At 63.9% G+C, this 56,570-nt stretch carries 53 protein-coding genes and 2 pseudogenes (2 of these 55 only partly in view); 26 read left to right on the top strand and 29 right to left on the bottom strand.

Going from position 1 to position 56,570, the window contains the following annotated elements:
* Together AWB79_RS03795 and AWB79_RS03790 are read left to right on the top strand one after the other, a co-directional pair.
* Positions 1-479 carry the 3' portion of an HAD family hydrolase gene (locus tag AWB79_RS03795; RefSeq protein ID WP_061166056.1) on the top strand. It extends 196 nt beyond the left edge of the window, so the window shows 479 of its 675 coding nt (coding positions 197-675); its start codon lies beyond the left edge, outside the window; its stop codon occupies positions 477-479.
* Positions 480-509: 30 nt separating this feature from the next.
* The gene (locus AWB79_RS03790; RefSeq protein ID WP_061166055.1) at positions 510-1,541 is read left to right on the top strand and encodes an aldose epimerase family protein; all 1,032 of its coding nucleotides are present in this window, start codon (positions 510-512) and stop codon (positions 1,539-1,541) included.
* An 8-nt stretch (positions 1,542-1,549) separates the two neighbouring features.
* On the opposite strand, the gene AWB79_RS03785 is transcribed toward AWB79_RS03790, so the two are convergent.
* From AWB79_RS03785 to AWB79_RS03760, 6 genes are all read right to left on the bottom strand, one after another.
* A complete protein-coding gene (locus tag AWB79_RS03785; protein ID WP_061166054.1) occupies positions 1,550-2,686 on the bottom strand; it encodes a porin in 1,137 nt (378 codons plus the stop codon).
* 213 nt (positions 2,687-2,899) lie between these two features.
* Positions 2,900-4,429, bottom strand: a complete 1,530-nt coding sequence (locus AWB79_RS03780; protein ID WP_061166053.1) for an ATP-binding cassette domain-containing protein — start codon at positions 4,427-4,429, stop codon at positions 2,900-2,902.
* Entirely contained in the window at positions 4,426-5,352 is a 927-nt protein-coding gene (locus AWB79_RS03775) for a branched-chain amino acid ABC transporter permease (RefSeq protein WP_061166052.1), read from the bottom strand. The genes AWB79_RS03780 and AWB79_RS03775 overlap by 4 nt, the downstream gene beginning before the upstream one ends.
* Positions 5,353-5,354: 2 nt before the next feature.
* Positions 5,355-6,230 (bottom strand): branched-chain amino acid ABC transporter permease, encoded by an 876-nt coding sequence (locus AWB79_RS03770; RefSeq protein ID WP_061166051.1) that lies wholly within the window; start codon positions 6,228-6,230, stop codon positions 5,355-5,357.
* Positions 6,231-6,321: 91 nt separating this feature from the next.
* Entirely contained in the window at positions 6,322-7,587 is a 1,266-nt protein-coding gene (locus AWB79_RS03765) for an ABC transporter substrate-binding protein (RefSeq protein ID WP_061166050.1), read from the bottom strand.
* A gap of 164 nt (positions 7,588-7,751) precedes the next feature.
* The gene (locus AWB79_RS03760) at positions 7,752-8,648 is read right to left on the bottom strand and encodes a LysR family transcriptional regulator (RefSeq protein WP_061166049.1); all 897 of its coding nucleotides are present in this window, start codon (positions 8,646-8,648) and stop codon (positions 7,752-7,754) included.
* Positions 8,649-8,741: 93 nt separating this feature from the next.
* Here AWB79_RS03760 and AWB79_RS03755 point away from each other — a divergent pair, with 93 nt between their 5' ends.
* The 5 genes from AWB79_RS03755 (at position 8,742) to AWB79_RS03735 (ending at position 13,402) form a co-directional block, all read left to right on the top strand.
* The gene (locus tag AWB79_RS03755; RefSeq protein WP_061166048.1) at positions 8,742-9,518 is read left to right on the top strand and encodes an NAD(P)H-dependent oxidoreductase; all 777 of its coding nucleotides are present in this window, start codon (positions 8,742-8,744) and stop codon (positions 9,516-9,518) included.
* A gap of 71 nt (positions 9,519-9,589) precedes the next feature.
* Positions 9,590-10,216 carry a glutathione S-transferase family protein gene (locus AWB79_RS03750; protein WP_061166047.1) on the top strand — a complete coding sequence of 209 codons (627 nt, stop codon included), beginning with the start codon at positions 9,590-9,592 and terminating at the stop codon, positions 10,214-10,216.
* A 16-nt stretch (positions 10,217-10,232) separates the two neighbouring features.
* Positions 10,233-10,868 (top strand): glutathione S-transferase family protein, encoded by a 636-nt coding sequence (locus tag AWB79_RS03745; RefSeq protein ID WP_061166046.1) that lies wholly within the window; start codon positions 10,233-10,235, stop codon positions 10,866-10,868.
* A gap of 108 nt (positions 10,869-10,976) precedes the next feature.
* Entirely contained in the window at positions 10,977-12,608 is a 1,632-nt protein-coding gene (locus AWB79_RS03740; protein ID WP_061166458.1) for an acyl-CoA synthetase, read from the top strand.
* A 14-nt stretch (positions 12,609-12,622) separates the two neighbouring features.
* The gene (locus AWB79_RS03735; RefSeq protein WP_061166457.1) at positions 12,623-13,402 is read left to right on the top strand and encodes an enoyl-CoA hydratase; all 780 of its coding nucleotides are present in this window, start codon (positions 12,623-12,625) and stop codon (positions 13,400-13,402) included.
* Positions 13,403-13,405: 3 nt separating this feature from the next.
* Here the strand turns inward: AWB79_RS03735 and AWB79_RS03730 are convergent, their stop codons facing one another.
* Complete coding sequence (locus AWB79_RS03730) at positions 13,406-13,795, bottom strand: DUF779 domain-containing protein (RefSeq protein ID WP_061166045.1); 390 nt, start codon at positions 13,793-13,795, stop codon at positions 13,406-13,408.
* Between the two features lie 77 nt (positions 13,796-13,872).
* Entirely contained in the window at positions 13,873-15,393 is a 1,521-nt protein-coding gene (adh, locus tag AWB79_RS03725) for an aldehyde dehydrogenase (RefSeq protein WP_061166044.1), read from the bottom strand.
* 571 nt (positions 15,394-15,964) lie between these two features.
* On the opposite strand from adh, the gene AWB79_RS03720 reads away from it, so the two are divergent.
* The 4 genes from AWB79_RS03720 (at position 15,965) to AWB79_RS03710 (ending at position 18,411) form a co-directional block, all read left to right on the top strand.
* A complete protein-coding gene (locus AWB79_RS03720) occupies positions 15,965-17,362 on the top strand; it encodes an L-lactate MFS transporter (RefSeq protein WP_061166043.1) in 1,398 nt (465 codons plus the stop codon).
* A gap of 21 nt (positions 17,363-17,383) precedes the next feature.
* The gene (locus tag AWB79_RS03715; RefSeq protein ID WP_061166042.1) at positions 17,384-17,521 is read left to right on the top strand and encodes an MFS transporter small subunit; all 138 of its coding nucleotides are present in this window, start codon (positions 17,384-17,386) and stop codon (positions 17,519-17,521) included.
* Positions 17,522-17,908: 387 nt separating this feature from the next.
* Positions 17,909-18,103: a hypothetical protein gene (locus AWB79_RS39310; RefSeq protein WP_157695686.1), complete on the top strand. Its 195-nt coding sequence runs from the start codon at positions 17,909-17,911 to the stop codon at positions 18,101-18,103.
* A 2-nt stretch (positions 18,104-18,105) separates the two neighbouring features.
* Entirely contained in the window at positions 18,106-18,411 is a 306-nt protein-coding gene (locus AWB79_RS03710; RefSeq protein WP_061166041.1) for a high-potential iron-sulfur protein, read from the top strand.
* Positions 18,412-18,430: 19 nt separating this feature from the next.
* On the opposite strand, the gene AWB79_RS03705 is transcribed toward AWB79_RS03710, so the two are convergent.
* A complete protein-coding gene (locus tag AWB79_RS03705; RefSeq protein ID WP_232470810.1) occupies positions 18,431-19,111 on the bottom strand; it encodes a DUF4019 domain-containing protein in 681 nt (226 codons plus the stop codon).
* Positions 19,112-19,195: 84 nt separating this feature from the next.
* Between AWB79_RS03705 and AWB79_RS03700 the strand changes: the two genes are divergently transcribed.
* Entirely contained in the window at positions 19,196-20,068 is an 873-nt protein-coding gene (locus AWB79_RS03700; protein WP_061166039.1) for an endonuclease/exonuclease/phosphatase family protein, read from the top strand.
* Here AWB79_RS03700 and AWB79_RS03695 read toward each other — a convergent pair.
* From AWB79_RS03695 to AWB79_RS03685, 3 genes are all read right to left on the bottom strand, one after another.
* Positions 20,065-21,132 carry a M14 family metallopeptidase gene (locus AWB79_RS03695; RefSeq protein WP_061166456.1) on the bottom strand — a complete coding sequence of 356 codons (1,068 nt, stop codon included), beginning with the start codon at positions 21,130-21,132 and terminating at the stop codon, positions 20,065-20,067. The genes AWB79_RS03700 and AWB79_RS03695 overlap by 4 nt on opposite strands.
* A 17-nt stretch (positions 21,133-21,149) precedes the next feature.
* Positions 21,150-22,343, bottom strand: a complete 1,194-nt coding sequence (locus AWB79_RS03690; RefSeq protein ID WP_061166038.1) for a M20 aminoacylase family protein — start codon at positions 22,341-22,343, stop codon at positions 21,150-21,152.
* A gap of 93 nt (positions 22,344-22,436) precedes the next feature.
* Positions 22,437-23,333, bottom strand: coding sequence for a LysR substrate-binding domain-containing protein (locus AWB79_RS03685; protein ID WP_061166037.1), 897 nt, complete (start codon positions 23,331-23,333; stop codon positions 22,437-22,439).
* A gap of 195 nt (positions 23,334-23,528) precedes the next feature.
* Here AWB79_RS03685 and AWB79_RS03680 point away from each other — a divergent pair, with 195 nt between their 5' ends.
* From AWB79_RS03680 to AWB79_RS03655, 6 genes are all read left to right on the top strand, one after another.
* Positions 23,529-24,845 carry an MFS transporter gene (locus tag AWB79_RS03680; protein ID WP_061166036.1) on the top strand — a complete coding sequence of 439 codons (1,317 nt, stop codon included), beginning with the start codon at positions 23,529-23,531 and terminating at the stop codon, positions 24,843-24,845.
* Between the two features lie 573 nt (positions 24,846-25,418).
* The gene (locus AWB79_RS03675; RefSeq protein ID WP_061166035.1) at positions 25,419-26,000 is read left to right on the top strand and encodes a (2Fe-2S)-binding protein; all 582 of its coding nucleotides are present in this window, start codon (positions 25,419-25,421) and stop codon (positions 25,998-26,000) included.
* 10 nt (positions 26,001-26,010) lie between these two features.
* On the top strand, positions 26,011-27,015 hold the full coding sequence (locus tag AWB79_RS03670) for an FAD binding domain-containing protein (protein ID WP_061166034.1): 1,005 nt from the start codon (positions 26,011-26,013) through the stop codon (positions 27,013-27,015).
* Positions 27,016-27,038: 23 nt separating this feature from the next.
* Complete coding sequence (locus tag AWB79_RS03665) at positions 27,039-29,261, top strand: xanthine dehydrogenase family protein molybdopterin-binding subunit (protein WP_061166033.1); 2,223 nt, start codon at positions 27,039-27,041, stop codon at positions 29,259-29,261.
* Positions 29,262-29,393: 132 nt separating this feature from the next.
* Positions 29,394-30,107: a UPF0149 family protein gene (locus AWB79_RS03660; RefSeq protein ID WP_061166032.1), complete on the top strand. Its 714-nt coding sequence runs from the start codon at positions 29,394-29,396 to the stop codon at positions 30,105-30,107.
* A gap of 139 nt (positions 30,108-30,246) precedes the next feature.
* Positions 30,247-32,421 (top strand): malate synthase G, encoded by a 2,175-nt coding sequence (locus AWB79_RS03655; RefSeq protein WP_061166031.1) that lies wholly within the window; start codon positions 30,247-30,249, stop codon positions 32,419-32,421.
* Positions 32,422-32,477: 56 nt separating this feature from the next.
* Here the strand turns inward: AWB79_RS03655 and AWB79_RS03650 are convergent, their stop codons facing one another.
* From AWB79_RS03650 to gbd, 5 genes are all read right to left on the bottom strand, one after another.
* Complete coding sequence (locus AWB79_RS03650) at positions 32,478-32,663, bottom strand: 4-oxalocrotonate tautomerase (protein ID WP_061166030.1); 186 nt, start codon at positions 32,661-32,663, stop codon at positions 32,478-32,480.
* Between the two features lie 24 nt (positions 32,664-32,687).
* A complete protein-coding gene (locus AWB79_RS03645; RefSeq protein WP_061166029.1) occupies positions 32,688-33,464 on the bottom strand; it encodes a class II aldolase/adducin family protein in 777 nt (258 codons plus the stop codon).
* Complete coding sequence (locus AWB79_RS03640; RefSeq protein ID WP_061166455.1) at positions 33,442-34,353, bottom strand: urea transporter; 912 nt, start codon at positions 34,351-34,353, stop codon at positions 33,442-33,444. The genes AWB79_RS03645 and AWB79_RS03640 overlap by 23 nt, the downstream gene beginning before the upstream one ends.
* 130 nt (positions 34,354-34,483) lie before the next feature.
* Complete coding sequence (locus tag AWB79_RS03635) at positions 34,484-34,690, bottom strand: hypothetical protein (RefSeq protein ID WP_061166454.1); 207 nt, start codon at positions 34,688-34,690, stop codon at positions 34,484-34,486.
* 139 nt (positions 34,691-34,829) lie between these two features.
* On the bottom strand, positions 34,830-35,969 hold the full coding sequence (gene gbd / locus AWB79_RS03630; protein ID WP_061166028.1) for a 4-hydroxybutyrate dehydrogenase: 1,140 nt from the start codon (positions 35,967-35,969) through the stop codon (positions 34,830-34,832).
* A 149-nt stretch (positions 35,970-36,118) separates the two neighbouring features.
* Between gbd and AWB79_RS03625 the strand changes: the two genes are divergently transcribed.
* On the top strand, positions 36,119-37,054 hold the full coding sequence (locus tag AWB79_RS03625; RefSeq protein ID WP_061166027.1) for a LysR family transcriptional regulator: 936 nt from the start codon (positions 36,119-36,121) through the stop codon (positions 37,052-37,054).
* Between the two features lie 56 nt (positions 37,055-37,110).
* Entirely contained in the window at positions 37,111-37,359 is a 249-nt protein-coding gene (locus AWB79_RS40330) for a hypothetical protein (RefSeq protein ID WP_074169326.1), read from the top strand.
* An 80-nt stretch (positions 37,360-37,439) separates the two neighbouring features.
* On the opposite strand, the gene AWB79_RS03615 is transcribed toward AWB79_RS40330, so the two are convergent.
* A complete protein-coding gene (locus AWB79_RS03615; protein ID WP_061166025.1) occupies positions 37,440-39,629 on the bottom strand; it encodes a TonB-dependent siderophore receptor in 2,190 nt (729 codons plus the stop codon).
* A 165-nt stretch (positions 39,630-39,794) separates the two neighbouring features.
* Positions 39,795-39,999 (bottom strand): annotated as a pseudogene (locus AWB79_RS40990) (AMP-binding protein); the annotation flags it as partial.
* Between AWB79_RS40990 and AWB79_RS40750 the strand changes: the two are divergent.
* The 4 genes from AWB79_RS40750 (at position 39,949) to AWB79_RS03595 (ending at position 44,885) form a co-directional block, all read left to right on the top strand.
* The gene (locus AWB79_RS40750) at positions 39,949-40,080 is read left to right on the top strand and encodes a hypothetical protein (RefSeq protein WP_269767915.1); all 132 of its coding nucleotides are present in this window, start codon (positions 39,949-39,951) and stop codon (positions 40,078-40,080) included. The pseudogene AWB79_RS40990 and the gene AWB79_RS40750 sit on opposite strands and share 51 nt — an antisense overlap.
* 178 nt (positions 40,081-40,258) lie before the next feature.
* Complete coding sequence (locus tag AWB79_RS03605) at positions 40,259-42,022, top strand: cyclic peptide export ABC transporter (protein ID WP_061166023.1); 1,764 nt, start codon at positions 40,259-40,261, stop codon at positions 42,020-42,022.
* Between the two features lie 203 nt (positions 42,023-42,225).
* Positions 42,226-43,719: a hypothetical protein gene (locus tag AWB79_RS03600; protein WP_157695685.1), complete on the top strand. Its 1,494-nt coding sequence runs from the start codon at positions 42,226-42,228 to the stop codon at positions 43,717-43,719.
* Positions 43,716-44,885 carry a hypothetical protein gene (locus AWB79_RS03595; protein WP_061166021.1) on the top strand — a complete coding sequence of 390 codons (1,170 nt, stop codon included), beginning with the start codon at positions 43,716-43,718 and terminating at the stop codon, positions 44,883-44,885. The genes AWB79_RS03600 and AWB79_RS03595 overlap by 4 nt, the downstream gene beginning before the upstream one ends.
* A gap of 24 nt (positions 44,886-44,909) precedes the next feature.
* On the opposite strand, the gene AWB79_RS03590 is transcribed toward AWB79_RS03595, so the two are convergent.
* The 7 genes and pseudogenes from AWB79_RS03590 to AWB79_RS03560 form a co-directional block, all read right to left on the bottom strand.
* Entirely contained in the window at positions 44,910-45,848 is a 939-nt protein-coding gene (locus tag AWB79_RS03590) for an ABC transporter substrate-binding protein (protein ID WP_374728520.1), read from the bottom strand.
* 38 nt (positions 45,849-45,886) lie between these two features.
* Positions 45,887-46,642, bottom strand: coding sequence for a siderophore-iron reductase FhuF (gene fhuF, locus AWB79_RS03585; protein ID WP_061166020.1), 756 nt, complete (start codon positions 46,640-46,642; stop codon positions 45,887-45,889).
* Positions 46,639-48,729 carry a Fe(3+)-hydroxamate ABC transporter permease FhuB gene (fhuB, locus tag AWB79_RS03580; RefSeq protein ID WP_061166019.1) on the bottom strand — a complete coding sequence of 697 codons (2,091 nt, stop codon included), beginning with the start codon at positions 48,727-48,729 and terminating at the stop codon, positions 46,639-46,641. The genes fhuF and fhuB overlap by 4 nt, the downstream gene beginning before the upstream one ends.
* A complete protein-coding gene (locus AWB79_RS03575; protein ID WP_061166018.1) occupies positions 48,726-49,541 on the bottom strand; it encodes an ABC transporter ATP-binding protein in 816 nt (271 codons plus the stop codon). Before AWB79_RS03575 ends, fhuB begins: the two co-directional genes overlap by 4 nt.
* Before the next feature lie 59 nt (positions 49,542-49,600).
* A pseudogene (locus AWB79_RS03570) lies at positions 49,601-49,948 on the bottom strand (TauD/TfdA family dioxygenase); the annotation flags it as partial.
* Between the two features lie 24 nt (positions 49,949-49,972).
* On the bottom strand, positions 49,973-50,215 hold the full coding sequence (locus AWB79_RS03565; protein ID WP_061166017.1) for an MbtH family protein: 243 nt from the start codon (positions 50,213-50,215) through the stop codon (positions 49,973-49,975).
* Between the two features lie 84 nt (positions 50,216-50,299).
* A complete protein-coding gene (locus AWB79_RS03560; RefSeq protein WP_074169325.1) occupies positions 50,300-51,016 on the bottom strand; it encodes an RNA polymerase factor sigma-70 in 717 nt (238 codons plus the stop codon).
* A 312-nt stretch (positions 51,017-51,328) separates the two neighbouring features.
* Between AWB79_RS03560 and AWB79_RS03555 the strand changes: the two genes are divergently transcribed.
* On the top strand, positions 51,329-52,510 hold the full coding sequence (locus tag AWB79_RS03555) for a GGDEF domain-containing protein (RefSeq protein ID WP_061166016.1): 1,182 nt from the start codon (positions 51,329-51,331) through the stop codon (positions 52,508-52,510).
* Between the two features lie 4 nt (positions 52,511-52,514).
* Here AWB79_RS03555 and AWB79_RS03550 read toward each other — a convergent pair whose 3' ends face one another.
* Entirely contained in the window at positions 52,515-53,510 is a 996-nt protein-coding gene (locus tag AWB79_RS03550; protein WP_082862258.1) for a peptidoglycan DD-metalloendopeptidase family protein, read from the bottom strand.
* Between AWB79_RS03550 and AWB79_RS03545 the strand changes: the two genes are divergently transcribed.
* On the top strand, positions 53,500-53,748 hold the full coding sequence (locus tag AWB79_RS03545) for a hypothetical protein (RefSeq protein ID WP_157695684.1): 249 nt from the start codon (positions 53,500-53,502) through the stop codon (positions 53,746-53,748). The two genes, AWB79_RS03550 and AWB79_RS03545, sit on opposite strands and share 11 nt — an antisense overlap.
* Before the next feature lie 71 nt (positions 53,749-53,819).
* On the opposite strand, the gene AWB79_RS03540 is transcribed toward AWB79_RS03545, so the two are convergent.
* Both AWB79_RS03540 and AWB79_RS03535 read right to left on the bottom strand, forming a co-directional pair.
* The gene (locus tag AWB79_RS03540; protein WP_061166014.1) at positions 53,820-54,902 is read right to left on the bottom strand and encodes a lipocalin-like domain-containing protein; all 1,083 of its coding nucleotides are present in this window, start codon (positions 54,900-54,902) and stop codon (positions 53,820-53,822) included.
* Positions 54,902-56,570, bottom strand: the 3' portion of a protein-coding gene (locus AWB79_RS03535; protein ID WP_061166013.1) for an FtsX-like permease family protein. It continues 893 nt past the right edge of the window; the window shows 1,669 of its 2,562 coding nt (coding positions 894-2,562); its start codon lies off the right edge, out of view — the gene reads right to left on this strand; it ends in the stop codon at positions 54,902-54,904. The genes AWB79_RS03540 and AWB79_RS03535 overlap by 1 nt, the downstream gene beginning before the upstream one ends.

Here is a 56,570-nt window from a genome sequence, read left to right as displayed (position 1 = left end):
GCGCGGACCGCGTCGAACGGTTGCGCGCGCTGCATGCCGAGGCCTACAAGCGTCTGCGCGCTCAGGTCTGTCCGCTTCCCGGCGCGCGCGAACTGCTCGACGCGCTGACACAGGCGGGCACACGCTGGGCGATCGCGACGAGCGGACGCATGGAAACGGCGCAGGTCAATCTCGAAGCGCTGGGCGTCGATCCGTCGAAGCAGGTGGTCGTCACGCGCGATCAGGTCAAGTACGCGAAGCCCGATCCCGATCTGTTCCTCGCCGCCGCCGCGCGCCTGAATGTGCCGATCGAACATACGGTCGTGGTCGGCGACAGCATCTGGGACATGCTGGCCGCGCGACGTTGCCGCTCGCTCGGCGTGGGCCTCCTGTCGGGCGGCTACGGCAGCGACGAACTGGAGCGCTCGGGCGCGCTGCGCGTCTACGAAGATCCGGCCGATCTGCTGCTGCATCTCGATGAAGTCGCGGCGCGGCCGTGAAGCCCGCCGAATCGTGAGAAGATCGCGCGCATGACTACCTCTGCCATCGACGTTCGTCCATGGGGCGACATGCATCTCCATACCCTGCGCAATGCCTCGGGCATGCGCGTCGACATCAGCGATCTGGGCGCGACGCTCGTGTCGTGGCATGCGCCCGATCGCGCGGGCCATCTCGACGACGTTCTGCTCGGGCACGACACGCCCGCCGAGTATCTCGACAGCACCGCGTTCATGGGCGGCATCATCGGGCGCTGGGCCAATCGCATTCGCGATGCACGCTACGTGCTCGATGGCCTCACGCACGAAGTCGAGGCCAACGAAGGCGCGAATCATCTGCATGGCGGCTCGGCGGGGTTTCATCGGCAGATGTGGCGAGCGGAACATGTGGACGGCGTGCTCGTCATGCACTTGCGTTCGCCCGCGGGCGCGGCGGGCTTTCCCGGCAATCTCGATGTCACCGTGCGCTATGCGCTCGCCGATGACGGAACGCTATCGCTCGATTACGAAGCCCGCACCGATGCGCCCACGCCCGTCAACCTGACGAACCACGCGTACTTCAATCTCAGCGGCGAGCAGGGAGAGGACGCGAGCGTTCGCGATCATCGCATCACGATTCATGCGCGCGAGTTCTTCGCGATCGATGCAGGGTCGATTCCCGTCGCGCGTGAAGATGCGACCAATACCGCGTTCGATTGCCATACGCCGCAGACCATCGGCGAGCGCCTCGCGCTTTCGAACGAGCAACTGAAGCTCGCGGGCGGCTTCGACCATTGCTATATCTTCGACGATGCGAAAGCACCGCGCGCGGTGGCCTCGCTGTTCGATCCGTCGAGCGGACGCGAACTGCTCGTCGCCAGCGATGCGCACGGCCTGCAGTTCTATACGGGGAATCATCTGGAAGGCGTGGCGGCGCGCGGCGGTGCGCGTTATCGCAAGCATGCGGGACTGTGTCTCGAAGCGGGAGGCTTTCCGAACGAGATCAACATGGACGGCGGGCATGCGGTGCTGCGCCCCGGTGAGGTGTATCGACAGCGCACGCGCTATACGCTGCGCGTGCGCTGAACGCGCGATCAGAAGATATTGCGCAAGCCGATCGACACGCCGGTCTGGTTCGAGCGGCCCGGCAGCTCGACATCAGCTGCCCCCGTGACCTTGTTGAAGTCCACCGTGCCGTACACTTCGGTGCGCTTGGAAAGCGCATATTCCGCGAGCGCGACGCCGGTATAGCGATTGCCGCTGCCGGTCGCGCCGCCGCCGATCGCCGCGTTCTTCATGTGATCGTAGTAGAACGCACCCGTGAGCAGAAGCGCCGGCGTGACCTGATACGTGACGCCCGCGAACGGTCCATCGTCGCGGCGGCCCGAGCCCTTCAGGATGTCCGTGCCGGATACGAGCCCGCGCTGCTGCAGGATGCTGTCGACGAAGCCCGTGTCATCGGTCGAGTGCAGATAGCCCACATAAAGCTTCGCCGCGCCGATCGTATAGACCGCGTTGGCGTTCCAGATCTTCTGCTTGTTGGCGGAGTTGTCGCTGTTTTGCTGATAGCCGCCGCCGATGGACAGCGGGCCCATCGCATACGAGGCCGTGAAGCCGTACATGTTGCCCGCGCCCATATGGCCCGGAACCTGGCCCGAAAAACCGCCCGCGCCGGTTGCCGTGTAGTTGGTGCCGAACGAGTACATCGCGCCGATCGTCAGACCCGCGAACGTGCCGTTGTACTTCACCGCGTTGTCGGCATAGAGGCCCGCGCCCAGCGCCACCGGCAGCCATGCGTTCTCGAAGTAATTGCCGACGGTGAGCGGATCGTAGGTGTCGGAGAGCGTATCGAACAGCGGCGTCTTCTGACGGCCGAGCGTGACCGTGCCGTACTGGCTCGACAGGCCGACGAAGGCCGCGCGATTGAATGCGCGCGCGCTGTCCGAGTACTGGCCGTTCTCCAGTTCCACGCCGCTTTCCAGCTGGAAGATCGCCTTGAGGCCGCCGCCGAGATCTTCGACACCCTTGAAGCCGATGCGGCTATTGGTGATCGCGCCGTTCGTCATGTACAGCTTGCCGTCGTTATTGGCGTTCGCGTTCGTCAGATAGCGCACGCTCACGTCGGCGACACCATACAGCGTGACCGAGCTTTGCGCGAATGCGGACTGACAGGCGAGCGCGATCAGCGACACGCCGATGCCTGCAACGGCACGCGATGTGAATGTCTTCATGATGTGTCGGAAGTGTAGTTATCGGTTTTTTGTAAGACTCGAATGAGCAGCCGATTTTTATCACATCCAATATCGAAGCGCGCGACTCGTAGCAAGGCGTGTCGTGGTTTTAGCAACAGTCGGTTTAGTCAGAGAAAAGCCGCGAACGCGATAACTTCCGATAACTTTGCCATGCTGCGTTCGCAAATAGTTCTTTAAAGAATCGTGCGCGTCTCACACTCGCGCGCGCGCCACCGCTTCTCCGGGTTCCGCAGGCACCGCCTCCAGAAACCCGCGCCCCATCTCTTTCTCGAAGCGAGACGGGCTACCCTCCCACACGATGCGCGCGTGCTCCAGCACATACACGCGATCCGCATGCGGCAGCGCAAACGTTACGTTCTGCTCGCCGAGCAGCACGGTGATCGGCGTGGTCTTCTGCATCAGATCCATCGCCTTCGATAGCTGTTCGAGAATCACGGGCGCGAGGCCCAGGGTGGGTTCGTCGAGAATGAGAAGTTTGGGTTGCATCATCAGCGCGCGGGCGATGGCGAGCATTTGCTGTTCGCCGCCCGATAACGTGCGCGCCGTTTGCGTCTGCCGCGATTCGAGAATCGGGAATAGCTCGAATAACCATTCGAGCTGACCCTTGCGCATCTTGTCGGAAAGGTGATAGCCGCCGAGATCGAGGTTCTCGCGCACGGTCATGTCGCCAAACAACTCGCGCGTTTCAGGACATTGCACGATGCCCGCGCGCGCGATCGCCGCGCCGCTCATGCCCTTCAGATCGCGCGCGCCATAACGAATGGTCCCGTGATAAGGCACGAGTCCCGAGATCGCGTTGAAGAGCGTGGTCTTGCCCGCGCCGTTCAAGCCGACGACCGACACGAACTCTCCTTCGCGCACATGCATGCTCACGCTGTCCAGCGCGCGCGCCTTGCCGTAGAGCACGCCCACATCCTCGACCCGAAGAATCTCGGGCTTGTCGTTCACCACTTGGACGCCGCGATCGCGCGCTTCGATCTTGCCGCCGAGATAGACGCGTCGCACGGTCTCGTTGCGCATCACCTCCTCGGCCGTGCCTTCTGCCACGTACTCGCCGAGATACATCGCGAGCACGCGATCCGCGAGCGCCGCGAGACTCTTCACGTTGTGATCGACGAGCAGCACCGCTCGCCCTTCCGCGCGGAAGCCGCGAATCAGTTCGGAAAACGCTTCGGATTCGGCCGCCGTGAGACCGGCGAAAGGTTCATCGACGAGCACGACGCGCGGATCGCGCGCGATCGCCTTCGCCATCTCCATGCGGCGCAAATCGGCGAACGGCAGCGTCGCCGGGTGACGATGCATCACGCGGCTCAGACCCACGCGCTCCGCGATCTCGCGCGCGCGCCGGTTCACATGCGGATCGGCCGCGAGCTTCACGAGCGAGTCCGGCAGCAGCGCGAGCTTGATATGTTCGAGCACCGTCTGCCGATGCAGCGGCCGCGAATGCTGAAACACGATGCCCACGCCCGCGCGCGCGATGCGATGCGGCAGCCAGCCGGCCATCTCGACGCCATCGACCTTGATCGATCCCGCATTGGGCCGCTCGATGCCCATGATCAGCTTCATGACCGTGGACTTGCCCGAGCCGTTCGGTCCGATCAGCCCGAGTATTTCGCCTGGCCGGATATCGAAGCCGATGTCGTTCACCGCGACGAGACCGCCGAAGCGCTTGGTCAGTCCGCGCACGGAGAGCAGAGGCGCGCTGTTCTCGTGATCGTTCATTCGCGCTCCCTCACACGCAGGATGTTGCCGAGCAATCCATCCGGGAAGAACAGGATGACCGCGAGCGCGACGGCCGCGACCACGAACGTGTTGATCTGGCCGAGCGGCCGCAGGAACTCGCCCGCGACGATGAGAAAGATCGAGCCGAGCACCGCGCCGAGTATCGTGCGCCGTCCACCGAGCACAGCCGCGATGATGATCTGCACGCCGATGCCGATATCGACCACCGTGCTCACCGAAGCCGTGCCCTGATAGAACACGAGCATGGCACCCGCGACGCCCGAGAATACCGCGCTGATGCAGAACGCCGCGAGCTTGTGCTTGACGACGTTGAAGCCGAGCGCCTGCGCGCCGACCGTGTCCTGCCCGCTCGCCTGCAGGATGAGGCCTATCGCCGAGCGCGACAGACCGAACAGGATGATCGCGCAGACGATCAGGAACGCGAGCGCGATCCAGTAGTTGTTGCTCGCATCGACCGACATCACATCGGGCACCATCATGCCGATCTCGCCGCCGGTGATGCCCGCGAAAATCACGATCGCGTTCTGCAGGAGCAACACCGCGACCAGCGTCACGAGGCCGAAGTAAGGACCGCGCAAGCGCAACGCGGGCACCGCGAGCAACAGGCCGCCGACAAGCGCGACGAGACCGCCGGCCATCACGCATACCGCAATCGGCGCGCCGGCGTGCGCGTTGAGAATCGCGGCGGAATACGCGCCCAGGCCGATCAGGAATGTAGGCCCGAAATTGACTTCGCCGGCGAAGCCGAACAGCAGATCCCACGACATCGCGAAGACGCCGAAGTAGTACGCGACCGTGAGCACGCCGAGGATGTATCCGGTGAGCCACCACGGCAAGGTCGCCGCGACGATCGCGAGCAAAACCGCGGCCCAGATCAGGCGAGAACGAACGAGATCTTTCATGGTCAGCGCCGTCCGAGAAAGCCTTGCGGCCGCACATACACCACGAGCACCAGCAGCAGCAGAGCCGGCAGCGGCCGCAACGTCGGCGCGATGAGATACGCGGTCACGGTCTCCAGATAGCCGACGACATACGCGGCCATCAGCGAACCGGACACGCTCCCGAGTCCGCCCAGCACGACGATGGAAAACGCGCTCGCCGTGAGCTGCCCCGTGTTGTTGCTGCTGACGCCGAGAAACGAAGCGAGCAGCACGCCCGCGATCCCCGCGAGCACGCCGTAGATGGTCCACGCGAGCAGATAGATGCGCGAGAGCTCGAAGCCGAGCAGGGTGAGGCCGCGCGGATTCATCGACGCGGCAAGCAGCGCCTTGCCCGCTTTCGTGCGATTCACGAAGAGCCACAACAAGCCGATCACGACCCAGCACACCACCGCGATCATGATCTCGTTGTAGGGCACGCGCACGCCCGCGATACTCGCCACGCCGGGAATGAGCGGACGCATCGTGATGGGGTTGTCGGAGAAGAGATAGGCCATGCCCTGCTGGATCATGATGCCCCACAAGAGCGTGCCGGTCAGCACGAAGATCTCTTTCTCTTCACGCGGAATCGCGGTGGAGCGCTGAATCGGCCGCACCACCATGAAGTACGTGCTGAACGCGGCGATCATGCCGCAGATCACGCCGAGCGGCGTGCCGAGATAGGTGCCGAGACCGGCTTCGCCCGCGAGCGCCCAGCCGAGCAGCGCGGCGATCAGCATGACGCCGCCATGCGCGAGATTGAGCACGCCGGATACGCCGAAGATCAGCGTGAAGCCAATCGCGCCCAGCGCATAGAGCGAACTGATCGCGAAGCCGTCGATGAGTATTTGCAGAGGCAGCATGGGCGGCCCTCGATGTCGATGCGAGTTCAAACCAACTGGAACCGGTTCGCGCTACCGGCGCGAACCGTCGGGCGCATCCATGAAATCGCGCTTAGTTGGCGGCCGCCTGCACCTTCACGAAGGCCGGGAACTTGACCTTCCCATTCGCCACCGACTTCGGCCAGATTGCGACCTGCTTGCCGTTCTGCCATTGCAGGTTGATGCCGGTGATATAGCCTTCGCCATACTTCAGCGCGTGCGTGAACTGATCGTTCTTGCCATAGAACTGCCAGCGTCCGATCGTGCCCACATAGTCGGTCTTTTCGAGCGCATCGACCATCTTGTCGGGATCGGTGGAACCCTGATTGCGATGAATCGCATCGGCGATGATGTACACGAGGTCATAGCTCGTGAAGCCGTCATAGGCGGGAGATACGCCGCCGTTATGCTTCTGATACGACTCGATGAAAGGCACCGTCTTCGGCGTGATCGCGACGCCCGGAGCCGCCGCCGACGCCGTGATGACGCCCTCGGTCGCGCCGTTGGTGTCTTTCCAGAAGCTCGTCGTCGTGGCCTGCGAGCTCTGGCCCGACATCGGAATCGGCACTTGCTGATCGTGCCATTGCACGGTCGGCTGCACGCCCACGTGACTGATGCCGGTCGTGATCGTGTCGGGATGCTTCGCTTCGATCTGGTTGAAGATCGGGGTGAAGTCCGACGTGTCCGGATTGAAGCGAATGTGATCGAGCACCTTGAGACCCGCCTTCGGCAGGCATTCGAGGTAGCGTTCGTCGAGCGGCTTGGTCCACGCGGCGTCTTCGCTCATCACCACGGTCGTCTTCATCTTGAACTCGCCGACGAGCACGTCATGCGAGAAATCGCAGATGGACTGCGCGATGAACGCCGAGGTCATCCAGCCGTGGAAAGTGTACTTGTAGTTGTTGTAGTCGTCGTGGACGCGCTTGGAGATATCGTTGCTCGCCGCGCCCGGCGTGATGAACGGCATCTTGAGGCGCGCGGACCAAGGTTCCATCGCGAGCGCGACTTCACTGATATAGCTGCCGATGATCGCGACCACCTTGTCCTGACTCGCGGCACGCTGAAACGCGCGCACGCCGTCGGAGGCCGACGAGTGATCGTCATACGCGATGATCTGGATCTGCCTGCCGTCAACGCCGCCCTTCGCGTTGATCTCCTCCGCCGCGAGTTGCGCCGACTTGCTGATCGAAGCCCCCGCGACCGCGGACTCCTCGCTGATGACGCCGATCTTGATCGGCTCCCCCGCCGCATGCGCCGTGGCCGAAAGGCCCAGCCCCGCCATCACCGTGCTCGTTGCGACGACGGTGCTCATTCCCCGCCACGTCTTGCGCTTCGACATCTTCAGTCTCCTCTTTGTAATCGGTAATCGATCGTGGAGCGACGCCAGCAGACACATGCAGCATTTAAGGATTTGCCGACAAACAGTAGCACTCGTGTTTCAAGCGCTAAATCAGTAATAACGATAAACACGGTCATGCGAAAACGTCATCAATAGCAATCCTTTCATATAGCTTGCGCAATGAATTCGCGCAGCCATCGGTGCGCCGGAGCGCGATGCACGCGCTCATGCCAATACATCTGCATTTCATAGCCGGCTACGTCGACGGGCGGCGCGACGAAGCGCAGTTCGGGCCAGTGTCGCGCGAGCCTGAGCGGCTGCATGGAAACGAGATCGGTCGATGCGAGCACCGAGCGCACGAACAAAAAGTGCGGCACCGAGAGCGCCACGCGCCGCTTCATGCCGAGCGCCGCGAGCGCGTCATCGGTAGGCCCGACGAAGCCGCCTCCATCCGGCGACACGATCACATGCTCCAGCGCACAGAACTGCGCGAGCGTGGGCCGGCGTTTCAGGCGCGGATGATCCTTGCGCCCCACGAGCACATAGCTTTCCGTGAAGAGCGATTGTTGATGAAAGTTATCGGCACCGGCTGACGTGATGTGGAACGCGAGATCGATCTCGCCGTTTTCCATCTGCTTCGCAAGACGCGGCGGCACGATCTCCAGCACCGCGATGCGCGTATGAGGCGCGGCGGCACGAAGACCGCTCAATGCGGGCAACAGCACGGTCGATTCGGTGTAGTCGGTGGCGGCGATGCGCCATGTGTTCCCGGCCGTCGCGGGATTGAACGCGGGTTCGGGCGATACCGCTCGCTCCAGCGACGCCAACGCTTCACGCAGCGGCTCACGCAAGCTTTCCGCCCGCGCGGTCGGCCGCATTCCGCGTGGTCCCGGCAACAGCAGCGGATCGCCGAAGATGTCGCGCAGCTTCGCCAGATGCACGCTCACGGAGGGCTGCGAGAAGTGCAGACGCTCGGCCGCGCGCGTGACGTTCTGCTCGGCGAGCAGCACGTCGAGCGTGACGAGCAAGTTCAGGTCGAGCCGCCTCAGCATATTATTCATCGTAATTCCTGCAATTTTAGATATTCATTTCCAATATACCTGAGCGGCCTCTATGCTGGCGTCCATTCCTGAAGCAAAAAGCGGAGTCGCCACATGAAAGTACTGATCGTTTATGCCCATCCCGAACGCCGCTCGCTGAACGGCGCCATCAATGATTTCACCGTGCAACGTCTGCGCGATAACGGTCATGACGTGCAGGTCTCCGACCTGTACGTCATGAACTGGAAGGCGCCGCTCGATGCGAACGACGTCCGCGAACGCAGCGGCGAAGCGCCCTTCCATGCGTCATTGGATTCGAAGCATGCGTTCGAGAACGGCCTGCAAAGCCGCGATATCGAAATCGAGCAGGACAAGCTGCGCTGGGCCGATACGCTGATCCTGCAATTCCCGATGTGGTGGTTCTCCATGCCCGCGATCATGAAGGGCTGGGTCGAGCGCGTGTATGCCTACGGCTTCGGCTATGGCGTCGGCGAGCATTCCGACACGCATTGGGGCGATCGCTACGGAGAAGGCGCAATGGCGGGCAAGCGCGCGATGATCGTTGTCACGACCGGCGGCTGGGAATCGCACTATGGTCCGCGCGGCATCAACGGACCGATCGACGACATCCTGTTCCCGATTCAGCATGGCGTGCTGTTCTATCCGGGCTTCGACGTGCTGCCGCCCTTCGTCGTCTATCAGTCGGGCAAGATGGACGACGCCCGTCTGAACGAAACGCGCGAGGCTCTCGGCCAGCGTCTCGACCGGCTCTGGGACGACACGCCCATCGCGTTCCGCAAGCAGAATCGCGGCGATTACGCGATTCCCCAACTCACGCTGCGCGACGAACTCGCGGCGGGCAGGACGGGTTTCGGCGCACACATCGACTGAAGCAAAAAGCCGAAACACGGCTAAGATTGGTCCTTCGCCAGAACCACGATAACTACGGAGGATCACATCGAATGCTGACGATCTGGGGCAGAGCCAACTCGGTCAACGTGCAGAAAGTGCTGTGGTGCTGTGAGGAACTGGGTCTCGCGTTCGAGCGCATCGACGCGGGCCTGCAATTCGGGCGCAACAACGAACCCGGCTATCTCGCGATGAACCCGATGGGCCGCGTGCCCACGCTGGTCGATGGCGATTTCGTGCTGTGGGAATCGAACGCGATCATCCGCTATCTCGCGATGCAATATGGCGCGGACAGTACGCTCTACCCCGCCGAACCGAAAATCCGCGCAAGCGCCGACCGCTGGCTCGACTGGTCGCTCTCCACGCTGCAACCCACCGAACGTCCGGTCTTTTGGGCGTATATCCGCACCAGCCCTGCCGACCGCGATGTCAAACAACTGGCCGCGTCCGTGAGCGAGGTGGAGAAACTCTGGCGCGTCGTCGATGCACATCTGCAAGGCCGCGACTATCTCGAAGGCAATACCTTCACGCTCGCCGATCTCGTGATCGCCGCGTATGCGCGCCGCTGGTTCGGCATTGCCGAACTCGTGCGGCCCGCGCTGCCAGAGCTCGAACGCTGGTACGTGGGCATTGCGCAGCGCGCGGGCTTTCAGCGCTATGTGTCGCCAGCCCTCACCTGAACCGGGACGCATCGCCATGACCATCGAACTGCATACGTGGAACACGCCCAACGGACGCAAGATCAGCGTCGCGCTGGAGGAAATGCAACTCCCGTACACCGTCAAGACGGTGAACATCGGAAAAGGCGAGCAGCACGCGCCCGAGTTCCTGCGCATCAGCCCGAACAACCGCATTCCGGCCATCGTGGATCCGGACGGTCCCGACGGCCAGCCGATCAGCGTGTTCGAATCCGGCGCGATCCTGCTCTATCTCGGCGAGAAGACCGGCAAGTTCCTGCCCGCGAGTCTGCGCGATCGCGTGCCGGTGCTCGAATGGCTGATGTGGCAGATGGGCGGCTTCGGCCCGATGCCGGGTCAGGTGCATCACTTCCGCATGGTCGAATCCGAGATCGATCGCCGCTACGGGCTGAAGCGCTATTCCGACGAAACGCGCCGCCTTTATGGCGTGCTCGACAAGCGCCTTGCCGAGGTCGAATATGTCGCGGGTGAGCTGTCCATCGCCGATTTCGCGATTCTCGGCTGGGCGTGGCGGCACGAGCGTCATCAGGTTTCGCTCGACGATTTCCCCAGCGTGAAGCGCTGGTACGAAGCGCTGTTCGCGCGTCCCGGCGTCAGGCGCGGCTTCGAGGCGAAGCTCGACGATATCCCCTGAAACACGCCCGGGGAAACGCCGGCGTCAGGCATGCGTAAGACACGCAGGCATAATCGAAGAAAGCGCATCGAAATGCGCGCACAGGAGACGACGACCGTGACAGCCGGCATGTACGACGATGGCCTTCCCAAGACGGCCGCCAATTTCGCGGCGCTGACGCCGCTCAACTTCATCGAGCGCGCGGCTTCCGTGTATCCGCGGCGCCCGGCCATCGTGCATGGCGAAGTGCGGCGCAACTGGGCCGATACCTATGCCCGCACGCGCAGGCTCGCGTCGGCGCTCGCGGCGCGCGGCATCGGCCTGGGCGACACTGTCGCGGCCATGTTGCCGAACACACCCGAAATGGTCGAAGCGCACTTCGGCGTGCCGATGACGGGCGCCGTGCTCAACACGCTCAACACGCGGCTCGACGCCGCCACGCTCGCCTTCATGCTCACGCACGGCGAAGCGAAAGCGGTGCTCGTCGATCGCGAGTTCGCGGACGTCATGAAGAAGGCGCTCGCGAACGTGCAGCAGACAGTGCTCGTCATCGACGTGGACGATCCGCAATACACCGGCGCGGGCGAGCGCATCGGCGAGATCGAATACGAGGCGTTTCTTGCGAGCGGCGATCCCGCATACGAATGGTCGCCGCCATCGGACGAATGGAACGCGATCTGCCTGAATTACACGTCGGGCACGACGGGCAATCCGAAGGGCGTGGTCTATCACCATCGCGGCGCGTATACGAATGCGGTGAGCAATATCCTCGAATGGGACATGCCGAAGCACGCCGTGTACTTGTGGACGCTGCCCATGTTCCATTGCAACGGCTGGTGCTTTCCGTGGACCGTCGCGGCGCGCGCGGGCGTGAACGTGTGTTTGCGCAGGGTCGACGCGAAGTCCATCTTCGATCTGATTCGGAGCGAAGGCGTCACGCATTATTGCGGCGCGCCGATCGTGCAGAACCTGCTCGTCAATGCGCCGGACGAGATGAAGGCCGGCATCGATCAGAAAGTGCATGCGATGGTCGCGGGCGCGGCGCCGCCCGCCGCGATGATCGAAGGCATGGAACGCATGGGCTTCGAACTGACGCATGTGTACGGGCTGACCGAGGTGTATGGCCCGGCGACCGTCTGCCCGCAGCAGGCGGAATGGAGCGCGCTCGATATCGGCGAACGCGCGCGGCTCAACGCGCGGCAAGGCGTGCGCTACCACCTGCAGGATGCGGTGACCGTGCGCGATCCGATCTCGATGGAGCCCGTGCCGGCCGATGGCGAATCCATCGGCGAGATCATGTTTCGCGGCAACATCGCGATGAAAGGGTACCTGAAGAATCCGGCCGCGACCGAAGAGGCGTTTCGCGGCGGCTGGTTCCATACGGGTGATCTCGCGGTCGCCTATCCGGACGGCTACGTGCGCATCAAGGATCGCAGCAAGGACATCATCATCTCGGGCGGCGAGAATATTTCGAGCATCGAAGTCGAGGATGTCCTGTATCGGCATCCGGCCGTGCTCGCGGTTGCGGTCGTCGCGAAGCCGGATGCGCGCTGGGGCGAAACGCCCTGCGCATTCGTCGAACTGAAGGCGGGCGCGCAAGTGAGCGCGGAGGATCTGATCGCGCATTGCAAGAAGCATCTCGCGGGCTTCAAGGTGCCGCGCGCGATCGAATTCTGCGAACTGCCCAAGACGTCGACCGGCAAGATACAGAAGTTCGAACTGCGCAAGCGCGCGGGGTCCGTCTCCGCAATCGACGTTTGATGGAGAACCTGTCAATGAACGAACTGGTCCAGATCGAACGCGACGCATACGGCGTCAAAGGCGTCGTCAGTCTCACGCTGAATCGTCCCGATGCGTTCAACGCGCTATCCGAAGCAATGCTCGAAGCGCTGGAAACCGCGTTGAAGGAAGCCGGTGGATCGGATGCGCGCGTGGTCGTGCTCGCGGGCGCGGGCCGCGCGTTCTGCGCGGGACACGATCTGAAAGAGATGCGGGCCGAGCCTGCACGCGAGTATTACCGCGAGCTTTTCGCGCGCTGCTCGCGCATGATGCTGACCATTCAGCGCATGCCGCAGCCGGTGATCGCGCGCGTGCATGGCATCGCGACGGCGGCCGGCTGTCAGCTCGTCGCGATGTGCGATCTCGCGGTGGCGTCGAGCGATGCGCGCTTCGCAGTTTCGGGCGTAAATCTGGGCCTCTTTTGCGCGACGCCGAGCGTGCCGCTGTCGCGCAACGTATCGCGCAAGGCCGCGTTCGAAATGCTCGTCACCGGCGAATTCATCGACGCCCACAAGGCAATAGAGCGCGGGCTCGTGAATCGCGTCGCGTCGCCCGGCGAACTTGACGACGCGGTTCGCAAACTTGCCGCGACCATCGCCGCCAAGCCGCGCGAAGCCGTGGCGGCCGGCAAGGGATTGTTCTACCGGCAACTCGAAACCGGCATCGAACAGGCTTATGCGATGGCATCGGAAACCATGGCCTGCAACATGATGGAGGACGCCACGCTCGAAGGCACGCAGGCGTTCATCGAAAAGCGGCCACCTCGCTGGGAATAGCGCTCAGCTCACGTGTTCGACCGGATGCGCTTCGAGCCACGCGTTCTCTTCGTCGCTATAGAGACGCGAGCGCGAGAGAAAGCGCAATCCGCTCGGACGCTCCAATGAAAACATGCCGCCATTGCCCGGCACCGCGTCGATGATGATCTGCGTGTGCTGCCAGTACTCGTACTGAGATTCGGTCATGTAGAACGGCACGCCCGCGATCGCGCCCAGCTTCACGTCCGAGCCGCCGACCATGAACTCGCTCACCGGAAAGCACATCGGCGCGCTGCCGTCGCAGCATCCGCCGGACTGATGGAACAACACGTTCCCGTGCTCGGCCTTGAGCTTTTCGATCAGATCGATTGCGGCGGGCGTGGCGGTCACGCGCAGCACTTCCTGTTCGCTCATGATGTCCCCCGTTTCTGTAGATGGCAAAAAGCCGCCACATGAAGCATTCACGCGGCGGCTCCGTTGCAACGAGCGCTTTAGAAGAAGCCGAGCGGCTTGTCGCTGTAGCTGACGAGCATGTTCTTCGTCTGCTGATAGTGGTCGAGCATCATCTTGTGATTCTCGCGGCCGATGCCCGACTGCTTGTAACCGCCGAAGGCCGCATGCGCCGGATACGCGTGATAGCAGTTGGTCCACACGCGGCCCGCCTGGATCGCGCGACCGAAGCGATACGCACGCGTGCCGTCACGTGTCCACACGCCCGCGCCCAGACCGTACAGCGTGTCGTTGGCTATTTCGAGCGCTTCTTCCTCGGTCTTGAAGGTCGTGACGGACAGCACCGGCCCGAAGATTTCCTCCTGGAAGATGCGCATCTTGTTATGGCCTTTGAAGACCGTCGGCTTGATGTAGTAGCCGTTCTTCAATTCGCCATCGAACACGTTGCGCTCGCCGCCGGAGAGACACTCCGCGCCTTCCTGCTTGCCGAGATCGATATACGACAGGATCTTTTCAAGCTGCTCCTGCGAGGCCTGCGCGCCGATCATCGTCCTGGTGTCGAGCGGATGACCTTGCGCGATCGCCGCGACGCGCTTGAGCGCACGTTCCATGAAGCGCTCGTAGATCGACTCCTGAACCAGCGCGCGCGACGGACACGTGCACACCTCGCCCTGATTCAGCGCGAACATCGTGAAGCCTTCGAGCGCCTTGTCGAAGAAGCTGTCGTCGGCGTTGAGCACGTCTTCGAAGAAGATGTTCGGGCTCTTGCCGCCCAGTTCCAGCGTCACGGGAATCAGGTTCTGGCTCGCGTACTGCATGATGAGGCGGCCCGTCGTGGTTTCGCCGGTGAACGCGATCTTCGCGATGCGCTTGTTCGACGCGAGCGGTTTGCCCGCTTCCAGACCGAAGCCGTTGACCACATTGAGCACGCCCGGCGGCAGCAGGTCCCCGATCACTTCGAGCAGCACGAGAATCGACGCGGGCGTCTGCTCGGCCGGCTTCAGCACTACGCAGTTGCCGGCGGCGAGCGCGGGCGCGAGCTTCCACACGGCCATCAGGATCGGGAAATTCCACGGAATGATCTGCCCGACGACGCCCAGCGGCTCATGGAAGTGATACGCGACCGTGTCGTGATCGATCTCGGAGATGCCGCCTTCCTGCGAACGCGCGGCGCTCGCGAAATAGCGGAAGTGATCGATGGCGAGCGGAATGTCCGCGGCCATCGTCTCGCGCAGCGGCTTGCCGTTGTCGATGGATTCGGCCAGCGCGAGGCGCGGCAGGTTCTGCTCCATGCGATCCGCGAGCTTCAGCAGCAGATTCGCACGATCCGTGACCGAGGTTCTGCCCCACGACGCCTTGGCGGCATGCGCGGCGTCGAGCGCGGCTTCGATATCGGCTTCGCGCGAACGCGGAATCGACGTGAAGGGCTCGCCGGTGATCGGGGAGATGTTGTCGAAATACTCACCGCCCGCGGGCGGCACCCACTTGCCGCCGATGAAGTTGCCGTACTGCTTTTTGTAGGGGTATTCGGTGCTCAGGAACTGCATCTCAGCGTGATTCATTTCTATGTGCTCCTCGCATGTCGACGTGAACGGGCCGGCACAGCCGATGTCCGGCGCCGGTCGCTCTTGTTTGCGAGTTCCATGCCATCGCGAAAGCCATCGCGCGATACCAGCGCGAGCCGCGTCGGCATGCGGCTTCGCCGTGCATCGTCAGGGTTTATACGAGGTCGATGTGAACTGTTCACATTCAGAACACCTGCCCCGCCCTGTAGCGATGCGATACAGCAATCGCGCAGGGTCATCGGACTGGCACGAAGACCGTCGAAGCGTTCGCGATGGGCGCGCATTGCAGCATGAAGCGCGCACGGGCTGCGGGCAAACGCTTATGGCACGAGTGTTCATATTGCAAAGCCTTTCACACTTGTCTATGGTCATGCCAGCCGTGGCAAAGCGTCGCACTTATATGCGATTACATCGCATGTTTTGGCGACGCGAAATGGCCTTGCGCACAGGCGATGCACACCGTATCGCCGAACGCATGACCACGGCGACTGCTGTGCGGCGACCCCGCGCGGCACCTTGAGCAAACGATGTGCGCGCATGCTGGTATGACGCGCCACGGAGACCACAAATGAACAGCACTATCAATCAAGGGGCCGCGCACGGCCCGACAGGTTTTTTCTCCAAGGAGGCGACCATCGCCCGGCCCGGCTTCTCGCGCTGGATGGTGCCGCCCGCAGCGCTGGCTGTTCACTTGTGCATCGGGCAGGCCTATGCGTTCTCGGTGTTCAATGCGCCGCTCACGAAGGTTATCGGCATCACGAAGTCCGCACCCGATGACTGGACGCTCACCACGCTCGGCTGGATCTTCTCGCTGGCGATCGTATTTCTCGGCTTGTCAGCGGCATTCGCGGGCAAGTGGCTGGAGAAGGTCGGCCCGCGCCGCACGATGTTCACCGCGGCATGCTGCTTCGGCGGCGGCTTTCTGATCTCGGCGCTCGGCGTCTATCTGCATCAGATCGTGCTGCTTTATCTCGGCTATGGCGTGATCGGCGGCATCGGGCTGGGGCTCGGCTATGTGTCGCCGGTATCGACGCTGATCCGCTGGTTCCCGGACCGTCGCGGCATGGCGACGGGCATGGCGATCATGGGCTTCGGTGGCGGCGCGATGATCGCGGCGCCCGGCTCCGTCGCACTGATGAACCACTTCAAGAGCGCGACGAGCGCGGGCGTGGCCGAAACCTTCCTCGTGCTCGGCGTGCTCTATTTCATCTCGATGACCATCGGCGCCATGGCGATCCGCATTCCGCCGGCTGACTGGAAGCCGGCCGGCTGGACGCCGCCCACGACCGCCAAGAAGATGATCACGAAGAATCACGTGCACATCGACCAGGCGCTCAAGACGCCGCAGTTTTATCTGCTGTGGTTCGTGCTGTTCCTGAACGTGACGGCGGGTATCGGCGTGCTCGGCCAGGCGTCGGTGATGATCCAGGAAAGCTTCAAGACGTCGATCACGGCGGGCGCGGCGGCGGGCTTCGTCGGGCTGCTGTCCCTGTTCAACATGGGTGGACGCTTCGTGTGGGCGTCGGCGTCGGACTGGATCGGCCGCAAGAATACGTACTTCGTGTTCTTCGTGCTGGGCGCGGTGCTGTATTACCTCGTGCCGCAGTTCGCGAGCGCCGGCAACATCGCGTTGTTCGTGCTGGCTTACGGGATCATCCTGTCGATGTACGGCGGCGGCTTCTCGACCATTCCCGCGTATCTCGCGGACATGTTCGGCACGGCTTTCGTCGGCGGCATTCACGGCCGGCTGCTGACCGCATGGGCGGCGGCGGGCGTCGCGGGTCCGGTGCTCGTCAACTATGTGCGCGCATATCAGGTTTCGCACGGCGTCGCCGGCGCGGACGCATACACGATGACGCTGCATATCATGGCGACGCTGCTGGTGATCGGCTTCATCTGCAACCTGCTCGTCTCGCGCGTGCACGAGAAGCATCACATGAACATGTCGGCGCAGACCGCCAACTAAGAGTCAACGAGGAGATTCGCGATGAATGACCGCATCGATGCACAGGAAGCGCATCCGTCGAACAAGGGGCTGCTTTTGCTGTTCTGGGCATATGTGCTGATTCCGCTCGCGTGGGGCGTGACGAACACGCTCACGCAAGCGATGAAACTGTTCCACTGAGTCCGAAGAAGGAAATCGACGCGCGCCGCAGGCCGATTGATGATCGGTTTGCGGCGCGCGTTTTCTTTTTGCTGCACATGACTGGCTTCACGGCCGAGCTGGCGTTCGGCGCGTGATTACGGACCATCCGCTCTGGTCCCGCGACTTTCTCAATGCCCCCGGTCCTTCACCTTGTTCAGGCTGCGCCGCGCCAGCACGCTCATGAAAAGCGTGCCGCCGACAAGCGCTGCCAGATACACGCCAGCCATCATCCAATCCAGTTCACTCACGGTCCTTCTCCTTCGAATTGAGCCGCAGCGGGGGCGCCGCGGGGGTGATTCACGCGATTGCAACTTCGTTCTGGCCTGATTTACGGCACGCGCGCGCAAAGGTTTAGCGGCGGATGGAATGAACGACGATGCCGGCGCGTTCCAGGAGAATGACGAAACCGGCTTTTCCCGAACCGGACGGTCGTTCGATTCGCAAACGTGTGCCGCCCCGGCTCGGCCGCCACGGAAGATGCGCGATGGCGCTCGTCGGCGTATCGTCGATTCACGTCGCCGCAAGCGCGATGATTTCCCCACGAAAAGAAACGGTGCATGACAATGAACGCTTCCCGCCGCAGCTTCGTGATTTTCGGCATCGGCATGGGCTCGACGCTGTGGCTCAGGCAAGCCCGCGCCGATGCGCCACATCTGAGTGAAAAAGATCCGGCGGCGGTCGCCGTCGGTTACAAGGAGGACGCCACGAAGGTCGACCGGGCGAAATACGCGAATTTCGTCGCCGGGCAGACGTGCGCGAATTGCTCGCTATTCGACGGCAAATCCGGCGACGCCTGGGGCGGCTGCACGCTCTTCGGTGAGAAGCTGGTTGCCGGACGCGGCTGGTGCGCGTCCTACACAAACATGTGAGCGAACACGCGACGCCGCCTCAGCGCACCGAATAGCCGACGAAGCGCCAGACGTTGTCCGAATCGAGGATGAAGGTCACCATTTCGCGCGACGACTGAGCGGACTGGCTGAATTGCGTATCGAAGAGAATGTTCAGATACGCGCCGGCGGGCATGTTGCCGGTGCCGTCGTACTGGTAATGCTTGACGCCCATGGGCATGCGCATGCCGGGCGCGCCGAGCGGTGCGCGGTCGTGAGCGATCTTCTTCACAAAGGCATCGCGGGCGATGATCTGCCTGGCGATGGGTGACGACTGATCCCACACCTCGCCCGCCTTGTCCTGGTCAATCAGTCTGACGATGGCCACGGCAACCTGCGCGACATCCTGATCCTGCTTGTCGAGCGCGCCCTGCTGCTCCTTGGTGAGCGATCTCACAGCGGCGGAATGAACCGGTGCGGGCTGGGCTTGCTGCGCCTGGCTCGCGATTCCGAAGGACATCAACAGGAGCGCGGCGAGGGAGCGTTTGATACTTGCGTTCATGATGCGAAGGAGGTTCGTTGATAGCGCGCGAATTGTAAGCCGGCTTCTATCGAGATAGTCAGAAATGCTGAGTTTCTGAATTGTGAAATAAACCGTCACGCGCCCGGAGCTTGAGCCGATGGAATTTGTCGCGTCGAACAATTGGGAATGATCTGAACGCGCTTTGTTGTACGCATCCACTTCGACTATGGATGTCGCAGCGCGCAACCGAGCGCGCACAGTCCTTGCTGCCGTCAGGGAATGGCAACTCCCCTGAGTTCGAAAATGCGACTCGTCGACTGGAACATTCAATGGGGGCGCGGCGTGGACGGCCGCGTCGATCTGGCACGCATCGTCAGCGAAGCGAAGGCGCTGCACGATTTCGACGTTCTGTGCCTGCAGGAAGTCACGCGCGGCTTTCACGAAAGCGAACAGGCGGGCGGGCTCCCGGGGCGCCCCGGCGCCGATCAGTTCGCGGAACTGGAAACGCTGGTGCCGGGCGCGACCGTCATCGACGGCATCGGCTCGGATCTGCCGCCCGTGGGCGCGGGTCTCGCGCGGCGGCAGTTCGGCAACGCGATCGTGAGCCGCCTGCCGGTGCGTCAGGTGCTGCGCCATTCATTGCCGTGGCCGGCCGATCCGGCGAAACCATCGATGTTGCGCGTCGCGCTCGAAGCCGTGATCGATACCGACGTCGGCCCCCTGCGCATCATCAGCACGCATCTGGAGTTTTATTCGGAGAGGCAGCGGCTCGCGCAAGTCGCGCGTCTGCGTGAACTGCATGCCGAAGCCTGCGATCACGAACGGCATCCCGCGAAGGCCGAGAGCCAGGCCAGCCCGTTCGCGGACACCGCGAGACCACACTCCGCGATCATCTGCGGCGATTTCAACAGCGCGTTCGAAGCGTCGGCGTACCGAGCGATGCTCGATCCGGTTGCCGATGCGCCCTCGTTCGCCGATGCCTGGACCAGCGCGCATCCAAATGGACCGCGCGCGGCGACGGTCGGCCTGTACGATCACGATCAATGGCCCGACGGCCCGTTCGCGTGCGACTTCATCTTCGTCACCGAAGATCTGAAGCCGCGTATCGTCGGCTGCGAGGCGGATCAGAAGAGCCGGTCATCCGATCATCAGCCGATGTGGCTCGAACTGCGCTAGCCGCCTGCTTCGCGCGACAGGCCATACAGCGCCTGCAGCACGGCCGCCCGAGCTTGTCCCAGGATCATGCCGCGCCAGATGTCGTCATCCATATAAAAGGCCGCGCGAATCTGCCGGCGAATCTCGGCCTTCAATGCATCGGGCGCGTCCGGATGATGACGCACCCAGACATCGGCGCGCAGCATGTCGAGCATGTCGGTGAGCGGCACGGTGCCATATTCGATCGCGATCGACGCAATCGCCGCGTGCGCGCATGTCTGCCGCAGCGTATCGAGCAGCGGCCCGGCGACGTCCGCCGCGATCGACGTGCCATCGGACGGGCTCGTCACGTCGGCGCCCCACCAGCGCCGCGCGCGTGACACGTCGCCCACGCATATTTTCGCGCCGAAGCCGCTCGGCCCGAGACCCGTATGGAAGTCGATCCAGCCGATCGCCGTGCGCGTCGCTCCGTATTCGGCGAGCAAGGCGCGCATCGTGCGTGTGCTCCACGCCGTTTCCGCGCCGCCGTAGAACATGCCTTGCGCATGCGTGTACTGCCCGGTGGTCACGGCCTGCTGATACGCCCACTGCCCGCGCGTTTCGATGTAATCGCGGATCGCTGCGACATTCGCCGCGTCAGGCGGCCAGTTCGCAGGAATCAGCAAGTCGTGCAGTTCGGCATAACCCGCGTTCTGCGGCAACGACTTGCCGAAGTCCACGCTGTTGCGGTTCAGGTCCACGTTGCCTTCCGTCGTGCGGCTCAGATACGAAAAGCCATACGGATTGATCGCGTGCACGAGCAGCATCGCCACGCCGAGCTTGTCCAGCAGCGCGGGCAGCACATCGTCCTGCATCAGCGCGATCTGCGCGCCCGAGCCGCAAAAGCCTTCGACGCCATGCGTTCCGGACGTGAGCACGAGCAGACGCCTGGCATCGGCGGGACCGATGCGCACGACATCGGTCGCAAGCATCTCGCCTTCGAGTCCGGTCACGCCTTCGAGCACGCGCGTATCGACTGCGTGCTTGCGCGCGGCGGCATTATCGAGGAAACGCTGCCGCGCCTCTCTGTAAGTCGCTGAGAACATGTCGCTCCTCATGACCGTCATGCGCGTGACAGGAATTTTTCGACGAGCCGCACCCAATAGGTCGCGCCGAGCGGCAGGAGTTCGTCGTTGAAGTCGTAGCTGCTGTTGTGCAGCATGCACGGCCCGATGCCGTGTCCGTGCTCGCGATGCGCGCCCAGTCCATTGCCGATATACGCATAGCAGCCGGGCTTTTCCAGCAGCATGTACGAGAAATCTTCGGCGCCCATGGTCGGGTCGACGTTCGTGTTCACGTGTTCCTCGCCGACGATATCGCGCATCACGCCCAGCGCGAAATGCGTTTCCGCCTCGGTGTTCACGGTCGGCGGATAGTTGCGCACGAAACTGACCTCGGCCTTGCAGCGATACGCCGCCGCCGTCGCCGTGACGATCTCCTTCATGCGCGTTTCGATGAGATCGAGCACATCGACGGAAAAGGTGCGCACGGTGCCGCCGAGCGTCGCGGTCGTCGGAATCGCGTTGACGGCATGGCCGGCCTGCATCTGCGTGATGGAGAGCACGGCGGCATCGATCGGCCGCTTGTTGCGCGTCACGATGCTCTGCAAACCCGTGCCGATCTGCAACGCCGTGAACACCGGATCGACGCCGTCATGCGGAATCGCAGCATGCGCGCCGACGCCTTCGATGCGAATCTCGAACTCGTTGCTCGATGCCTGCGTCGCCCCGACGCGCGCGCCGAATTCGCCGGCCGCCATGCCCGGCCAGTTGTGCAGCGCGAACACGGCATCCACCGGAAAGCGCTGGAACAGGCCGTCTTCGATCATCGCTTTCGCGCCGCCGCCGCCTTCTTCCGCCGGCTGAAAGATGAAGACCACGGTGCCGTCGAAATCGCGATGCTTCGCGAGATATTGCGCCGCGCCGAGCAGCATCGCGGTGTGACCGTCGTGGCCGCACGCGTGCATCTTGTTCTGGTGCTTCGATGCATGCGCGAAGGTATTCAGCTCGGGAATCGGCAACGCGTCCATGTCGGCGCGCAAGCCGATCGCGCGTTGGCTCGTGCCCTTCCTCAACACGCCGACGACGCCCGTCTTGCCGAGCCCGCACGTCACTTCGATATCCCAGCTTTCCAGCTTGCGCGCGACGAGTTCGGCGGTGCGTTCTTCTTCGTAGCGGAGTTCGGGATGCGCGTGGATATCGCGGCGGATGGCCTGGATTTCATCGCGCGATTCGGCGATCTCGGGAATGATCGACATGCTGGTCCTTTTGTCGTGAACGGATCAAGCATTGTCGATGGCCGGAATTCACAGCGAAAGCTGATATTTCTTGTCCGTGACTTAAGGAAAGCTTTAGCTTTCGCGAGGCGCGATCGCGCCATGTGAACGCATGCGAATGCGCTCCTGCACGACGCTCATGACCGCGTGCCGGTCGTGAATCTTGCGCTCCAGCATGCCGACCACGCGGCGCGGCGTGTTCTTCGCAAGCGGCATCACGCGCAACGCCGGATCGCTCGCCCACGAGCCGTATTCGAGCAGCGGCACGACCGACACGCCCGCGCCCTGCCGCACGAGTTCGACGATCACTTCCAGCGAATTAAGCTCGAGGAATTCGTTCACCGCGAGGCGATTGTGCTTGAGCGCGCGCTCAATCAGCGCGCCGGTGCGCTGCGCGCGATCGAAACGCAAAAACGGCCGGCTCGCGAGCATCTCGGCGACGTTCGCGGAGACGCTCGAAGGCGAGCCGATGGCGACCAGCGGCTCCGAATAAAGCGGGGTCCAGTTCAGACTCGCGGGCGTCTTGCCCGACATCTCGACGATCACCGCCGCGTCGATTTCGCCCGCCTCGACTTGCGGCGCGAGCGCGAGCGCCTTGCCGGTGAAGAGCCGCACATCGAGACGGGGATACTGACCTTTCAACTCTGTTACGACGGAGGCGAGCGCGCCCATCGCCGAATCCACCGCGCCAATGGCGACGGAGCCGGCGATCTCGTCATCGAGCCCGGTGAGCCGCATGCTGTCGTACAGCGCGACGATGCGCTCGGCCTGCGGCAACACCTGCTTGCCGATGTTCGTCAGCCGGTTGGTGCGGCCCACGCGATCGAACAGCGGCCGTTTCAGATCGTCTTCGAGCGACTGCATCTGCATACTCACGGCGGCCTGAGTGAGCGCGACTTTCTCGGCGGCGGCGGCGAACGAACCATGACGCGCAACGGCGATGAACGTGCGCAGGAAGCGGATATTGCTCATTGGGCTAGGGAAAAACCCCGATCGTTCGATCAGGTTTCCTTGAGTGTCAGTTCAGAAATTCTATATTTTCTTATTTCAACTCGGCGTAATGTTTGCGTGTTGCAGCGGCTTGGCGCCTAACCGTGCAAGCCATTCACAAGAGCGGATGTCGTCGCACATATTGATCAATCGCCCCACGCCCACGGAGTGCATTCGATGAGCACCGTACTACCTGCAGCCCACGCGGCCGAAGAGAACGCCGCGCTCAACATGTCCGGCCGACGAGCCATCGTGGTATCGACCATCGGCAACGCGCTCGAATGGTTCGACTTCATGGTCTACGGCTTCTTCGCCGTCATCATCGCCAAGCTGTACTTCCCAGCAACGAACCCCACCATCTCCCTGCTCGCAACCTGGGCGACCTTCGGCGTCGGCTTTCTGACGCGGCCGCTCGGCGGCATCGTGCTCGGCGCGGTCGCGGATCGCGTCGGGCGCAAGTCGGCGCTCACGCTCACCATCTCGCTGATGGCGGTGGGCATCGCGATCATCGCGTTCGCGCCGACCTATGCGGCGATCGGCGTCGCCGCGCCCTTGCTGATGCTGCTGGGCCGGCTGATCCAGGGCTTCTCGGCGGGCGGCGAAGTGGGCTGCGCGACGGCCTTTCTCGTCGAATACGCGCCCGCCAACAAGCGCGGCTACTTCGGCAGCTTCCAGATGGTCGCGCAAGCCGCCGCGAGCCTCGCGGGCTCGTTCTTCGGCGCGGTCCTCACGCGCACGCTGAGCCCGGAGCACCTCAATAGCTGGGGCTGGCGCATTCCGTTCGTGATCGGTCTGCTGATCGTGCCTGTGGGCCTGTATCTGCGTTCGAAGCTCGACGAATCGCCGGTGTTCGTCGAGAAGGCGCAGAAGAACGAACTCAGCGCGCGCCCGATCCGCGACACCGCGACGAAACACTGGATGCCCGTGCTCGCGGGATTCGGCCTGACCGTGTTCGGCACCATCGGCACGTACATCTTCCTGCTCTATCTGCCGACGCACGCCACTCGCGTGCTGCACATGGCGCTCACCGACGGCCTCATCAGCTCGACGATCGGCGCGCTCGTGTATCTCGTGTGCTGCCCGGTGTTCGGCCGGCTGTCGGACCGCATCGGCCGCAAGAAGCTGATGGCCACCGCGCTCGCGCTGTCGCTCGTCACCGCGTATCCGATCTTCGCCGTGCTGACCGCGCATCCGAGCCTGCCGATGCTGATCGTGTGCCAGGCGCTGCTCATGACTTACCTCGGCATTTTCCAGGGCTGCTATCCTGCGTTCATTTCCGAACTGCTTCCTTCGAGCGTGCGTTCGACGGGCATTTCGGTCAGCTACAACGTCGCGGTGATGATCTTCGGCGGTTTCGCGCCGGCCATCGTGCAATGGCTCACGATGACCACGGGCGATCCGCTCTCGATCTGCTACTACGTGATCTTCGGCAGTGCGGTTGCGCTTCTGACGATCTTCCCGCTGCGCGACCGCTATAGCGAGGCGCTGCGCTGAGGAACGGCATCGCGCCCGCACGGGAAACGATGGGTCGATGCATGAAAGGCGGCACACTTAAGTCTGAATTAAGAAAGCGGACTTAACCTGAGTGCTGACCGACCCACCCCTCCTTCCGGCCGCGCAAGCGGCCATTTTTTTGGAGCGGCGCAATGCAACTGATCCTTCGTTTTTTCGCGATCCTCGTGGTGCTCTGCGTCTTCACGACGGTCGGCGTGTTCCTGCTTTCCTTGTTCGCGCGCGCGGTCCTCGTGCACTGAATGTCGCGCACCGCTGAACGCATGTGATGCGTGCGCGGGCATGCTTCGTGCGCTCCTTCTGCGTCGACGCCCGCTCCGGCTTTCGACTGAGAAAGTTTCGCGGCAGGTGCCTATACTGGCTTGAGTGTCGTCTTTCGCCGCAATCGTCGGCGCAAGAAAGTCCTGCGCGCGACGCGCAGACCCTTTCCCGCCGCATTCCGTCTCGGCGCCACCGGCGCCCGACACGCTTCGCCGCATCTTCGCCTCTCTCACGCTTGGCCGCTCTGCCGCATCCGGTGCAGCAGCCTGCTGCACTATTCCAGGAGAATGCCCGATGCCACAACGCAACATCCCCCAATCGAAGACCACGCACGCCGATACGCCCAACAAAACGCGGCGCGCCAGGACGCTTGCGCCGACGCCCGGAAAGACCGATGACTCGACCGTCACCTTCACGCTGACCGTCAATGGTCGCGATGAAACGCTGTCACTCGATCCGCGCACCACCCTGCTCGACGCGCTGCGCGAACATCTGCATCTGACCGGCACGAAGAAGGGGTGCGATCACGGTCAATGCGGCGCGTGCACCGTGCATGTAAATGGCCGCCGCGTGAACTCGTGTCTGTGTTTCGCCGCCGCCTGCGAGGGCGACACCGTCACGACCATCGAAGGCATCGGCGAGGTGGAAGCGCTGCATCCGTTGCAGGCCGCGTTCGTCGAATGCGATGGTTATCAGTGCGGCTACTGCACGGCCGGTCAGCTGATGTCGGCGGTCGCGCTGCTCGACGAGCCGATCGGCGCAAGCGATGAAGACGTGCGCGAAGCGATGAGCGGCAACCTGTGTCGCTGCGGCGCGTATCAGAACATCGTCGCGGCGATCCAGTCGGTGCGCGCGACTAAATCCTCATCGAAATAAGGAGAGCGACATGGACATGTTTCAGCTCTCCCGCGCGCGCGACATGCGCGACGCGATCAGCGGCGGCGCACTCGCGCATACCGCGCAGCAAGGCGCGGAAGTGCGCTTTCTCGCGGGCGGCACGACCCTGCTCGACCTGATGAAGCTCAACGTCGAGCGCCCGATGCGCGTGATCGACATCAGCCGCCTGCCGCTCGACAAGATCGAGGCGACGAAGGACGGCGGGGTGCGCATTGGCGCGACCTCGCGCAATTCCGATCTTGCGCATCACGCGCTGATACGCGAACGTTACGCGGTGCTTTCGCAAGCAGTGCTCGCGGGCGCGTCGGTGCAGTTGCGCAACATGGCGACGACCGGCGGCAACATACTTCAGCGCACGCGCTGCGTGTATTTCCGCGATACCGCGTCGCCGTGCAACAAGCGCGAGCCCGGCAGCGGCTGTTCCGCGATTCAGGGCTTCAATCGCATGATGGCGATTCTCGGCACCAGCGAGTCGTGCATCGCGAGCAATCCGTCGGATATGTGCGTGGCGCTGCAGGCGCTCGAAGCGACGATTCATGTGGAAGGCACGGGCGGCAAGCGCGCGATTCCCATCGACGAGTTCTATCTGCTGCCGGGCACGACGCCCGATCGCGAGAACGTGCTCGACGCCGGCGATCTCGTCACGCACGTCACCTTGCCGCCGATGGTCGAAGGCGCGCGTTCCGCGTATCTGAAGCTGCGCGATCGTGCGTCGTATGAGTTCGCGCTGGCGTCGGCCGGTGTCGTGGTCAAGGTGGAAGACGGGCGCATCGTGCATGCGCGCGTGGGACTCGGCGGCGTCGGCACGAAGCCGTGGCGCTCGCGTGAAGCGGAGAAGGAGCTGCAGAACGCATCGCCGGATGAAGCCGCGTTCAGACGCGCCGCCGACGCCGCACTCGCCGATGCGAAGCCGCAAAGCGAGAACGGCTTCAAGGTCGAGCTATCGAAGCGCTGCATCGTGCATGCGCTGAAGATGGCGACGCAAACCGCCTGACCACAGACCTCGAGGAACCCGACATGTCCACCGCGCCCGACATCACGCAGTCCTTCATTGGACGGCCCCAGTCGCGCATCGACGGACCGCTGAAGGTCTGCGGCCGCGCGACTTACACATCCGACGTCGATCTGCCCGGCATGCTGTATGCCGTGCCGGTCGGCGCCACCATCGCGAGCGGCAAGATCACGTCGCTCGAATTCGCCGCCGCGCAGGCCATGCCCGGCGTGACGCTGATCCTGCATCGCGGCAACATCGGCCGCTTCTGGCGCATCTCCGGCAATTCGATCGACACCGGTTATGTCGATGAAAACCGTCCGCCTTTCGAGGACGACATCATTCGCTATTACGGGCAATACGTTGCGCTCGTGGTCGCGGAGACGTTCGAAACGGCGAGCGCGGCGGCGGCTGCGATCAAGGTCGGATATGACAGGACCGAGCACGATGTCAGCGCGACGCTCGACGCCGGGAAGAAGCTCGACGTCCACAGCGAGCGCGGCGATCCGGATCAAGCCTACGACGCCGCCTCCGTGAAGATCGATGAAACCTATGTGACGCCCGTCGAAACGCACAATCCGATCGAACTGCACGCAACCATCGCGCACTGGAACGGCGAAAGTTATACGTTCTACGAGACGAGCCAGGCGGTCGCCAATCATCAGGGCACGCTCATGCAGATGATGGGCATGCCGAAAGAGAAAGTGCGCGTGATCTCGCGCTATCTCGGCTCGGGCTTCGGCGGCAAGCTGTGGGTGTGGCCGCATTCGCTGCTCGCGGCGGCCGCGACGCGCCAGCTTGAACGGCCCGTCAAGCTCGTGCTGTCGCGCAAGATGATGTTCCAGAACGTGGGGCACAGGCCGACCACGCAGCAACGCGTGCGGCTCGCGGCGACGCCGGACGGCAAGCTCGTGTCGCTGCGGCATGACTTCGTGAATCACGCAGCCATCGCCGACGAGTACATGGAAGATTGCGGCGAAGCCACGCCTTCCATGTACAGCACGCCGAATCTGCGCGTGACCGGCGGCACGGTAAAGCGCAATGTCGGCTCGCCCACTTCGATGCGCGGCCCGGGCGCGGTGCCCGGCCTGTTCGCGCTCGAATCGGCGATGGATGAGCTCGCCATTGCGTTGAAGATCGATCCGGTCGAACTGCGGCTGCGCAATGAACCGAGCGTGGACGAGAGCAGCGGTTTGCCGTTTTCGTCGCGGCATTTCGTCGAATGTCTGAAGACCGGCGCGGAGAAATTCGGCTGGAGCAAACGCACGTCCGAAGTCGGTTCGATGAAACGCGACGGGCTCACGCTCGGCTGGGGCGTCGGCGCATGCAGTTGGCCGGGCTTGCGCTTCTCGGCGGAAGCGACGGTCGATCTGCGTTCGGACGGCACGGCGCGCGTCGTCTGCGGCACGCAGGATATCGGCACGGGAACGTACACGATCCTCGCGCAGCTCGTCGCGGAGCATACGGGCATTCCGCTCGACAGGATCGAAGTCGGCCTCGGCGATACGGCGTTGCCGCTCGGGCCGGTTTCGGGCGGATCGGCGGCGACGGCATCGGTGATTCCGGCGGTATCGGATGCGGTGCGCGCGGCCATCAAGACCTTGCTCGCGCGCGCCGCGAAAGCGGAAGGCTTGCCTTTCGCGGGCGCCAAGGCAGAGCAACTGGCGATGAGCGGCGGGCGCGTTCATCGCAAGAACGAGAAGCCCGAAAGCGGCGTGCCATTCGAGCGCATTCTGGAGGCGGCGAAGCTGCATTCGGCCTCGGGTAGCGGCAGCGCGAAAGGCGGCTTCGACGATCCGCTGAAAAAGAAGTGGTCGATCCACTCGTATGGCGCGCATTTCGCGGAAGTGACGTGGGAGCCCGCGACCGCGCGCTTGCGCGTGAGCCGCGTCGTGACCGTGATCGATGCGGGCAAGATCCTGAACCCGCGCGCCGGGCGTAATCAGATCGAAGGCGCGGTGGTGATGGGCGTCGGCATGGCGCTGTTCGAGCATACCGTCTACGACGAAAGAAGCGGTGCGCCGGTCAACAGCAGCCTCGCGGATTACGTCGTCGCGACTAACGCGGATACGCCGAAGATGGACGTCACTTTCCTCGACCATCCCGATACGATCTTCAACGAGCTGGGCGCACGGGGCATCGCGGAGATCGGGCTCGCGGGGATCGCGGCGGCGATCACGGGCGCGGTGTATCACGCGACGGGCGTGCGCGTGAGGAAGTTGCCGGTGATGATCGAAAACTTGTTGTAGGCGTCTTTTGCGGTACGCCCGGCTTCGCGCTCGTTCGACGATGCGCGAGCCGGGCTTGTTCAGTGGGATGGATTCGTATAATGCAGTCCGCGGCGTGAAAGACGTCGAATCGCGCATCCATCAGGCAAACACATGAAAGACCTCACTGACAAACCGCTGACAGAACGCGAACTGGATCGGCTGGAAGAACTGCTCTATTCCTTCGGCGAGAACGCCATGACCGTCGAGATGGTCGATGGCTTTTTCGCGGCGCTGATTTGCGGCCCCGAGCCGGTCCAGCCGCACGAATGGCTTCCCGTGGCGCTGGGAGGAACCGTCGCTCCCGCGCATGAAAAGGACGCCGGGAAGACGCTGCAACTGCTGATTCGCCACTGGAACACCATCGCGGACGATCTCGAATTCACGCTGCACGAAGACGCGGTGTATCTGCCCGTGCTGACCATCGACGAAGAGGACGGCACCGCGCATGCCAACGAATGGGCGGAAGGCTTCATGGCCGGCATGGACATGCGCCGCGAAAGCTGGGACGCGTTGTTCGAAGACGAGAAGGAAGCCGAATCGGCGCTTCCGGTACTGATGCTCTATCACGAGGACGACCCCGATCCCGAGCTTCGCACCGACCCGGAAGCACTCGAAGATCGCGAGACGATCATCCAGGAAATGATCGTGGGCGTGACGCGTATCTATCGCTATTTCGACCCGCTCCGGAAAGAGAATGCACTGCGCGACAAGCCCGCGCCGATGCAAAGGAAAACCGCGAAAGTCGGCAGAAACGAGCCGTGCCCGTGCGGCAGCGGACGCAAGTACAAGCAATGCTGCGGGGCGAATGACGCTGCGCTGAATTGACGACGGCGGATAAAAGATCCCGCGCCCCAGGCACACCGCTTGCATCTCCCCCGCGCTTCGATCCTCCCCCAAGACGCGCTACCATAGGCACCAGCCCATTCCCCAAACCCTGTGTAGCAGCAACTCAGCCGGAGTGCCCATGAACGACATGATCAAACAACACGGCCTGCAGGTCGACGCGAGCCTCGCGAAGTTCGTCGACGAAGAAGCCATCCCCGGCACCGGCGTCGACAGCGCCGCCTTCTGGAAAGGATTCGACGCCATCGTCCACGATCTCGCCCCGAAGAACCGCGCGCTGCTCGCCGAGCGCGACCGCCTCCAGACCGAGCTCGACAACTGGCATCGCAGCAACCCCGGCCCCGTGCGCGATTCCCGCGCCTATCGCAAATTCCTGGAGGACATCGGCTATATCGTGCAGGCGCCCGCGCATGTGCAGGCGAGCACGGCCAATGTCGATCGCGAAATCGCCGAGCAGGCAGGCCCGCAACTCGTCGTGCCGCTCTCCAACCTGCGCTATGCGCTCAACGCCGCCAATGCGCGCTGGGGCAGCCTCTACGACGCGCTGTACGGCACCGACGCGATCGACGAATCCGGCGGCGCCGAGCGCACCGCGCAGTTCAACCCGAAGCGCGGCGCGAAAGTCATCGCCTATGCGCGCGCCTTCCTCGACGACAACGCTCCGCTCGCGCACGGCTCGCATGCCGATGCGACGAAGTACAGCGTCGAACAGGGCAAGCTCGTCGTCACGCTGAAGGACGGCAAGAGCAGCCTCGCGAACCCCGAGCAATTCGCGGGCTTCCAGGGCGATGCGAAAGAGCCGTCCGCCATTCTCCTCAAGCACAACGACCTGCACTTCGAGATCCAGGTCGACGCGAACAGTCCCATCGGCAAGACGGATGCGGCGCACGTCAAGGACGTGCTGATGGAAGCGGCGGTGAGCACGATCATCGACTGTGAGGACTCGGTCGCGGCCGTCGACGCCGCCGACAAGACGCAGCTCTATCGCAACTGGCTCGGCCTGATGCAGGGTCATCTGTCGGAGCAGGTGACGAAGAACGGCAAGTCATTCACGCGCTCGATGAACCCCGACCGCGAATACACCGCGCCCGATGGCTCCACGCTCAAGCTGCACGGACGTTCGCTCTTGTTCGTGCGCAACGTCGGCCATCTGATGACGAATCCGGCCGTGCTCGACCGCGACGGCAACGAGATTCCGGAAGGCATTCTCGACGCGGTGATGACCGTGCTCGGCTCCATGCACGATCTGAAGATCAAGATGAACTCGCGCACGGGTTCCATCTATATCGTGAAGCCCAAGATGCACGGCCCCGCCGAAGTGGCGTTCGCCGACGAATTGTTTACGCGCGTCGAAGACCTGCTCGGCCTGCCGCGTCACACGATCAAGATGGGCATCATGGACGAGGAACGCCGCACGAGCGTCAACCTCAAGGCGTGCATCGCGGCGGCGGGCGCGCGCGTCGCGTTCATCAATACGGGCTTCCTGGACCGCACCGGCGACGAAATGCATTCGTCGATGGAAGCCGGCCCGATGATGCGCAAGGGCGACATGAAGTCGTCGAAGTGGATCAGCGCATATGAGAAGAGCAACGTGCTCGTCGGCCTGAACACGGGCTTGCGCGGCCGCGCGCAGATCGGCAAGGGCATGTGGGCAATGCCCGATCTCATGCACGCGATGCTGGAGCAGAAGATCGTGCATCCGAAAGCCGGCGCGAACACCGCGTGGGTGCCCTCGCCCACGGCGGCCACGCTGCACGCGCTGCACTATCACATGGTCGATGTGCAGCAGGTTCAGCAGGAACTCGAAAGCATCGACTACGACAGCCAGAAGAACGAGCTGCTCGATGGCCTGCTGACCATTCCCGTGGTCGATAAACCGTCGTGGTCGGAAGAGGACATCAGGAACGAGATCGAGAACAACGCGCAGGGCATTCTCGGTTACGTGGTGCGCTGGGTCGATCAGGGCGTCGGCTGCTCGAAGGTACCGGACATTCACGATGTCGGCCTGATGGAAGACCGCGCGACGCTGCGCATCTCCAGCCAGCACATCGCGAACTGGCTGCGTCACGGCATCGTCACGGAAGAGCAGGTTCGCCAGACGCTCGAACGCATGGCGGCGGTCGTCGACAAGCAGAACGAAGCCGATCCGTACTATCGTCCGATGGCGCCCGCGTTCGATAGCTCCTTCGCGTTCAAGGCCGCATGCGCGCTGGTGTTCGAAGGCCGCACGCAGCCGAGCGGTTATACGGAACCGTTGTTGCACAAGTTCCGTCTGGCCGTGAAGGAATCGGCGTAAATTTAAGGCATCAAAGAGAAAACGCGGCCATGTGCCGCGTTTTCTTTATATGAGGTTTATTGCTCGGACCAGAGCTTGCCCGCGGTCGCCCAGTTCTCGCGTTTCACATCGGTCAGGATGATATCCACCGAACCCGGCTCGCAGCCGAGCGTCTCGCACGTCGTGCGCGTGATCGCCTCGACGAACTTGCGCTTCTCTTCCGCCGTGCGGCCTTCGAACAGTTGAACGTTGAATGTCGGCATTCCGTTGATCTCCTTCAGAAAGAATTAATCGCGATAAGCCGGATCGATGCGATCGAGCTTGCGCATCAGCGCGGGCCATTCGAGCGCGCCTTCGATGGCATCGTCATCGTGCAGTTGCGCCGCAGTGCGCGTGACGACTTCCGGCGTCGGCACGATCATCTTGCCCGCGCCCGCGAGCGCGCGAAGCTGAATATCGCATGCCTTGACGAGCATATCCATCAGCACATAAGCCTCGGCGATGGTGCGCCCGAGCGTGAGCGGCCCGTGATTGCGCAGGAGCATGGCGCGATGCGCGCCGAGACTCGCCACCAGCCGCTCACCTTCGGCGGGCGAAAACGCGAGGCCTTCGTAATCGTGATACGCGAGATGGCCGTGAAAGCGCATCGCATGTTGCGACGCGGGCAGCAAGCCATGCGGCTGCGTCGACACCGCAATCGCCTCGCGCACATGCAGATGCATCACGCACACTGCATCTTCCCGCGCGGCATGCACGGCCCCGTGCAGCGCGAAGCCCGTGGCGTTGACCGGATGCGCGCTCTCGCCTATCACGTTGCCGTCGATATCGATCTTCACGAGATTCGACGCCGTGACTTCATCGAACGCGAGTCCGAACGGGTTGATGAGAAAACGCCCCGGCTCGCCAGGCACACTCGCCGAAATATGCGTGTAGACGACATCGTCCCAGCCGTTGAGCGCGACCAGCCGGTACGCGGCCGCGAGGTCCACGCGCGTGGCCTGTTCGGCGGCCGAGCGCGGCCCGCTTTCCGCGATCCTCCGCTCAGGCGTGTGGGTGAACGACATGCGAGCCTCCTTGTTTCGATGTTCCAAGCCAGCGCCGCCGCATCGCGATGATCGCCCACGACGCCAGCAAGAACGGCGCGGTCAGCGCGGCGATACCGGCGCAATCGATCAGGCGCTCGATCAGCACCGCCGCGACGATCGCGGCGAATGCGTAGCGCTTGCCGAGCGGTGCGGCCGCGAGCGCCGCGAGCGCCGCATTGAAGCCGCACGCACCCGACAGCACGACCGCGTCGCTCGCGCCGCCGAGCCCGTGCAGCGTCGCGCCGAGCGCACTGCCCACGAGCGCCCAGCCCGCCTGCGACGGCCGCGACGCGAATAGCCCTGCCGCGATCAATCCGCCCGCCAGCGCGCCGGTCGCGAAGGTGATCGGCGCGAGTCCGGCAAACGCGGCCTGCAGCATGGTGATGAAGCCCGCGGCGACAGGCGGAATCGCGCCGGTATCGCCGCGATCGGCGAACAGCGGCAGCCAGCACCAGGTCACGATGATGGCCGGGCTGGAGAAGATCGGCAAACCATGGCGCGACAGCACGCGCATGAGCTTGTGGGCGAGAAAGGTGGCGAACATCGCGGCGACGATCGCGACGGCGGCCGCCTGCGACGCATCGCCGATGAAGGTGAATGCGGCGAGCGCGGCGAGCGCGCCGTTGAAGCCGTACAGATCGTCGCGAAAGACAGGCGCGTCGTCATTTTCGATGATGACGCTGATGACATTGCCAGTGAGCGTGCCAATCAGCAGGCCGCATGCAAGGCGCGGGCTCGCGCACAGCACGGCGAGCAGCACCAGTACGCCGGTCGCGGCGTTGCGCTGGAGCACGATCTGCCCGATCGCGCGGGCGAAGCTGCGGAGCGGGTCGCCGCGAACGGCGTGGGAATGGAGAGCGGAGGACATGCTGGGCGGCGACGGCTGGGAAGCCGCCAGCATAAAGCACCCGGCGCGCGCCGTGCGACGGCGGACCGAATAACCTGTATGTGGCTTGAAGCGGTGGCCGCGAAGGAATTCGCGCGCCGTTGGGAAAATCTTAGTTGAACGCCATCGGAACCAGCGGCGACTGATCGCCGACTCCCGGATTCGCGAGCGACAGTTCCGAGCCGATCCTGACCATCTCGGTGACGTTTTCGCGGAAGTTGGGATGTTTTTCCCAGGTGATGTAGCTCGCGTCCAGCACGGCGGACAGCGTGAGCAGGGCAAAGGCGACTTTTTCGATGACTTCGTAGCGGCGGCGCATGATCTGTTCCCAAGACTTGGGCGACATTGTAACAGACTTAAGGGTTTTCCCCTAAGGGTTTGTTGCAACACCGCAAATCGCCCGCCGCCTGGGCGACAGCGCTCCGGCCCCGTTTCGGCCGAAGCGCGTTTTGCTTCGATTACATTGAGGCCTCGAGCATCGCCTCGTAGTCCGCGTTCGATGCGTCGCGCGGATTCGTCTTATGACTGTGATCCTTCAGCGCCCCCGCGATGATGCGCGGGAACATTTCACGCGTCACGCCCAGTTCCGCAAGCCCGCGCGGCAGGCCGAGCGCGGCGGTCATCTGGCGCACGGCGTCGCCGACTTCAGCGCCCGATGCGAGGCCCATCGCCTGCGCGATTCGATCGAGCTTGCCTTCATCAATCATCGTAGGCGCGCTGCCGTTGAACGCAATGACGGCCGGCAGGAAGATCGCGTTGAGCGTGCCGTGATGCAGCTTCGGATTGATGCCGCCGAGCGAATGGCTCAGGCTATGCACGCAGCCCAGCCCCTTCTGAAACGCGAGCGCGCCCTGCATCGATGCGCTCATCATGTTCCAGCGCGCGGCGCGGTCCGAACCGTCGCGTGTCGCCCGCTCGATGTGACGCCACGCGCGCCACAGGCCGTCGAGCGCGATGCCGTCGGCGGGCGGATTGAACGCTGGCGCCATGAAGGTTTCGAGGCAATGCGCGATGGCGTCCATGCCGGTCGCGGCCGTGAGCATGGGCGGCAGGCCGAGCGTCAGTTCGGGATCGCAGATCGCGACCTTCGGCACGACATGCGGCGAGATCACGCCCACCTTGCGGCCGTCGTCGAGAATCAGGATCGCGCCGCGGCCCACTTCGCTGCCGGTGCCTGCGGTCGTCGGAATGGCGATGACGGGCGCGGTCTTCGCCGTGATGCGCGCAAGCCCGCCCTCGATCACCGCAAAACTTTGCAGCGGGCCTTCGTGCGTCGCGCAAACCGCCACGCCCTTGGCGAGATCGATGGACGAGCCGCCGCCCACGGCGATCACGCCATCGCAATCATTGTCCTTGTACATGGCGACCGCGGCGCGCACGGCGGCTTCGTTCGGATTGGGCGGCGTGGCGTCGAATACCGCAACCGGCGAGGATGCGGCGAGCGCGTCCAGCACCTTGTCGACGAGGCCCGCCGCGCGAATGCCGGCGTCGGTCACGATCAGCGGACGGCGCATGCCGATGCGCTCGCACTCGCCAGCCAGCAGGCGCACCGCGCCGAAATCGAATTGAATCTGCGTGATGTAGTTGATGAGAGACATGGTGACTGAGGGAAGGTTATAGTCGATGCCGCTTTCCGAATGATGCTTTCGGTCGGCACGGTGCCTGCCAGTATACGAGTCGACGCCTGCGCGCGATACTGACGACTTTTAATAGCGCTATAGCTTTTCCTCAAGCCTGGCTCGATCGAATGACGCCCTCGCTCAACTCCATCGTCTCGCGTCTGCACGTCAAGCAGTTGCGCCTGCTCATCGCGCTCGAAGAACGCGGCTCGCTGCTCGGCGCGGCGAAGCAGCTCGCCCTCACCCAGCCCGGTGCGAGCAAGGCGTTGCACGAGATCGAAACCACCTTCGGCGCGCCGCTCTTCGTGCGCACCAATCGCGGCCTTGCGCCCAATGCCGTCGGGCATTGCGTGATCCGATACGCGCGGCTCATTCATACGGACCTTGCGCATTTGCGCGAAGAGATTGTCGGCATCATGCGCGGCTATGGCGGGCGCGTGTCGGTGGGCGTGATCATGGGCGCCGTGCCGCTGTTGACCGATGCGATCACCGCCGTGAGCGAGCGCCAGCCCGAGATGTCAGTGGAGATCGTCGAGGAAACGAGCGCGAGTCTGCTCGGGCTGATCGATGCGGGCCGGCTCGACCTCGCCATTTGCCGCACGAGCGTGAGTCAGACGCCTTATCTGTACGACAGCGTTCTCGTCAAGGAAGAAACGCTCGCGGTGATCGCGAATGTTGCGCATCCGTTGGCGAAACGCAAGCGCGTGATGCTGAAGGATGTCGCGCAGCATCGCTGGGTGGTTTATCGCGCGAACATGCCGATGCGCATTCTGCTCGAACGCGAGTTTCACGACGCCGGCCTGCGCTTTCCCGCGCACCTGCTGGAAACGACCTCCGCATTCGCGACGCTCAACCTGCTGCAGAAGAATCCGTCGCTGGTGGCGCTCGTATCGGTCGATGTCGCACGCTTTTGCACCGCACATGGCGTGGTGCGCACGTTGCCGGTCACGCTCGCTTCGCGCAGCGAGCCCTATGAAATGGTCACGCGCCGCGACGCACCGCTTGCACCGGGCGTGCGGTTGTTGATGCAGGCGATCGTCGAAGCGGGAAGCGCGGCGGCGTAGCATCCGTTGTCAGAAACGATGTCGAAGCATTCGTCGCCAAAGCGCAAAGCGAACACATGATCGACAAGCATCTGGTACGGCCAGAGAACACCGAAGGCACGATCTACGAGCGCCACTTCCCGCAAGCGGACATGATTTTCAGCCTCCGTACCGCCGACTCCGAAGCCGATTCCGAAGCCAGAAGCCCGCCTTCGAGCGCGGTAAAAAGACGCTCCACGAGATACTCGATCGGCGACTTCGCGTCCCGCTCTCGTATTCGATATGCCGTCCCGCGCGATCCGCCGCCGCGTTGCAAAAGGACATGATGAAGGCCAGCTTTATCTTCGTCATCCATTCCTGCTCTGGAAGCGGCGGCGCATGCGTCGGGCAGCGCCGCCGTCGATCATCACCAGTTGTATCGCGCGGTCGCGATCACCGTCCGCGGATTGCCGTAGAAGCAGGCCGACTCGGACTGGCAACCGCTCACGAACGTGCGGTTGAAGATGTTCTGTGCGTTCACCGCGAAACGCCAATGCGGCATGTCGTAATGGATCGCCGCGTCGTACACCGTGTAGCTCGGGATATACAGCGAGTTATCCGCCGCACCCGCGAGCCCGCTCTGGTAGCGAATGCCCGCGCCGAAGCCGAGGCCGTCGAGCGGACCCGAATGCCACGTCCAGTCGGCCCAGAGAGACGCCATCTGACGCGGCAGCGGAATCGATACCGGCCACTTGTCGAGCGTCACGTCGTTCGCGCTGATGTTCTTCACGTCCTGATAGACGTACGCAGCGATCACCGAAAGATTGCGCGTCACATTGCCCACCGCGCTCAGCTCGATGCCGCGCGAGCGGACCTCGCCCGTCTGCACGGAGAACGTGCCGGTCGGGTCGGTCGGGTCCGGCGTGAGCACGTTCTTCTGGTTGATCTGATAGATCGCCGCGCCGAGCATCAGGTTCTTGCCCGGCGGCTGCCAGCGCAGACCTGCTTCGATCTGACGGCCCTTGGTGGGCGATGGCAGGCCGCCGTCCGCCATCTTCACGCCGATGATCGGATTGAACGAAGTCGAATAGCTGATGTACGGCGACAAACCGTAATCGCCCAGATACGTGAGACCTACACGGCCCGAGAACGCGCTGTCGTCCTGCTTCACTTGCGTGCCGCCGACGATATCGTCCTGCCTCGTATTGCTCCAGTCCTCGCGGCCGCCCACGGTCAGCACCCAGCGGTTCCACTTCACCTGATCCTGTGCATAAAGACCGAACGAATCCAGCGTCGTGCGCGTATTGGTCTGGCCGAACGAATCCGGGCCGAAGAAGATCGCGGTGGAAACCGGCGTGTAGACCGGGTTGTACATGTTCAGGCTCGGACCGAGCGCGAGCCATTCACTGTCGGTCGAATTCTGGCGGTTGTACTCGAAGCCGAGCAGCACGGTATGTTCGAGCGGCCCTGTGCCGAAGCGCGCCTGCGCCTGATTGTCGATATCGAAGCGGCTGTAGTTCGGCTGGAACAGACCCGCGTAGCGCGAGAGCGTCTGTTCGGTCGGATCGCTCGCATCGAGCCCGCCGCCCCACACCGCGCCGTTATCCAGCGACAGATGCATCCAGCGCGTGTTTTGCCGGAATGTCCAGATGTCGTTGAACTTGTGCTCGAACTGATAGCCGACCGACCATTCCTTCTTGCGGTAATACGAGTAAGTCGGATCGCCCGTATAGAGATTCGGTGAAATCCTGCCGTTCGGATTCGGCAACACCGTGCCTTGCGCGGGCAGAAAGTTGTTCGATGCATCACCCCAATCCTGCAGATAACTTGCCGCGATCGTCAACGACGTATTCGCGCTCGGCTGCCAGCGCACCGACGGCGAAATCGCGAAACGCTGCTCCGCGTGCGGGCCCGTCAGCGAGTTGCCATCGCGACCCACCGCGAGCACGCGATACGACCACTTGCCGTCCTGATCGATCTTGTCGCCGATATCGAACATGACCTGCTTGCGCGCATAGTCGCCGATCTGCACGCCCGCCTCGCGATAACGTCCGCCATCGGCGAGCTTGCTCTGCACGTCGACGATCGCGCCGGGATCGCCCTGTCCGTACAGCACCGAGGTCGGCCCCCGCAGCACCGTGATGCTGTCGATCATGTACGGATCGACGCGCCAGCTCGACAGATTGAGCGTATTGGGCACTTGCAGGCCATCGACGAACACGGTCGGCGTGAAGCCGCGCAGCGCCGAGTACCAGTCGGAGCGCACATCGGCGCCATACGACGAGAAGCCCGGGATATAGCGCAACGCTTCGTTGATGCTGGTAGCGCCGGTATCCTCGATCTGCGCCGACGTGACGACGTTGATCGTCTGCGGAATCTCGTCGATGGGCGTGTCGGTCTTCGTGCCGGTGCGGCTCTTGCGCGCAACGAGTCCGACCGTGTCGTCGTTATCCGCCGATGCGTTCACGCGCACGGCGGGTAAGGTGCTTGTTTGCGGCGCGTCCTGCGCTTGTCCCTGCTGTTCCTGTGCTTGTGCATGATCGGCCGCAGCCACGCAGAACGCCACGCTCGCCGCTATCGCAAACGCGTTCTTGCGCGTCCCTCTTCCCCACTTCATTCTTCTTTTCTCCAATCGCAATGCGGCTTCGAGTGCGCCGCTACTTTGTCAAAGAGCGACGGTCACACGCCCGCCGCTCACCCCGGTTTTCTTCGTGTCCGCCGCTTGTTTCGCGACGTTGTCCTGTCCTGCATCGACGAGCCATGCTGCGATCTCGTCCGAGCACACCGCGAGCAACGCGACGAACAGCTCACACGAACGCTCGACGCACACGCCCACGCGCGCTTCGGCGCGCACACCGGCCGCTCGCAGACGCGCCCGCGAGCCAGGGCGCGCGGAAATCGAGTTCGCCGCCCGACAGACGCGCGTGGCGATCCGCATGGAAGGCAAGGTCGGCAGCTTCGGGATGAAGACGCGCGAGCGCCTGAATGCGTTGATGCAGCGCGGTCGGGAAACTCGTCATCGGCATGAAATCCTTCGGTTCTGGCCGGACCAAAAAAAGGCGGCATGAACGGGGTGCCGCTCGAAAAGCGGCCTCACTCGGAATGACGTTTCGCGCGAGAAATTTTTTACCGTTTTTTGCGCACCATCGATGCGCTAAAGATTCGGCGTGCTCAAACGTCTCTCCATGAGAAGGCGCAAGAGGCGCCGCTCCCATTCATTCACCGACATGCACGGCCAATGACCCGATGACCTTCGTTTCCTCTTCCGAGCAGAAGCCCGCGGCGCGGCTCATCATCGCGCTGCTCACGCGCTCGCGCCGCGCGTTCGGCGTCGCGCTCGTCGCCTGCGTGCTGAATGGCGTCGCGAGCGTGATGCTCGTCGCGACGCTCAATCGCGCGCTATCGGCGCCCGCTTCGTCCGACGGCACGCTCGCGTGGCGTTTCGCGCTGTGCGCCGTCGTCGCGCTTTGCACGCGCGTCGTTTCAGGCGTCCTGTTCGCGCGGCTTTCGCAAGACACGATGGCGCAGTTGCGCGAGCACGTCGCGCGGCGGGTGGCGGCGGCGGAGTTGCGCGATGTCGAGCGCATTGGCGCGGCGCCCGTGCAATCGGTTCTCACCGACGACGCGACCAACGTGTCGATGCTCTTCTTCGCGTTGCCCAACATCGTCATGCATGGGTCCATCGTGTTCGGGTGCCTGGGTTATCTGGCCTGGCTTTCGTGGCCCGTGTGCCTGCTCGCGCTCACGGCGATCGTCACGGGATCGCTCGGCTATCACCTGGGCGACCGGCGCGCGATCGCATCGCTCCAAGCGGCGGGCCAGTCGCAGGACAAGTTGTTCGGCTATCTCGGCGCGCTCTTCGCGGGCGCAAAGGAGTTGAAGCTGCATCGGGCGCGCTTGCGGCAATTCGTCGATGGACAACTGGGCGCGGCAATCGGCGAAGTCCGCGATCATCGTCGCCGCGCGTTCAGCGCGTATGCGGTGGGCGTGGGCTGGATCATCTTTCTGTTCTATGGCTTTCTGGGCGCGGCGGCGTTCTGGCCATCGCTAGGCGTGCGCGCGAATGCGGGCGCGACGGCGGGCTATGTCGTCGTCTTTCTTTTCATGCTCGTGCCGCTGGATGGATTGCTGAACAACATCCCGACCTTGAACGCGGCGCGCGTGTCGCTGACGCGTATCGAGAAGGTGATGGCGGAGTTCGGCAGTGTTTCGGTCGCAACGGCGGAGCAGACTTCATCGACACATGACGCGCGTTTCCGCACGCTCACGATGCGCGGCGTCACGCATGCGTACTTTCATGAACGCGATGAACGGATGTTTCGCATCGGTCCTGTCGATCTGACTCTGTCGCCGGGTGAGCTTGTGTTCATCGTCGGCGGCAATGGCAGCGGCAAGACCACGCTCGCGAAGGTGCTGACGGGGCTGTATGAGCCGGAGTCGGGCGTGATCGAGATCGATGGCATGCCCGTGACCGAGGGCGAACGCGCGGCCTATCGCGAGCGTTTCACGGCGGTGTTCAACGACTTCCATCTGTTCGATGGGCTGCTCGGCATCGTCGATCCGAGCGACGCATCGCGCGCGGCGGCGGATGCGCGGGCCAATGCGCTCGTCGCGAAGCTCGCGCTCGATCACAAGGTGCAGGTAATCGACGGCGCATTTTCGACGCGCTCGCTTTCCACCGGGCAGCGCAAGCGGCTCGCGCTGGTGGTCGCTTATCTCGAAGACCGTCCGCTCTATCTTTTCGATGAATGGGCAGCGGATCAGGACCCGGCGTTCAAGGCGGTGTTTTATGAGCAGTTGTTGCCGGAGCTGCGCTCGCGTGGAAAGACCGTGATCGTCGTGACGCACGATGACCGTTATTTCCCGATCGCGGACAGGGTGCTCAAGCTGGAGAATGGCGTGGTGGCGAGTGAGACGCGCGGGGGTGGCGTGAGAACGGCGGCGGTGGATGTGGTGGGAAGCGGCGCGCGAGGGCGAATGGAATTCGTAAGGAAGGAATCTGAGAGGTAACTGATGCCGCTTGCTTCACGCGGCACTTTCAACACCGTCTGGTGTTCCGCGTTCTTTCGGAATCCCTAATCGACAAGCATCGAGATAATTTTGCTTTCATTCGAATGCGACTCCGGCAAACAATTCCACTTGTACACAAGCGTTCCCGTGACTATTCTGACCCAAGAACGCCTCTGGCTGGATGAGTTGACCGGGGAAAATGAATGTCGAATTCATCAGACAGTGGGACGCCTCGTCTTGTTCAGGAACCGGCGGCCGAGGGCAACGACGAAACCAAAGAGAATGCGGCGGATGGCGATCACCCTGCTAACAAGCGTCGCTCCAGATTGGAGCTCTTTGCCGCCGCCCTTATATTCCTCGTTTGCACCGCCGCAGCCGCTCTTTATGTCGCGCCGTGGCCCTGTGAATACAAACCAGACGGAAAAGAAACGCGGCTCGAGAGCTGGTTTCAGGCGGGCTTCGTCGTAGTTCTGACGATACTCGCGTTTCAGGCCAATTCGCTTGAGGACATCGAGAAACGCTTCGCAAAAGAGAATCCAGGAACATCATTGGCTTCCTCGTTATCGAAAGCCTTGAATGTGCGTCTCGTGCGATGGGCGTTCTTCGCCATTCCGACGTTCGTGTTTCTGACCGCAATGATTGCCCGCGATCATCGTGACGCTGCCGTCTTCCTGATGGCAATCGTCGCCATTTTCGTCGCCGCCGAACACTTCGTGTCACTGTCCAACGCCGTTCACGCCATCGAGAGCGTGAACACCATCGCAGAAAATCTCGGCCGCACGGCAGCGGTTCTGAGTACCGAGGTGACGAGCATTCGAAATGCGCTCGGCAAGGAGTATTCGCAGTCGATCCTTTATTCTCACTATGCCAAGGACTGGGAACCGCCCTACGGCGGTATCTATGCCGTCTATCACCTGCTGGATATCGACAAGAAATGGCATGAGTCGATGGCATCCGCACGCGGCTGGGACAAGTACTTCACGCCGGATGGTCATCCGGAGGGTTTGTACGCAGCCCTGATTCGAGGCCGTCGCCCAGAGATATTGATCATTACCGACATGCGTCACCGCGCATCCCAACTCACCAGTCGCAACGCCTTGCTCACGAACGACGAAATCGCGAAAGACTTCTTGCGCCTGATGGGGCTGATCTGGTACGTGATGGTGGTGAGAACGGCAGCAACCAATTTGCGGAAGACACTGGATACCAACTATGCCATCAGGGTCGTGAAGGCCTCAACCTGGATGCACGTGGTCGACAAAAAGGTGTTCCAGGTATTCGGCACGGAACCCGATAGCATTTATCTGCGCGAATTGACAATGGAGATAAAGCGCGTGCCGGAAGACACAACGCCAGATCTGGTCGCGTGGGCAACAAAGGAGATCAAGCGAGAGGCAAATCGGGGCGTGCGCGCAACCGACTATATCTGCTCGAGTTTGTGTCACGCATTGCTGATGAAGGGAATCTATCATTCCGAATATCCACTCGATCCGGGCACGATCAATAAACTCCTTTCCCAGCTTGGTCTCGATGCATACGCAGCAACGACGAAAGAGAAAAGGGAGAAATACGAGCCGTCTTTCTGCGAGCTGGTTCGTCGCTTCCTGCACATGCTCAGGGAGTCCGCCACTGGCAAGAGCATTGAATTCGAACAATTTGAGCCAACGGTCGACATTCTTATTCGGGAGCTGCAATGAATCAGGTCGTTGCGCCGTCGGACGCCGAACTTGCACTGGAATTTCTCACCAGCCTCAAAGAGCTTACCGGGATCGTGAGCCAGAAATCGATCATTTCCGATCAAGATGCCGCTGTCGAGCCGCGCGATTTCTCGCAACGAGTCGTCAAGGGGCTGAAAGAGCTCAGGGCGCTCGAGAACGACGGCGCCGACGAAAGCGATGAGAGTCAGTTGAACGCCGAGCCCAAGAGCATGTACGAAATCTTCGTGCAGTCGGCTGAACGTTTGCTCAGCAAGGACCACAAGGCATTCGTGTCGGCTTGCTTGGGGTGCGATATCTCTGAGACGCAGGGTGTCGATCGGGGCCGAATCGAATTGCTCACGACCTGCTGGCTAGCCCTTAATTTTCTTGGCATACCCTACTTCAAGCCATGGGAGATCGTTCTCTGCTGGGCGGAAGACGAGAGTGGCGGATTGCCCAATGGTGTATGCGTCGCCAAGGCGATCGGCGATATCGTGCGAAGCGCCCGCAAGAACATCGCCACGAAGCGATTGGTCAAAGACACGCCGGCGCTCATCGTCCTGTCGGGACTCCCATTGCTCTTGTTCAAACTGCTTGTTCGACACGATGGCGAACCCGACAACCTGAATCGACCAGACGATGCCGACATGCTTGGCCGGTGCTATGAGTTGTTGCAGCTTCATCTCTACCTTAAATCGGGCGGCTCGATTCTCTATTGCATTCGAGGCGACGTCGTCGCCGAGGGATTTCGCGTGGTGAGCGCCAGCCGCAAGGCGCCTTTGACTCGGGCCGAAGCGCACGATATCTGGAGAGAGTCGCTGAAGTGGCTGCGCAGTCACCTGGCTGAAGACGCGGCGCAACATCAGAATCAGGAGGTCTACATTGTCGATGAGCCGGCGGTGCCGGCCTGTTTCATCAACGACGAAATCGGGATGTACACCTTCGAGCGACTCGGCGCATCCGCCGAGCGGGCGAAGAAGAACATTCGTGACAAGGATATGCCTCTGCCAGCCAGTTACATGAAGGATATACGCCGTGTCCTGTATATCGAGAAACTGGTCGCGGAAAGCAAAACAATGAAGAGCAGGAATCTGCTCACGGCTGATTTGACAATTCTCGATCCGGTTTTCGACACGATTTTCGCAAAGTACGAAAAGCTCATTTAGGCTTCCCGGACAGAAGACCCGCCCTCATCGCGGCAACGCCAGCAGCTTCTCCGTAATCACGTCCCCCAGCCGCAACGCCGACATCGGACCGCCGAATCCCCAGATGTTCGGCTCGACGAGCGTCACGCGCTTGTCCTTCTTCGCGGGCACGAAGCGCCACACGGGCGAGTTCAGTTGCGTGTCGATTGGCACATCCGCGCTCGACGTGGTCACGAACAACACCGCCGTATCCGGCCGCTTCAGGAAGTCCGCCGACGTCACATACACCGTTCCTTCGCGCGTCGGCTTTTCGGGCCACAGCCGCACGCCGAGCGCGCGGGCCACGCCGGCCGCAGTGCTGTTGCCGGTATAAGCCCAGTATCGATCGGGCAAGCCGAGATCCTGTAGCAGCGCGAAGCGCGTGCCCGCGAGACCCGCCGCCTTCAGACGCGCCGCATCGCGCGCGAGACCCGCATCGAGCTTCGCATCGATTTCGCGCGCCTGCGCCTCGCGCCCCGTCATGCAGGCGATCGTGTGAAAGATGCCACGCGTCCAGTCGAGCTGCGTACGCGCGCCGTCGCCTTTGCCGTTTTGCACATCCGGGCTGAACTGGAACAGCACGGTCGGCGCGATGCGATCGAGCGCCGCGAAAATCGGCGCATGCCGATAACCCACGCCGATGATCAGATCCGGCTTCGTCGATGCGATCGCTTCCAGACTCGGCTCCTGGCGGGTGCCGACCGTCGGCACGCCTTTGAAGCGCGCGCTGTCGTAGCCGATCCAGCCGTCGTAATACTCCGGATCGACCACGCCGACAGGCGTCAGGTCGAGCGCCGCCACATCTTCCGCGAACATGAATTCCAGCACGACGATGCGCTGCGGCCGCACGGGCATCGACTTGCTGAACTGCGAGACCGTCGGGTTGCCGGCGAGCGGCGTGCAGGTTTCGGCGTGGTCGTCGGCGAGCGCCACGCGGCCCGCCATCGCGATACACAGGCAAACCGCAAGCGAGCGCGCACGCTTCAGCGGATGGCGTCCTGCAACGCGAGCTGTTCGTCGCGCATCGTCAAAAGCAGCGGGCAGGTTGCGCACAGTTGCGTCTCTCCTGGAATCTCGTAACGCACGCAACACACGCGGCGCGCGCGAAACGGATCGGGCAGGAGCGCCGAACGCGGCTTCGCGTCGCGCAGCGGCGTACGCAGCGGGTTGTCGTCGGTGGAACGAAAGAGCCAGTTCGCGTCGATCTCGCCATGACTCGAACGCGACGGGCAATTCGCCAGCAAATAGTCGAGCAGATTGCCCGCGTTGCTCCACAACACGCGCGGCGCAATCTTCGTCATGCTCCCGATCATGCCGATCACATCGTCCAGATGTGCAACGAGACTCGCATAACGGCGCGCGGGATCGGCATCGGGCTCCTGCAATGCATCGGCGTGGAAATGCAGCGCGGCGGGCATGCCTTGCTTGAGAACGAGCCGGGTGCGTTCCGGCGCCATGTCGAGCGGACATCCGAGCAATCGCGCCGCCGCGACGCCCGCTGGCGCCGCAAGCCCGAAGTAGTACTTGCTCCACTGCGACAGCAACGCCCGCGCGTGAAGCGCGGCGTCGCCGCCATAGCGCGCGGTCATCGCGTCGAGCAAAGCCGGGCGATGTTCGGACAGCGACGTCAGCGGAATCAGCGCGGCGTCGTCGCAAGGCGCGCCGAGCCATACATTGCGCAGATACGGCGCAAGCTCAGGCGACGCGAAGTCCGCAAAACTGCGTGCCGGCGAACTCATCGCGCGCGGCCTCGCCGCCTGTCGCGGCGCGTTTCCATCACGAGCAGCGTGAGCATGTAAGGCGCGCCGATCAGCGCGGTCAGCACGCCGGCTGGAATCTCGCGCGGCGCGAGCAAGGTGCGCGCGGCGAGATCCGCCGCCGCCAGCACCAGCGCGCCCAGCAACGCCGCGAGCCACAGCCGCGTGCCGTGCGAACGCGCGCCGAGCATGCTCGCGAGATGCGGCGCCATCAGGCCGATGAACCCGACCGGCCCGACAGCCGCCACCGCCGCGCACGCGGCGAGCGTCGCGACGCTCAGCACGAGCGGACGCAACGATGCGATCGGCAGGCCGAGCGCCGACGCCTGATCGTCGCCGAGCGCGAGCAGATCGAGCGGACGCGCGAGCAGCGCCAGCGCGGGCAGCGCGAGCACGCACCACGGCAGGATCGTCGCCGCGTCGCCCCAGCTTCGCCCATACGTGCCGCCGACCAGCCACACGACGAAGCGCGCCGGTTGCACGCTCTGCTGCGTGATGAGCCATTGCGCGAGCGTCGTCCACAGCGTGCCGATAACGATGCCCGTAAGCGCCATCGCGAGCGGCGCGTACTGATGCCGTCGATTGAACAGCAGCGTGATGGCGAGCGTCGCGCCTCCGCCCAGCAGCGCGGCTGCCGCGAGAAACAGATGGCCGGCGAGCGGCCAGATCATCAGCGCGACGAGCGTCGCGAGTCCCGCGCCCTGCGTCACGCCGAGCACTTCGGGACCGGCGAGCGGATTGCGCACGATGCTCTGCATCAGCACGCCGCTCGCCGCGAGCAACGCGCCCGCGAGCAGCGCGCACAGAAGACGCGGCACGCGCAGTTCGAGCAGCATGCGGGCGATGTCGTCGCGCTGTGTGAGCGCATCGATCCAGCGCGCGGGGCCAAGCATCGTCGGACCGATGGAAGCGCCGATCACGAGCACCGCGCATCCGATGAACACCAGCAACGCGGCAAGCGCCGGCCACGGCAGCGACGACACCATCCGCACCACGCGCATGCCGCGTTGCGCCGCCGCGCGCGCACGCTCGCCATGCGTCGCGCCGGACCACGCGGCGCCGTTGCGGATCATCGCGAGCATTAGCGGCGTGCCGACGAACGCGATCGCCACGCCCGTCGACAAGGTCGAATCGAGATCGAGCGCGAGCACGGCGCTGTCGGTGGCGAGCACGAGCGCGCCACCCGCCAGCGCCGACAGCGGCACCAGCGCGCCCAGCTTCGACGACTTCGCGCCGCGCACCTGGCGCAGGAGATTCGGCGCGATCAGCCCGACATACGACAGCGGCCCCGCGATCGCCACCGCGACGCTCGCGAAGCCGACCGCGACGGTCATCGCGAAGAGGCGCGTCGCATCGACATTCACGCCGGCGGCGGCGGCGGCATCGTCGCCGAGGGCGAGCGGATCGAGCGGGCGCATCACGAACGGCAAGGCGGCGAGCGGCAGCACGAGCCACGCGAGCGCCGACATCAATCCCGCCGCGCCCGGCTGATACAGACTCCCGCTCGCCCACAACGACGCGCCCACGACCGTCTGCTCGAAGAACGCCAGCAGCAGCGTGCTGATCGCGGAAAACAGCAGCATGCACACGCTGCCCGCGAGCACGAGCCGCAAGGGCGTCGCGCGCCAGCCGCCCGCCGCCGCCGCGACGCAGCCCGCCGCCGCGAGCCCGCAGACGAACAGCAGCGGCACCGAAGCCGCGCCGACGATACGCGGCGCGATCATCGCGGCGAGCAGGCCGAGTTGCGCGCCGCCGGTGATGCCGAGCAGATCGGGCGCGGCCAGCGGATTGCGCGTCAGAGCCTGAAACAGCGCGCCGGCCACCGCGAGGCAGCCGCCCGCGACGAGCGCCGCCGCCACGCGCGGCGCGTCGAGATCGAAGAGAAAGACCCGCGCGAGTTGCGCGGCGTCGCTGCCGGAAGGCGCGTCGAGCCAGGCGCGCATCTCGGGGCCGAGGCGCGCCGCGGCGAGCGCGAGAATCAGCGCGACCAACGCGGCCGCCGTTACGCCGACGCGATTCGGCGCCGCCGTGCGATGCTTCGCCGGCTTGGCGGGAGCAAGCGCCGTCATGCGGCTCGCGTCGATTCGGCGACGCCTTCGTAAGCCGGCACGCACATCGGCGCGCCCGTTTGCGGATGCGACACGCGCAGCATGCGCAAGCCGAAGGTTTCCTGCAGATGACGCGGATCGATCATCGCCTCGGGCGTGCCCTGCGCGACGATGCGACCCGCGCGCATCAGCACGATTTCATCGGAAAACGCGGCTGCCTGATTGAGGTCGTGCAGCACCCAGACGATCGTGAGGCCGCGCTCGCGATTGAGCCGCCGCAACTCGCGCAGAATGTCGAGCTGATGATGGATGTCGAGATACGTGGTCGGCTCGTCGAGCAGCACGATGGGCGCTTGTTGCGCAAGCGCCATCGCGATCCACGCGCGCTGACGTTCGCCGCCCGAGAGCGCGGCGACATCGCGCGCGGCGTCGTCGACTAGACCGCTCGCGTCCAGCGCCGCATCGATGGCCGCGTGGTCCGCGCGCGTCAGACCGCGCATCCAGCCGCCATGCGCGTAGCGCCCGTAAGCGACGAGCTCGCGCACCGTCAGGCCGGCCGGAATCTGGTTGAACTGCGCGAGCATGGTCAGCGTGCGGGCGAGCGCGCGTCGGCGCAGCGAGCCGATCGGCTTGCCGTCCACCTCCACGTCGCCCGCGCTCGCCGGCTGCAATCCGGCGAGCGTGCGCAACAGCGTGCTCTTGCCGCAGCCGTTGGGCCCGCACAGCGCAGTGACGCGGCCCGCGGCAATATCGATATCGAGGTTCCGCAACACCACGTCGTCGCGATAAGCGACGCTCAGGGAACGCGCGCGAAGCGCCGTGCTCAACGTCATCGAGTCATTGTTCCTCGCGGTAGCTCCGCGCCATCGCGACGACCACCTTGCGCGGTCCTTCGCTCGTTGTGCAGCGGAATCCAGCGATGCGGCGGATATTCCGTCGACGTGTACACCCCGCCTTCGACCTGGCTGCGCGGCGTCGATGCGAATTCGTAGCCGATCAGCGGATCGCCGTACGACGCCGCGAAGCGCTGGAACGCCTCGATCGATTCCACGCGAAAGCCGGTGAAGCGCACGCCGCCCGCGCGTTCCAGGTGCCCGGCTGCGATGGCGTGCAGGAGCGGCCCGGCTTGCGCGAGCGTCATGTCGGCGCCCACGCGCGGCGAGACGACCACCGGCAAACCCGGCTCGATGCGCAGATCGGCGAGTCGCGGCGCGCGTGCGATCATCGAGAGTTCTGTCATGCGAAAGTTCGTGACTCGTGCGGATCAGTTCAGACGCGCCTTGGCCTGCGCATTCAGCGCGTCCATATGACGGCGCAGGCTCGCGGGACGCATGTCCGTCCACGTGTCCTCGATATACGCGAGGCATTCCGCCTTCGGGCCGCGCACGCCGGCTTCGCGCCAGCCGGCGGGCACGTCGCGGAACGTCGGCCAGATGGAGTACTGCTCTTCGTCGTTGATGACGACCGTGTAGACGAGCTCGTCCGCTGCGTGGCTCTGTTGCGTCATGTCGATACCTCTCGTTCGGAATGTCCTTGGTCGGTGGCGCTTGCAGCGCGTTCATCGATAGAGACGTTCGGGGCGCCCGTTTTTTTACCGCCGCCGCGCCCGCCCGCCGACGAACGCCGGACACGCGGCGTTGCGCTCGCGCGCGTCGAGGCAGGCGGCGCAATGCTGTTCGGCATCGCGAACCATGAAATGAACCAGGGTCTGCGAGACGTTCAGCGCGCGCGCCGTGCTTTGCAGCGTTTCCTCGCGCACCCGCACCATTTCGAACGCGGTGCGGCTGCGCTCGAGCAACTGCGCGAGCGCGTCGCACACGCGGCGCAACGTGTCGCGCGCCTGCACGCACGCTTCGGGCGTGGATTCCTGCGACGGCACGTCGAGACCGTCTTCCTCGTCCGCGCGATAGGTGTTTTCGAGGTTTTGCCGCCGGCACGCATCGATCGACGCGTTGCGCACCATGCGCGCGAGGTAACCCATCGGCTGGCGCACGCCGTCGTGCTGCGGCAGGTCGATGAGATTGACGAAGACGTCATGCACCACGTCCTCCGCGCGGCTCGCGCAACCCACGACGCCGCGCGCCATGTTCACGAGCATCTGCCGGTTGGCGATGGCGAGTTCGAGCAGGTCCGGCGCGGCGCTCGTCCGTTGCGGCTCCGGCGCCGGCGCAGTGACGACAGGCGCGACGGGCTGATGCTGATGCCAGTGCGTATCGAACGGCAGCGCATCGAGAGGCAAATTCGACGAAGGCGGCGGCGAAGTCGACGTGCGTTTCGACGATGCCGGCTGGGCGTGCATGTAAGCCATAAATCGTGCTCCACTTCCGTAAGACTTGGGAAGCTAACGTAAACGCGAATCATTCTCAACTTATCCTTGTATGTTAGCTGGTTGTAAGATTTGATCCGATTCCCATGCGGTCCACGCCCATTGCGGCAGCCCGGCAAGCGGACGAATTGTCAATAACGTCTGCGCGGCGAATATTTTTTGTCCGGTGGACACGTGGCACCGAGCCGAATTTGAGACAGCCGCTAAAGTTTCGATGCGAACGACCGTTATCCGAATTGAGGTCCGGCTTTCCCGCGAGGGTTCAGCCATCGCCGGACCGCGCCGGAAGCCAACATGGACCATCAAACTGAGGTATTCACCCTGCCGCGCGGACGCGCGGCGACGTGGTTGCTGCACGCGGGAGCCGACATTCCCCGCGCGATTCGTGTCGCCCTCGTCGGCAGCCTGTTCGGCACCTTGCCGATCTTCGCGGGTGGCGTGCTCAACACGGTCGCGGTCGCGTGGGTGCTGGATCGCCGTCATCCAAGCGTGCCGTTCGACATCTGGCTCGCGCTCGAAGTGGCCGTGTGTCTCGTGCGGCTCGTCGTGCTGATCGTCGCGCGCAAGCGGGCGCGCGAGGGCAAGTCCACGCTCACCGACACCTACGTGCTGCTCGCGCCGCTATGGGGCGCGACGGTCGGTTATGGCGCGCTCGTCTGCGTGCTTTCGGGCGACTGGGTGGCCGCCACGCTCTCGTTTCTGTCGGCGGCGGCGATGGTTGGCGGCATCTGTTTTCGTAATTTCGGCGCGCCGCGTCTGGTCGCGGTGATGATCTTCCTGTCGCTCGGGCCGTGTTGCCTGGGGGCGGTGCTGTCGGGCGAGCCGACGCTCTGGCTCACGCTGCTGCAGATTCCCTTTTATCTCTTCGCGATGAGCGCCGCCGCGTGGCGTCTGAACGGCATGCTCGTCTCGACGATGAAAGCCGAGCAGGAAAACGACCGCCGCGCTCGCCACGACGAGCTGACCGGCCTGCTCAATCGCGCGGGGCTGTTTCAGGCGGTGCGTTCGCGCGCGCCCGAGGCCGCGCATGACACCGCGCACGCGGCGCTGCTCTATCTCGATCTCGACGGTTTCAAGGCCGTCAACGACGCGCACGGTCACGAAGTCGGCGACACGCTGCTCGCGCTGGCGGCGCGCCGCCTGCGGCATCTGTCGGGCGATGGCTCGCTGGCCGCACGGCTGGGCGGCGACGAGTTCGTGATCGTCACGCCGCCGCACGCCGATCCGCACGTGCTGGCCGATCTCCTCGTGCGCGAGCTGTCGAAGCCGTTCCATGTGGATGGCGTGGCGCCGCTCGATATCGGCGTGTCGATCGGCATTGCGCGCTTCGACCATCATCACGACGAACTCGACGGCGTGCTCCGCGACGCCGACAACGCGCTCTACGAAGCGAAACGCGCTGGCAAGAGCCGCTGGGTCGCGGCGGGCGGACGCGAGCCGGAGCGCGCGTCTCAGGACATCGCGCAGGTCGCGTAAGTCTTTAGCCGTTCAGCGCGGCGCTCAGGCTCTCGGCTTCCTTCGCGAAGCGCTGACGTTCCTCGCCGCGCAGACGGTCGTCGCCGGGCAGCGAGACGGTGAGCGGGTCCATCGCCACATCGTCGACGTGCACTTCGTAGTGCAGATGCGGTCCCGTCGCCCAGCCGGTCTCGCCGACATAGCCGATCACCTGGCCGCGCTGCACCGTCGCGCCGTTGCGCAAGCCTTTCGCGAAGCGCGACAGATGCGCGTACACGGTCGAATACGGCGGCGGATTCTCCAGCATGACCACCTTGCCGTAACCCGTTTGCCGGCCGACGAATGTCACCTTGCCTTGCGCCGTTGCATGCACCGGCGTGCCGATGGGCGCGGCGAGATCGACGCCATCGTGGCTTTGCCAGCGATGCGTCACCGGATCGAGCCGCCGCAACGAGAAGTCGGACGATACGCGCGTGAAGTCGACAGGATAACGGGAGAACGCGGGTTTGGTGCTGTTGCCGTTCTTCGAGTAATAGCGCGCTTCGCCTTCCGGATCGCGGTACAGGAACACGTCATGCGAAGACGATCCGGTCGTGAGCCGCACCGCGAGCGGCGCGTCGATCGGTGCATCGCTTCCGGGCGCGCGGTCGTAGATCACGCTCAGCGTATCGCCCTTGCGCAGGTCGCGGCGCAAATCGACTTTATTGCCAAAGGCTTCAGTCAGCGTCGCGATCGTGCCCTGGTCGATGCCGAGGCTCTGGGCGGCTTGCGAGAAGGTTTCGTCGACCGTCGCGCTCTCGGTCGTGCGCACGGGCGCCGGCGGTGCCGGCGGCGGAGCGGGCTTCGCGGGCGGCGTGCCCGGTCTGAGCGCAACAACCGGCGCGTCGTCCTTGTCGATGGATGGCTCATGCGTCCGATGCAGCGCGTCGCAGATCACGACGGTGCAAACGGAGCCGATCGCGCAAGCGAAAAACAGTCTGCCTGCCTTGCCGGGCGAGGCGGTGGTGGGAATGAAGGGCATCGAAGGAAGAAGCGGAGCGGACGATACGCTTGGGATGCATCGTCCGTCAGGGAGCGAAAGGCGCGGCGCGCGGGCCGCGAGCGGCGGAAATAGCGCGCGTTACTCGATCTGCCGGGAAATCGGCGCGATCTTCGGGGAAAAAAGGGCGAACAGGCGAACGGGCATCGAAGCGATTCTGCGCGTGCAGCAGGAGAACGGTCCGGTCGAGACTATGCGAGCTTTCTTAAACGAAACTTAAGCCGACCCCGTTTTACAACGTTGCACGATGTTTGGCTGCAATTGACTGAAGATAATAAACGATACGAGCCGTTACCGCTTCTCCACCTCCAGCGTCTTCGCATATCCCGTCAGTTCCAGATAGCCGCGCCCCGGCTTGTCGCCGCTCAACGTGACCGCGCCTTCCCAATACAGCGCGCCGGTCGAATCGCGTGAATCGAGTTCCTGATCGTCCATGAGCGGGCTCAGCCGCCAGCGCATGCCGCCGACGCGCACGTTCATCGCGACCGGATAAACCGTGTTCGTGCGCGGCGAGCGCCACTGCCGCTCCGGCGTGAAATCGACATCGCCCGGACCGAATTGCGTCGTGCGGCCGTCCGGTTCGCGCAGCGCGGCGTGCGCCCAGACCGCATGGCCGTCGCGGGCGCGGACCTTGAAGGCCATGAGCGCTGCGCCGTCATCGAGATTCGCGCCGATCCAGTCCCAGCCGGCGGCATCGGATGACAGCAGCGTGCTCGACCATTCGTGATCCAGCCATGCGCGGCCCGTCACCGCGACGCTCGCAGTCGCCTTCCCCGATTCAGTCGGCCGCACCACGCTGCCCGTCACCTTCAGTTGCGGCTCGCTGTAGTAATAGCTCGCCTGCTCCGGCAACGGTCCCTTGCGCGAAAAGCCCTGGTCGCCCTGCATCATCGGCGGCTGCGTCGGCGTGAAGGTCAGATGAAGCGCGAAGCCCGCCGCATCGGCATCGACGGAATAGCGGCCATCCGGCGCGCGCGTCATGCGCCACGCATCGAGCTTCACGTCCGTGTTGCCTTCCTTCGAGTACGCGAGCCCGAAGCCCTGCCGCGCGATGTTCTGATCGTGGACGAGCCGCCCGTATGCCGGATCGGACAACGCCGCGTGCGCGATGATCAACTGCGACGGATCGAACGCGCTGCCGCTCGCCTTCTTTCCCGTATTCGAGCGAAAGAACGTGATCTGGAAACCCATCGGCTGATGATCCGGCGTTTCCAGCCAGCCGGTCGCGTACCACCATTCGGTGCGATACGGCGGATGCGCGCCGCTGTCCCGGGGCCATTGAATCGCGCGTCCGGGCACGACCGGCGCGAACGCCGGTTCGGCGGCGAAGGCGGTCATCGAAGAGAACAGCAACGCACAGAGCAGCACGCGCATCACCAGTCCTCCCGCACGGCGCGCACCGCATCGACGGAGACGGCGCGGCGCCCCGACAGCACGGCCGTCGCGCACGACGACGCGAGCATCACGCAGGCGATGACCGCGATCATCGACCAAGGAATGTGCAGCGACATGCTCCAGTGGAACGACTGTGGATTCACGACGAACACGAGAATCAGGCTGATCGCGAAACCGAGCACGCAACCCATCGCGATGCCGAGCAGCGTGAGCCACGCCGCTTCCGACGCGAGCAGCGCGACAATCTGCCCGCGCGTCACGCCGACGTGCCGCAGCATGCCGAATTCGCGCGAGCGCGCGAGGGTCTGCATCGAGAACGTCGCGCCGACGCCGAACAGGCCGATCACGATCGCCACCGCCTCCAGCAGGTACGTCACCGCGAAACTGCGATCGAAGATGGTCAGCGTGCGCGCGCGGATTTCTCCCGGTTGCGAGAATTCGAGCGCGCCGCCGAAGGGCAGCTTTTTGATCGACTCGATGACCTGCGCGGCAGTCGAACCGGCGCGCAAGGTTATGGCGACATCGGTCGCGCTCGCATCGCCGGTCAGGCTACGATAGTCGCCGACGCGCATTTGCAGCGCGCCCGTCTGCCGCACGTAATCGCGCCAGATGCCCGCGACGACGAAGCGGCCATCCGTTGTGCCCGTTGCGCCCGTTGCGCCAATGGGCAGCGTCACGCGCTCGCCCACCCGATAGCCGTACAGATCCGCCATCGCTTCCGAGGCCCACACGGGCGTTTCGCCTTCATGCCATGCCGATGGCGGCAACACGTCGCCGGTCATTTGCAGCGTCGCGCCGGGGTCCGCGGCGTCGAGCTCGCGGGCGATCAGTGCGACGGGCGGCTTGGCGGCATCGAGCGTCAGCTTCGAGGTGCGCGAGAACGCCGCGTGCGCGATCCCGTTCGCCGCCGAGAGCCGCGCCTGCTGCGCGGAACTCAGGCCGCCGGTGTCGCCGCTCGACGCCATACGCACATAGAGATCGGCCGACAGCAAGTGCGCCAGCCAGTCCTCCACCGACACGCGGAAGCTCGTCACCATGATCGCCATCGCGACGATCAGCGTGAAGCTCGACAGCACGCCGCCCATCGCGATCGACGCCTGCCCCGGCGCATTGGCGAGGCGCGCGAGCGCGAGCGTCGCGACGGCTCCGCGCGGCTTCGTCGTCCGGCGAAAGACAATGGCGGTGAGCCGCGGCATCAGCGCAATGCCGCCCACGAGCAGCAGCGCGACGGCGAGATATCCGGCGACGGGCATATCGAAAACGGGCGGCGCCTGCGTCAGCGCCGCGCCCGCCACGAGGCACGCGAGCGCCGGCCACGGCCTGCCGAGCGGCGCGAGCGCGGCTTCCTCGCTGCCGGCCTTGAGCGCGGGCGCGGGCCGGGTGCGCGCCGCTTCGAGCGCGGGAACCAGCGTGCCCGCGAGCGCGACGCCGATGCCCAGCGCGAGAAAGATCGCGCTCGCCACGGGATCGAACGCAACGCGCGGCTCGACGCCCGGAAAATATCCGCCGCCGAGATCGCTGCCGAAAAAGCGCAGCGCGAGCGCGGCGACCGTGAAGCCGAGCGCGATGCCGAGCACGCCGCCCACGACACCCAGGAGCGCGCCTTCGAGCATGATCTGGCGCACGAGCGATGCGCGCGTCATGCCG

It is taken from the genome of Caballeronia hypogeia, assembly GCF_001544875.2.
Classification (GTDB): Bacteria; Pseudomonadota; Gammaproteobacteria; order Burkholderiales; family Burkholderiaceae; genus Caballeronia; species Caballeronia hypogeia.
The sequence above is the reverse complement of the archived record's forward strand: the minus strand, read 5'-3'. Positions and strand labels throughout refer to the sequence as shown.

Bases quoted from the DNA above. Each gene is read 5' to 3' on its own strand.
- AWB79_RS03670 (WP_061166034.1), top strand. From the start codon at position 26,011: ATGGACATGTTTCAGCTCTCCCGCGCGCGCGACATGCGCGACGCGATC.
- AWB79_RS03625 (WP_061166027.1), top strand. From the start codon at position 36,119: ATGACGCCCTCGCTCAACTCCATCGTCTCGCGTCTGCACGTCAAGCAG.
- AWB79_RS03650 (WP_061166030.1), bottom strand. From the start codon at position 32,663: ATGCCGACATTCAACGTTCAACTGTTCGAAGGCCGCACGGCGGAAGAG.
- AWB79_RS03745 (WP_061166046.1), top strand. From the start codon at position 10,233: ATGACCATCGAACTGCATACGTGGAACACGCCCAACGGACGCAAGATC.
- AWB79_RS03785 (WP_061166054.1), bottom strand. From the start codon at position 2,686: ATGAAGACATTCACATCGCGTGCCGTTGCAGGCATCGGCGTGTCGCTG.
- AWB79_RS03755 (WP_061166048.1), top strand. From the start codon at position 8,742: ATGAAAGTACTGATCGTTTATGCCCATCCCGAACGCCGCTCGCTGAAC.
- fhuF (WP_061166020.1), bottom strand. From the start codon at position 46,642: ATGAGTTCGCCGGCACGCAGTTTTGCGGACTTCGCGTCGCCTGAGCTT.
- AWB79_RS03750 (WP_061166047.1), top strand. From the start codon at position 9,590: ATGCTGACGATCTGGGGCAGAGCCAACTCGGTCAACGTGCAGAAAGTG.
- AWB79_RS03540 (WP_061166014.1), bottom strand. From the start codon at position 54,902: ATGCGCGTGCTGCTCTGTGCGTTGCTGTTCTCTTCGATGACCGCCTTC.
- AWB79_RS03605 (WP_061166023.1), top strand. From the start codon at position 40,259: ATGACCTTCGTTTCCTCTTCCGAGCAGAAGCCCGCGGCGCGGCTCATC.
- AWB79_RS03695 (WP_061166456.1), bottom strand. From the start codon at position 21,132: ATGTTCTCAGCGACTTACAGAGAGGCGCGGCAGCGTTTCCTCGATAAT.
- AWB79_RS03615 (WP_061166025.1), bottom strand. From the start codon at position 39,629: ATGAAGTGGGGAAGAGGGACGCGCAAGAACGCGTTTGCGATAGCGGCG.
- AWB79_RS03775 (WP_061166052.1), bottom strand. From the start codon at position 5,352: ATGAAAGATCTCGTTCGTTCTCGCCTGATCTGGGCCGCGGTTTTGCTC.
- AWB79_RS03700 (WP_061166039.1), top strand. From the start codon at position 19,196: ATGCGACTCGTCGACTGGAACATTCAATGGGGGCGCGGCGTGGACGGC.
- AWB79_RS40750 (WP_269767915.1), top strand. From the start codon at position 39,949: ATGGAAGGCAAGGTCGGCAGCTTCGGGATGAAGACGCGCGAGCGCCTG.
- AWB79_RS03730 (WP_061166045.1), bottom strand. From the start codon at position 13,795: ATGAGCGAACAGGAAGTGCTGCGCGTGACCGCCACGCCCGCCGCAATC.
- AWB79_RS03770 (WP_061166051.1), bottom strand. From the start codon at position 6,230: ATGCTGCCTCTGCAAATACTCATCGACGGCTTCGCGATCAGTTCGCTC.
- AWB79_RS03645 (WP_061166029.1), bottom strand. From the start codon at position 33,464: ATGTCGTTCACCCACACGCCTGAGCGGAGGATCGCGGAAAGCGGGCCG.
- AWB79_RS03790 (WP_061166055.1), top strand. From the start codon at position 510: ATGACTACCTCTGCCATCGACGTTCGTCCATGGGGCGACATGCATCTC.
- AWB79_RS03680 (WP_061166036.1), top strand. From the start codon at position 23,529: ATGAGCACCGTACTACCTGCAGCCCACGCGGCCGAAGAGAACGCCGCG.
- gbd (WP_061166028.1), bottom strand. From the start codon at position 35,969: ATGTCTCTCATCAACTACATCACGCAGATTCAATTCGATTTCGGCGCG.
- AWB79_RS03565 (WP_061166017.1), bottom strand. From the start codon at position 50,215: ATGACGCAACAGAGCCACGCAGCGGACGAGCTCGTCTACACGGTCGTC.
- AWB79_RS03655 (WP_061166031.1), top strand. From the start codon at position 30,247: ATGAACGACATGATCAAACAACACGGCCTGCAGGTCGACGCGAGCCTC.
- AWB79_RS03710 (WP_061166041.1), top strand. From the start codon at position 18,106: ATGAACGCTTCCCGCCGCAGCTTCGTGATTTTCGGCATCGGCATGGGC.
- AWB79_RS03575 (WP_061166018.1), bottom strand. From the start codon at position 49,541: ATGACGTTGAGCACGGCGCTTCGCGCGCGTTCCCTGAGCGTCGCTTAT.
- AWB79_RS03665 (WP_061166033.1), top strand. From the start codon at position 27,039: ATGTCCACCGCGCCCGACATCACGCAGTCCTTCATTGGACGGCCCCAG.
- AWB79_RS03685 (WP_061166037.1), bottom strand. From the start codon at position 23,333: ATGAGCAATATCCGCTTCCTGCGCACGTTCATCGCCGTTGCGCGTCAT.
- AWB79_RS03720 (WP_061166043.1), top strand. From the start codon at position 15,965: ATGAACAGCACTATCAATCAAGGGGCCGCGCACGGCCCGACAGGTTTT.
- AWB79_RS39310 (WP_157695686.1), top strand. From the start codon at position 17,909: ATGAACGACGATGCCGGCGCGTTCCAGGAGAATGACGAAACCGGCTTT.
- AWB79_RS03600 (WP_157695685.1), top strand. From the start codon at position 42,226: ATGTCGAATTCATCAGACAGTGGGACGCCTCGTCTTGTTCAGGAACCG.
- AWB79_RS03635 (WP_061166454.1), bottom strand. From the start codon at position 34,690: ATGCGCCGCCGCTACGAAGTCATCGAAAAAGTCGCCTTTGCCCTGCTC.
- AWB79_RS40330 (WP_074169326.1), top strand. From the start codon at position 37,111: ATGATCGACAAGCATCTGGTACGGCCAGAGAACACCGAAGGCACGATC.
- adh (WP_061166044.1), bottom strand. From the start codon at position 15,393: ATGAATCACGCTGAGATGCAGTTCCTGAGCACCGAATACCCCTACAAA.
- AWB79_RS03735 (WP_061166457.1), top strand. From the start codon at position 12,623: ATGAACGAACTGGTCCAGATCGAACGCGACGCATACGGCGTCAAAGGC.
- AWB79_RS03660 (WP_061166032.1), top strand. From the start codon at position 29,394: ATGAAAGACCTCACTGACAAACCGCTGACAGAACGCGAACTGGATCGG.
- fhuB (WP_061166019.1), bottom strand. From the start codon at position 48,729: ATGACGGCGCTTGCTCCCGCCAAGCCGGCGAAGCATCGCACGGCGGCG.
- AWB79_RS03595 (WP_061166021.1), top strand. From the start codon at position 43,716: ATGAATCAGGTCGTTGCGCCGTCGGACGCCGAACTTGCACTGGAATTT.
- AWB79_RS03740 (WP_061166458.1), top strand. From the start codon at position 10,977: ATGTACGACGATGGCCTTCCCAAGACGGCCGCCAATTTCGCGGCGCTG.
- AWB79_RS03590 (WP_374728520.1), bottom strand. From the start codon at position 45,848: ATGGCGGGCCGCGTGGCGCTCGCCGACGACCACGCCGAAACCTGCACG.
- AWB79_RS03765 (WP_061166050.1), bottom strand. From the start codon at position 7,587: ATGTCGAAGCGCAAGACGTGGCGGGGAATGAGCACCGTCGTCGCAACG.
- AWB79_RS03640 (WP_061166455.1), bottom strand. From the start codon at position 34,353: ATGTCCTCCGCTCTCCATTCCCACGCCGTTCGCGGCGACCCGCTCCGC.
- AWB79_RS03560 (WP_074169325.1), bottom strand. From the start codon at position 51,016: ATGGCTTACATGCACGCCCAGCCGGCATCGTCGAAACGCACGTCGACT.
- AWB79_RS03780 (WP_061166053.1), bottom strand. From the start codon at position 4,429: ATGAACGATCACGAGAACAGCGCGCCTCTGCTCTCCGTGCGCGGACTG.
- AWB79_RS03760 (WP_061166049.1), bottom strand. From the start codon at position 8,648: ATGAATAATATGCTGAGGCGGCTCGACCTGAACTTGCTCGTCACGCTC.
- AWB79_RS03550 (WP_082862258.1), bottom strand. From the start codon at position 53,510: ATGCCCTTCATTCCCACCACCGCCTCGCCCGGCAAGGCAGGCAGACTG.
- AWB79_RS03555 (WP_061166016.1), top strand. From the start codon at position 51,329: ATGGACCATCAAACTGAGGTATTCACCCTGCCGCGCGGACGCGCGGCG.
- AWB79_RS03715 (WP_061166042.1), top strand. From the start codon at position 17,384: ATGAATGACCGCATCGATGCACAGGAAGCGCATCCGTCGAACAAGGGG.
- AWB79_RS03545 (WP_157695684.1), top strand. From the start codon at position 53,500: ATGAAGGGCATCGAAGGAAGAAGCGGAGCGGACGATACGCTTGGGATG.
- AWB79_RS03675 (WP_061166035.1), top strand. From the start codon at position 25,419: ATGCCACAACGCAACATCCCCCAATCGAAGACCACGCACGCCGATACG.
- AWB79_RS03690 (WP_061166038.1), bottom strand. From the start codon at position 22,343: ATGTCGATCATTCCCGAGATCGCCGAATCGCGCGATGAAATCCAGGCC.